We start from the raw sequence: 57671 nt of genomic DNA on the forward strand, positions 1-57671 counted from the left end.
CTGTATTTATCTATATTATTTTATGGATCATTGTTCCCAAAGCGCCGAAACTGTTAAAATCATAAACATATGAGTGTAGAGAATGCAAAAGCCCAAATGCGGAAAGGGGTGCTGGAATATTGCATTCTGTCCGTTTTGTCGGAAGGCGATGCATATGCTTCGGATATCATCAATCAATTGAAAGACGCTCGAATGATTGTTGTAGAAGGTACGCTGTATCCATTACTCACCCGTCAGAAAAATGCAGGTCTGCTGTCATACAGGTGGGAAGAATCGACACAGGGTCCTCCCCGGAAATATTATTCCATCACCGAAGAAGGTACCCGTTTCCTGAACGACCTGGATGAATCATGGCAGGAACTGGTTAATTCTGTAAATAAACTTCGTCATCTCAAACAAGCTAATCTTTTGAATCAATGAAACGTGTAGAAACCATCACCATCAATGGTATTGTCTTCAATATAGATAATGATGCCTATTCCGGGCTGCGCAACTATCTGGACGTATTGGGAAAATATTTTGAGAATGAACAGGGTGGGAATGAAATCATCGCCGACATCGAGGCCCGTATATCGGAATTACTGATGGAACGAGACGGAGGTAATACCCAGGTAGTTACCAAAACTGATATTGCCCGGTTAATGGAAACTCTGGGAAGTGTCGAAGACATTGCCGGAACCGATTCGGAAGCAGAAACGGAAAATACATCAACCGTCCCTCCTAAACAGGCAAAAGCATCGAAACGCCTGTACCGGGATCCTGACAAACGTTATCTGGGAGGGGTTTGTTCCGGATTTGGTATCTGGCTGGGCATCAACCCGCTTTTCCTTCGTATTCTGTTCATTGCCGGTATTTTCTTCTTCTGGCCCTGGACTGTATTTATCTATATTATTTTATGGATCATCATGCCATTGGCAAAAACGACCGCCCAAAAGCTGGAAATGAGAGGTGAACCCGTCAATATCAGCAATATTGAAAAAAGTGTCAAGGAAACCCTCTCTGACTCCAATTTATCACAATCATTCAGGCAGTTTTTATCTGAGGCAGGTGTTTTTTTCGGAAAAATTATCAGCATCATAGCCCGCATTTTTATCATCATATTTGGTCTGGCATTGTTCATGAGCGGAATAGGTATTGTTGTGGCTATCTGCAGCCTGTTTTTCATGCAGGATTTTATTTTCAGCCGGGAAGTGGAATGGGATTTCTTTTCCTTTAATGAACTGTTACAGCAAATGATCTCCCCGGTCTCTTATCAGATCTTATCCATTTCATTCGTTATTATCGTCGCCTTAATCGTATTTGCCTTTATGTTCTGGGGCATTAAATTAATGACCGGTCTCAGGATCAAACACAGGTTCATACACTTTTTCCTTTTGTTTATCTGGATCGGAGCTATCGTTGCCTGCCTGATCACCGGATTTTCAGAAGCTCGGAACTATACATGGCATAATGAAACAAAGGACACGAAGATATTAGCTGCCTCCGATACCTTGTATCTTTCTGCCATTCCTTTTGACCTGAAAATATCCAATAATCCTTTGGAAATATATTTCGACAAGGATAACGAACGCTTTTACGGAAAACCCAACCTTCGTATCTATAAAAGCGACGACAAACAGGTCAGGCTAATTATTGAAAAAGAATCACAGGGAAAGAATAAGCTGGAAGCATTTCAATTGGCAGAAAATATTGAATATGAAATGGACATTCAAGGATCTACGATCACTTTTGCATCATACTTTACGGTGATCCCGGAAGATCAATGGAAATTCCAGGTATTGAACCTCACACTGTATGTTCCCGAAGGTACCATCATCATTGCAGACAATTATTTATGCAACGACCGGCTCAGTCGCTGGTTCAACTGGAGGTATCATCCGGAATGCTGTACATGGATCATGACGGAAAAGAAAGGGCTTCAGCATCTGGATACAAAAAAATAACGTTTTTGGTTTGAATGAAAATCCCGTCAGGAAATACTCAGACGGGATTTTTTATATGGTGTTTTCGAATGAAATATTCCTACAAACAGGATCCTTTTTCCAATTGATATTGTGCTAATATGGCATATTCAGCGGCAAAAGTGAACGAAAACATTCCTTCCGTCTTATTCTTTTCTTCGTCGACGTTCCATCCCTGCAACAGATCAGAGGGCAAAGTTCCCCTGTACAGAAATTGATACCCATGATCCAGATTTTGCTGAAAACTATCTATACATTTCCCTATATCCCTGTACGAGGGGTAAACATCCACATATCCCCTCATCAGCACTCCATTGAACCAGTTACTGAAACCACCGATAGGATAAGTATAGTGTCCGGGGATGGTGGTACCCATTTTGGCAAAATAAGAAAAACTCGCACCGGATAATTTTTTTGCATCGTCAAGATACACTGATTCCCCGGTCGCCCGATAAAGGTCTGCCGCACCGGAAAGCATTGTCCCGCAATTGTATGTATATGCTTTTCCTCCTGCATGCCTGAGATGATTATGCCTGCGGTATTTTATCCCATCTATGGTTTCGTATGCTACATGACAGTTCGGGTCGCATCCGCCCATCATGTCGTGATAAACTCCATCATCGCGTAATAAATGATTTTTTTGCCACTGATAGACAGCTTCGGCAAATTGCAGGTAATATTCATCTTTCCGTAGTTGCCTGGTTTTTCGTCGTCCGTCAGTATCTATATAGAGATAAGTAATTGTTGCCTGATCACCTTTATACAATTCATACAGCCATACCAGCGGGCTTACCATAGGCCCGTTGCTGCACGAATGTTTCGTTACATACCCCGGTCCCCAGGTGATACCTCCATGTTCCTTACCGTTACTATCCAACGTACCATCCCAGCCATCGAGAACATACGAGGCCAGGTACTCTGCTTCTTCCAGATATCGGTCATTACCTGTTATTTTATAGGATTCGAGCATCTCGCGAATCAACCATTGCTGGTCATCATATACATTATAGATGCCTTCAACGCGGGCTGTTCCTTTTGCCCGCCCCCTGTCAACCCCATACACGGACCATTCTTTGGTTTGTGTGTAGGAGGTAAGGGTAAAAGTGCCCCTATACCATGCCAAATTTGCATAGAGGGTATCCAGCAATCCGGCATAGCGTCCGAAATGTGCTTCATACAACCCGGCATTACCATGTTCTTTATGGGCTTTGAGTCCCCGGAGGATGGCATTGACCGCCTCTATCGAGCTGGTATACATCCAGACACTGGCTTTCTCACCTGACCGGGTATCAGTGCGGGGATAATAATATCTGGCCATCCCGTTCGAAGTAAAATGGTGAAGTATTGCACTATCAGCTATCTGGATGGCCCGACACATATTTTGTACGGCCATCTGATCAGCCGAACCATTACCATCATTAACGACTGATCGGTTCGTCTCTCCCCACACCAAATGACAAAACAATGAGATCGTTAATAAAACCAGTATTATCTTCTTTTTCATTTTAACCAGCCAGGATCTGTTCGATAGCAGTTAATTCATCCTTCGTAAACGACAGGTGATCCAACGCATGAAGGTTGTCCATCATTTGTTCGACAGAACTGGCGCCAACCAGGACACTCGTTACCCGTGTATCTTTCAGTAACCAGGCTAAAGCCATTTCCGCCAGCGTCTGACCTCTGCCGAGAGCCACCGTATTCAATTTCTTTACTTTATCAATCAACTCCGGAGTAATCCGGGACTGTTGTAAATGTCCGGTCGTTTTTGCTGCACGGGAATTAACGGGTATACCCTGAAGATATTTATCCGTCAGTATCCCTTGCGCTAAAGGAGAAAAAGCGATTAACCCAACACCTTTTTCTTCCAACAGAGATAAAAGTTCCGGCTCAACCCACCGATCAAACATGGAGTAACGCGCCTGGTGGATCAGACAGGGAACTTTATATTCATTTAATAATGTCAAAGCTTGTTTTGTTTGCTCAGGCGGATAGTTTGATATTCCAACATACAACGCTTTTCCTTGTTTTACAATATCCGCCAGAGCACCCATCGTCTCTTCTAAAGGTGTTTCCGGATCAGGGCGATGTGAGTAAAATATATCCACATAATCCAATCCGATTCTTTTCAGGCTTTGATTCAGACTTGCCATCAGGTATTTACGGCTTCCTCCATCGCCATACGGACCAGACCACATATCATATCCGGCTTTGGTCGAAATAATCAGTTCATCCCTGTAAGCACCCAGGCCTTTTTTTAATATTCGTCCGAAATTCTCTTCTGCCGACCCATATGCCGGCCCGTAATTATTGGCCAGGTCAAAATGGGTGATTCCGTGATCAAAGGCAGTATGTGCAATCCGGATAAAATGATCAAAAACATCCACACTGCCGAAATTATGCCACAATCCTAAAGAGATAGGAGGTAACATAATTCCGCTACGTCCGCACCGTCGAAATGTTTTTCCGGTATAACGTTCTTCGTTTGCTTTATAAAATTCCATAATCAATCATTTTATGATAGTTACCATTTCATTTTTCATCTGTATAAAATTGTTTTTAAAGGTTAGATGAACCCCGAAACCCAAAGGGTTCACCGCAGGTAACGGCTCAGCAAAGCTAAATGTCCGATTTTGTTCATTACGGTGGGTATCCCGCTATATTTATGGACATTTCATGATATTTATACTTTCCTGGAGATCGTTCATTTACTACTCTGTCGTAATCACCAACTCTTTTCCTTTTTTCAAATCATCGTGCGAAATGAAATATCCGTCTACTTTTTGACCGTCATAGGTAATATTGTTGATCTTTTTCCCATTGTTTACTTTAGTGATCGTAAACGGTGTACCATCCATATTGAAAACAACTTTGTCGAAAACAGGAACCGTAATAATATATTCAGGGTCAGCCGGTGAAAACGAGTACAATCCGAGCGCATTAAATACATACCACGATGCTAATCCACCCTCATCGTCCATTCCTGCGAAAGATAATCCCTCCTTACCCATGTTGTAATATTTATCCATAAGAATGTTCAGTTTTTCCTGGGCTTTTTCCTGTTTGTCGACAAAATAGTACATATAGGTTATGCCTAAGGACGGTTGATTACCGGCGCAATATTGTCCGAACCATCCGGTCAGGTTATCCGCTTCATATCCTCCAAAAGGGGTGGTAAACAACGAATCCAGCTTTTGCTCAAATGCCTCTTTGCCGGGAAAAAGACTGACAAGTCCTTCCGGATCCTGCGGAGCATAAAAAGTTGCCTGCCATCCGTTACTTTCGCGGAACATGTATACATAATAAGGATATCCCGGATTGTAAGGTGTTATCCACTCTCCGTTCGCCCATCGTCCACGCATAAAATTTGTTGAGGGATCGAACAGGTTCTTGTAATTCTTAGAGCGCTTCATCAGGATATTATAATTGTCCATATCACCTAATGCTTTTGCTAAAAGCGCTATGGAATAATCGCTATAAGCATATTCAAGCGTTTTAGTTACAGCAGCTTTTGCTTCATCTTCTTCGGTTTTGACCGTGGGATCAGCAACGAAATTCTCAGCAATCCAGCCATTATTGATGTATTCTTCGTTATATCGCCTGGCACTTCCAGATCCTACCATATTAGCGTTGCGCAACATAAAATAATAAGCAGTATCGATATCATAATCATTGATGCCGCGAAGATACATGCCCGCAACGTAGGATGGAGAGAAGTCGCCATGGAAAGACCGGGGCATAAAGCCACTGACTTTTGCTCTTTCAATTTCGGATTTGATCACATCGTTCGTAATTTCAGGTTCCAGCATGCCCATCAACACCAACTTATCCCTATAAGCGTCCCAATAATTATTGCCGGCATAAAAATCAGAGCCTGTGTTAACTATTTTACCGCGGGGGTCCTTATATTCGCCATCGGCATCACTGCGGATTGCAGGCCATAGCACCGCCCGGTATAAACAAGTGTAGAATGTACCTTTTTCCTTTTCTGTTCCGCCTGTTACCAGAATTTTTGACAGTTCTTTTTCCCAGGTTTCGTCGGCTTCTTTAACAACCTGTGCAAAACTTTTATCAGCTATTTCCGCTTCCAGGTTTTTCTTTGCCTTTTCAACACTTACATACGAAAAACCTATTTTTAGTTCTACCGGCTTCCTGCCGTCAGCAAAATTGAGGACGGTGATTTTCTCCCGGTCATTACTGACCAGATCAGTGCTTTCGATCGGAGTGTTGGTTATCCCATAAAAGAAAATGTCGTTTTGTGTACCGGAAAATGCATTTTCATTCTCCTGATGGAAAGTCCATCTCGCTCCGGGGCGCACACTATTGGTTCGTGTCAGGTTGAGCAATAATTTCTTTTCGTCTCCCTTGCGGTAAGTGAATTTGTGATACGCGCAACGCATTGTAGAAGTCATTTCGGCATTGATATTGTAACGTTCCAGAAAGACCTGATAATAACCGGCTTTTGCAGATTCGTTATCATGGCTATAGCCTGAAAAATAATTATCAGCTGTTATTTCTCCGGTAAAAGGTAGAATGGGTACATGTCCCAGGCTCCATTGACCATGGCTGGAATGAAAAAAGGCGTAGATAATTGTATCTTCATATTGATAACCTGACCCGCTACCATACATAGTTACCGGTGTTGCCTGCACCATCGCGTGGGGCAAAGTTGAACCCGGATAACATTCGCCACCCCATGCACGGGTGATACCCTGTGCCGGCCTACGGCCTTGTTCCGTAAGAACAGTCCGGAATTCGGGATTAGTACTAAGCTTATATCCAAGATCGACGCTGTCCCAAAGAGTCGTTGTTCCATAGAATGGATTTACATAATCTGTTAAATGTTTGTCCGGCATACAACCGGCAATAAATAACGTCAAAACTGATAAGGCAATAAGATATTTTCTCATATGCGTGATTTTGTTTGAATATATAATATTTATAAGTATTGTATGATGTAAAACCTAAATCCATTACCGTTACGTCTGCAGAGGAATGATACAAAAATTTTCAACAGTTATTGAGGTTCAAATTTAATATAAAAATTTTCCGGCCAATGTTCCTCTACTGAGATAATATAGAATGTGACTTTATATTTTCACAAAATAGAATTACTTACTCCCCGGCAATGGTTTGAGCACGCACATGGCTTCCATAAGCATACATCCGGAAAGATGCGGAGTAAGAGGCACTCCATAGGCGGAAGCCGGAGCTGTCCACCAGTTGCCTCCATAAAGCATGGTGTCTTTATTTACTCCGTGTTCTGCCATCACCGTGGCGCATAAAGTGATGTAATCGTGGAATTTTTTACGCTTGGTATTGTCCAGGTCGGGCTCGTTGATCAGTTTTACAAAATAGCGGAAAAATATGCCATGGAACAAACCGCCGTCTCCGGAGGTGGCATTGCTGAGTACTCCATTATTTCCCGACATATGGTCAATCACATAATCAGCTGCTTTTACCGCATCTTCCAGATATTGTTCCGAACCCGTGATCTTATATAATTCGAGGGCCGCCCCGATGAAGGTTCCCTGGTTATATGTGTAAACGGCACGGCTGATTTGTCCTTTTGCATTCATATTATCACGTACCCTTCCGTCTACAGGATCGAATAAATGATCCCTCAGCCATGAGTAAATTTTGATCGATTCTTTCAGATATGCTCGTTTGGGTTTCTTTCCCTGGTTGGAGATATTGTCATACATATTGTATATTCTGGCAGCAATAATTGCAGCGGGACCGTTCGAACAGGCGTTTTTCGATTTGGCGACATCTGTTTTCCATGTAATTCCGCCTTTCCATGGTTCTTCATTTTCAGGACCCCAGGTAGGCCATATCCAGTCGTTATACATTTGTTTGGCTTTAAGGAAATATTCTTGATGGCCTGTGCTTTCGTACATACGTAACTGTGCAAGAACCATCCATTCCATATCATCAACATAAACATTCCACCATGGGTCTATCTCCTTTCCCGAAAAATTGAATTTCGGAGCACCTTCCCACCAAAGAGGATAAAAATCACGATAATACTTATCCGAAGTACGCATATAAGCATCTATAATGACATCCATGGCATGTGCCTGCGGCCAGTAATGGTTGGTAGTCATGTTGGACAGGTCGCTTCCGTAATTGAAATAATACCTGTCCGGATATCCTTCGAAATTTGCTCCCCAGAAATGTTTGATCAAAGCCCGGGTCATACCTTCGGCCATTTTGTTCCAATAAGCGGAATCTTTATTTCCTTTCGGGATTTCCATCCCTCCAGAAGATGCAGGATATTCACGACCAGAAATTTTGTTCTGAGAGAACAAAAAGATACTGACAGCGAGCAAAATAGATAATATTTTTTTCATTTTTATCATTTTAAATATACTATAACGACAAAAACTGCTGCTGCATGTAATGCAGCGCAGGAGCAAGGTCCGCCTCAAAATTACCCCATTTTCCTTCAATTGACAAACATCCTTTATACTTCATCTGTTTCAATGCTTTAAAATAGGGTGTAAAATCATCGCCCTTTATTCCGGGAGCGGATCGTGTCTCTTTTTCGGCTATATGACAATGTCGAATGTATTTACGGTACTTTACGATATCGGAAACAGGTTCGTTTTCCCGCATCATGTGGAAAATATCACACAACAGCCGGATATTGGGGTGAGCAACAGCGTCAACTATTTCAGCGCCTTCCCGTAGAGAGTTGATCAGGTTGGTTTCCCCGATATTCAAGGGTTCGATCAGAACAACCACATTATATTTTTCAGCCATGGGAGCTAGCTGTTTACACAGAGATATGAATTGCTGCGTTGCTTCCTGTTTGCTAAAACCTTCTGGTACACGACGAGCGCCGCCGCTACCGAAAACAATGTAAGGAATTCCGGCTTGTTGTGCCCTGCGGAAAGTCGTTTCCGCCCAAACCAAAATTTCAGCGTGTCTTGTTTCCGGTCCAGTAACCTTCAAACTACCGGGAAGGAAAATAGTACAGGAAATAATTTTTGCATTCAAACGTTTTTGTTCGGCCAGATGAATTAAAAAGGCCGAATCATTTTTCCCGGGCATGAGAAAATCTCCTACGGAAGGTTCAAGAAAATCATAACCGGCTTCCTTTATTGCAGGATATTGGGATAATTTGCCGCATACGGCGTATGTAGGCTGGTATACAACAGACCGGCATGACGAAGAAATGCATATAATTAAACAGATGATTATTTGAGTAATACAATACTTCATATCAAAATTTATTGATCAGGGTTTGTAATGACTGGTTGCTATAACAGTACAAATATCGTTTAAATAACAATACCTAAAATTGTCCTACCCATTTTTAAATTGTAGAAATATTCAGTCGTAATTTTCAAATAATAATCATAAATATGCGCAAAATTGCGAATATTTATGATCTCATCAAGTGGCATCATTCAATAGATGAAAGTAGCTATTCGACTGCCTTCCCACCCAATATACTTTTCCAAACCCATTTTTTATTCGTAAAGTCGAGTAAAGGGATCCGTTTTGTATTGACGATCGAAAAATGCCATAACCATTTTCAATATTCAAAAATACCAGAACAGGTTCGGAGAAATAAGCCGGCGATTCCTTCTAAAAAACAATACTCCTGTAATATTTAAATATCCCTGGGGCAATTATTTCACCAATAGTTTAGTATGATAACAAACATCAACCCATACTAGCCTGCCACCCTCGAAGAGCAATAACACAATAAAATACAAGCATTTGTCGCAAATCGCACATTATATCTTCATCCACTCATTGAGCAAGGTTTGGCTCCATTTTTCATTCCCCTCATTCTTCTGGGGTTTGCCCGGGGTACTACGTCCGGTCTCAATATATCTGATCATGATCTCCTTCAATTCTTTGACTACTTCCGGATAATCGGCATACACATTGATGCTTTCTTCAGGATCAGATTTTATATTATATAATTGTATTTCCGGTAATGTCCTGATCACTGCGGTATCCCTACCGGGCCGGGGATAACTCCATCCGCCCGAACTCGGGGAAAACAATAATTTCCAATCACCTCGCCGCAATGAAAATTCCCCTGTAATAGAATGATGAACGGTAGCTTCCCTGACCACCGATTTTTCTGTTGTACTGAGCAGAAGCGGAAGAATATTGTAGCTATCTTCTCCTTCATTGTCTTTCAGATCATACCCGGCGATAGAAGCAAACGTTGCCATAAAGTCAGTAAGGCAAACAGCCTGGTCTACCTGGTGTGGCCTGATCCTGTCGGGCCATTGCACGATACAGGGCACCCTGTGTCCGCCCTCGTACAGATCAGCCTTATGTCCCCTGTAAATATAACTCGGATAATGACCGTCTTCCTGTAGTTCCTCGATCCTGGCAGCCGGACTGCATCCGTTATCAGACGTAAAAACAAGAACAGTATTACCTTCTATGCCGTTCTTTTTTAATGCTTCTGCTATACGGCCTACCATATGATCCACTTCAAGGACAAAATCTCCGTAAGGGTTCAGTCCCGATTTACCTTGAAATTCTTCACTGGGAAGGATAGGCGTATGTGGTGCAGGTAAAGGAAGATAGAGAAAAAACGGCTGGGATCCGTTGGCTTGTTGATCAATATAAGCTACAGCTTTATCAACCAAGTGGGATAAGGTTTTCTCATGTTTAAATCCAGAGCCGGTCGGTCCTTTCCGCCACATCTGCATCCCTTCCCCGGAAGTGAGTCGATCGGGCTTCGAGGTTGACATATTGTTCTCTACATAAACATAAGGAGGCATATCTAAGGAAGCTGAAATACCATAAAAATAATCGAAACCTATAGATGTAGGACCTCCTTTAATAGGACGGTCATAATTGACACTATCTTTTCCTTTTTCTATGTTGTCCCATGTCCAGCCCAGATGCCACTTACCGATACAGGCTGTAGTGTAGTCCCGTGATTTAAGGGCTGATGCCACGGTAGTACGTTCCATAGGGATAATTTCCTTACTATAACCGTTCAGGACTCCTTTTTTCAGGGTAGACCGCCAGTTATAACGTCCGGTAAGAAAACCGTACCGGGTTGGCGTACTCACTGACGAACTGGTATGTGCATTGGTGAAGACGGTTCCCTTAGCTGCTATCCGGTCAATATGGGGTGTAATGATTTTTGATTGTTCATTCAGGGCAGAGACATCTCCATACCCCATATCATCGGCAAGAATAAAGATAATATTCGGATTTTCCTGTTTACCGCTATGGCATCCGGTCAACAGGGCGAGCCCCCCGACGGTCAGCCATATATTATGACTATTTTTCATATGCATATAATTTATTGCGCTTGCGCTCCATGAGAACGCTTACACTAAGTTGTTTTTTAAGGTTACATGAACCCCGAAACCCGAAGGGTTCACCGCAGGTAACGGGGCAAACGGCGTAAATATATTATTCACCCCCTTCGGGACGCCGTAACATATTGTCCGTATTTTCCATGGGTTATACCCACGGTTATTCACATTGAGGTCTTTCAGACCTCCTTTATTCAACCATTGATTCGCATATATAAATGACTGGTTGCTATAACAGGACAAATATCGTTTAAATAACCATATGTGAATTGTTCTTCCCCATTTTTCTGTTGTAAAAATATTCAGTCATAATTTTTCAGATAAAAATCATAAATATCCGCAACTTTGCGAATATTTATGATTTCATCAGGCGGTATCATTCAATAGATGAAAGCAGCTATTCGACGACCTTCCCATCCAATATAGTTTCCCAAACCCATTCCTTATTCGTAAAATCGAGTAAAGTGATCCTTTTTGTATTGATAATCGAAAAAATGCCAAAACCATTTTCAATATTCGAAAATACCTGGACAGGTTCGGAGAAATAAGCCGGCGATTCCTTCTGAAAAACAATACTCCTGTAATATTTAAATGATTCGGGGGTCAATTGTTGTACCAATAATTCAACATGATAACGAACATCCATCAAAACTCCTGCACCAGAAGTCATATACTGTAGATCAGAAAACATATGCTGGTGCTTTAGAACAACTTCCCTAAAATTCCATCCTTTCGGTTTACATGTATTGCCCGGAATAAATAACTGAATTTTATTTGTCGGCTCAATAAACGAAAGCATAAGTAAATCAAAAAGATAAAGGTCTATGTTTTCAAATTCCAGTTTCAGATGTAAATCGCGGGCTTCAATATCCGGATTGCTCTGCATGATAGCCATATTATCGATTCCCAGATATTCCTGAAACTGATGTGGAAAATGAATCCCCTCTTCCCCAAGGAAAACATTATAAACCAGTTGAATAGAATAATAAGTATTGGATCCCTCCTTGTTATTCAAGCTTATCACAGCAGGATAGTGACCATCTAAAAACCGTCCTGCACCAGGAACGGGTATAGGTCCGTCATAACCTTCTTCCATCGATTTAATCAACACTATCTTGCTCTTTGTATCAATAAGCTGTGTGGTATCAAGCGAGTAATCCGGTATATCAGGCTCATCCGGCATAGTAGCCACAGCCGTCACTGTTTCATAGCCATTTACAGCGATCTCGAGACGATAGGTCTTTCCGGCTTTTGGAACAATATCCCTGATCGTCATCCTGCATCCGCTCAACTCATTTGGATCCCGGACTGACAGGTCGATTAATCCGGTCTTTCTATAAACCGGTTCCGGATGATCACCTTCGAAAAGACTGATCGTACCGAATCGGTGTCTGGATATTGTTTCATATTGTGTTTTATAATAGGATGCGACAGATTGTCCTTCCAGTATGGTTAAATGCAATGTATTGCTGTCGTTATCCAATATTGCCGTAACCGCTAATCGGGGAGGAAAATCGACCGCATCGATATCAAAATCTTTTTTCATAACGAACATTTCCTCACAACAGGTTAAAAGAAACATCATCAACAAAAGCGCCATCATCTGATTTTTAATACTTATAATCATTCTGTTTGTCATTTTCTAAAATTTAAACTGATAACTTACCGAAGGAATTACCGGGAAAAGGGTATATTGTACATATTTGTAATATATTTTTTCGGTCGATTTATCAAACGCACTTTCTATATCGATATAAAAAGGATTCTTACGGTTGTATGCGTTATACAGTCCGAATACCCAACGCCGTTCACCCCATTTTTTCGCCTTGATAAAACTGATACTCAGGTCCAGCCGGTGATAAGCAGCCATACGGTATGAATTGCGGCCGCCATAGTCCTTTATTTCTTCCCTGAAGAAACGAGGAGGTTTTCCGGTAATAGGGTGGTCTCCCTCATATATTCCAACCGGCAGTGTCACACAATTACCGGTACCGAACACCCATGAACCGGATAATTCGATATGGTCTTTTAACCGTTTGATCAAAACGATACTGAGATCATTACGGCGATCGTATTTATACGGGAAACGCCGCCCTTCATTAATATCACCGAACTTCCTGTCTGTCCATGATAAGGTATATCCGATCCAACCTGTGAAAGACCCTGTCTTTTTCTGTACAAAAAATTCCATGCCATAACTACGGCCTTTTCCCTGAATGATCTTATTTTCCCAGTCATCGCTGGCTTCAAAAAAAGACGCTCCTTCCATGTATTCCACCACATTCCTGATATCCTTGTAATATGCCTCGACACTGATCTCATATTCCTTTTTAAACTGATGTGCATAACCCAGGGCTACCTGGTCCGCAACCTGGGGATCTATCCGGTCGGTGGCAGGTATCCACAGGTCGGTGGGCAACCCTATCGTAGAATTTGTCAACAGATGTATGTATTGTCCCATTCTTGAATAGGAAGCTTTCACGGAAATCTGGTCCGTGATCAGATGCCGGAGCGCCAGGCGTGGCTGCCAGATATGATAGAACCGGTTACGCACATTGAATCCCGACCAGTGGATCCCGATATTGGCTTTCAGCCGTCTGGTCAGTTGAAGATCATCTTCTATGTAAGCATTATATTCCAAAGTATACACTTTCTTTCCCCCATATCTGAAATCCAGGTTACCTTCTTTGGTATTCATCGCCCCGGGCTCGAAAGTATGGTAAATGGTTCCTGCTCCCCAACGGATATAATGCCTGGCAGACGGAATATAATCAAAAGATACCTTTCCGGCCCAGTCCAATATTCCGGAATTATATTTACCCCCGTAATAATTATTGATCATAGTATCCACCGGAGGAGATACCAACAGGTCTGTTTCTTTATACTTTTCACGGGACTCGGTTACATTATGTAAACGGTACCTGCCAAACGTGAAAGTCAGGTTTCCGAAGAGTTTATTGGATATGACCCGGTTATAGCGTAAAGCTGTGGTAATATTTCCCCACTTAAGATCAGAATTTGTTTTAGTTTCGCCCTCCTTTTTTTGATGATCATTATAAACATCTATCTTGGTTTTATCCTTTATATAAAACTTATCATCTCCGGCATAGGCACTCAGATATATCCGGTCGCGATCAGATATTTTATGGTTGATCTTTGCCGTCAGGTCGTAAAAATAATACCCATAAACATTTTTAGAATCGGATTTCCTGTTGGATATAGCCATCAACGGCCGGGTTAACGCATCGATGTAAGTACGCCTTCCCGAAACTATAAAAGAGGTCCGGTCCTTCCATACAGGTCCTTCAAAGGTAAATTTGGTCGATACCAGTCCTACAGAACCCTCCCCGCTGAATTTCTGCATATTGCCTTCTTTCAGGTAAATATCGAGGACTGATGATATACGCCCGCCATAACGTGCAGGAAAAGCCCCCTTGAGCATTTCAACATTATTGATGGCATCGGCATTAAAAATGGAAAAGAATCCGAACATATGGGAAGCGTTATATACCGGAACACCGTCGAGTAATATAAGGTTCTGATCCGGTCCCCCACCACGCACATACAAACCGCTTGTTCCTTCTCCTCCGGATTGTACCCCAGGCATCAACTGCAGGACCTTCAATACGTCCGTTTCCCCCAAAAGTGCCGGTAGCGATTTTATCTGTGCTACCGGTAGCGACAATACGCTCATCTGGGTACGGTTCTGTATTTTTTCCGCCTTTTGCGCGGTTACCACCACTTCCTCAATGTCTAAAATCCCCGAAAGAGATGTGTTGATGACCGTATCTTTCACGAGTTTGATACTGATCACTTTTGTTGTATAGCCGACATAAGAATAAACAATATCAACTTCTCCTGCCGGCAAAGTAAGGCTGTAAAAACCATACTGGTTGGAAGTGGTCCCTGACAGGGTGATCTTATCATAAACCGTCCCGCTGATAAGGGCTTCTGTGGTAAGGCTATCTGTTAAATAACCCCGTATCGTATACGACGTTGCCTGCCGTACTTCATCCGGTTTGTCCGCCTCTTTTCCAGCCGGTATATCTTTCTTCATGATGATGATCTGGCGGTCCATTACCTCATATTCATTATCTGTATGCCTGAATAATTCGGTCAGGACCTGATCGATCGTTTTGTCCCTGATATCAATGGAAAGCTTCCTGTTCAGATCGATAATATGGTCCGTAAAGATGAAAATGAACTCACTGTTACGCTCTATTTCACCGAGCACTTCCTTTACGGTAGTATTCTTCATTTTTAAACTGAACAGGGCATTCTGAGAATAAGAATCTCCTGCCCGGAGTAAACCGACCGATAAAAAAATAAAAATGATCACAACCCTCATCAACAACAATATTTTCTTTAATTCCGCATGATATAAAACAAAAAACAGAAATTTATCCATATATTTGTTATAAGTTTTAATTGATTAAAAATAGATTCTACAGTCTAATATGATTAAGTTAAAACTTTCCATTTCCGGATAATACGCCCAATATTATCCGGTTTTTTCTTCATAGGCATTCACTTTTTACTGATCAATATTTTATTGTTTTTTATCTCGTATTCCACAGGCGCCAGCATTTTTATCACATCCAGCACCTTTTCAACACGCTCCTTCAGGTCAAGTTTTCCGGAAATGGTATATTCACTAAGCTGGTCATCCATCACTATCGGGACAGCATAATGCCTTTCTATCCGCCGTAAAATATTTTCCAGGGTCTCGCTCCGGAAATGTAAAAAACCATCTTTCCAACAGATGTAATCGTAAACATCCACCATGCTGACTTCCAGTCCGGGAATGTTTTTATCGATACGGATCATGTGGTCCGGCTGCATTATCGTTTTCCGGTTGCCTTTTGATCCGACCTCCACCGATCCAGTTACCAGTGTAACGAACATATCATTTTCTTCCGGATAGGCCGTTATGTTAAAAGCCGTACCCAACACTTTCACTTTCATACCGTCTGCTTTCACGATGAATGGCCTTGAACGATCTTTAGCTACCTCGAAATAAGCTTCCCCTTCAATAAGTATTTCACGGTTATCGCTGGTAAAATCGACAGGAAAAACAGCCCGGCTCCCCGAGTTCAACCACAACCTGGTACCGTCGGCAAAAGTTATGGTAGAACGTTTGCCCCATGGTACTATTATACGGTTAAATAAAGTCTTCCTCTTTTTTCCAGGCGCCGGCTGATCAATCGTTTCTGTAGCATTGATTGTTAATTGCCCATTTTTGCCATACATAAAATCGGCATTTCCGGAAGCGACAATATAGTCGGTTTTATTGGCCAACATTACCCGAATTTCCGACCCGAACATTATACCGGATGTCGATTCCGCAAAATCCATCAGCTGATCACTTCCACCGGTATACCATAGCCATACACCAAACAGGAGAAGTATGGATGCCGCACAGGCAGCCCATAGCTTTAACCGGTTTATAATGGGTGATCTTCTCAAAGCACCGGTTCGGATAGTATCCCACAACAATTGCTTTTCCTCTTCCGGCAAATCTTCCTCTTCAAATTGGATCGATTGGATAATCAACCGTGCATCATTCATCTCTTTTTCCAGCCGGGGGTATGATGCAGCCAACGACGTCCAAAACTCATCCGACAACGGATCAGGATCATTCACCCAATTGATAAAATCCTGATCGGATACAAAATCCGTACATCGATATGTCGTATATTTTTCCTTCATCATATGATAATGACATTTCTTTACTTTTTGTAACCTTTTATTTGTGCTTTTTTTGCCTTCTCTAAAAGAACAACAAATAAACATATAAATATCAATACATTATCGGAGTCAATTTACAGCTCAAATTATTTTTTATAACTTTGCATCATGATCCCAATAGATATTATCGGATCATTATCAGAATATTTTAATGGATAACATCAATATAGACGCCCATTTATGGGATCGTTTCCGAGAGGGAGATCAACGTGCTTTTTTCCAGGTATATGATATGCATGTTCAGACCCTTTATAGATATGGTCTGAAATTATCCAATGATAAAGAATTGATAAAGGACTGTATTCACGACCTGTTCCTGGAACTTTCCAATAGCCGGCAAACGATCAGTCCGACCGACAACATTAAATATTACCTGATCAAATCGCTAAAGTATAAGATCTTCCGCAACAATAAATTTGCGCAGAATAGCCACCATAGTATCGATGAACATATATTCCAGGCGGCAGCTTCATTCGATCATCCGTTCGATGAACAGGAATCAATAAAGAAGAAACGGCGTTACCTGCGGGATGCGATCAATAAACTTCCATCAAGACAGAAAGAAGCGATTTATTTACGATATATCAATGGATTGAACAACGAAGAGATAGCACATGTAATGGGTATAAATAACCAGGTTGTCCGCAATACCTTGTATAAAGCAATTGAAAACCTGCGAAAAAGCATCTCAAAAGAAGACCTGATATTATTTTTGATCACTCCTGCTAAAAAGCATCGTCCTTATCCCAGGTTATAATTACCCCAGAAAAGAATCGGTATTATCTGCGGAATACGATCAACTATGTTCATCAAGTTATAAAGAATCCATCTAAATTTACGATACATCAACCGATTGAACAATGAAGAAATACCGCAAATTATGGGAATTATTCATCAAGCGGTTCAAATACCTATATAAAGACGCCTTTGGAAACTGAGGTATATTGTCGAAAAAGAACAAGAAGGACCAATAAATACCATATTTATCTGTCTTTTGTGTATATCTTTACCTAAATAAAATTAAAAAAAGATGCTTGACCAGAATTATCTTATTGAAAAAGTCCGGGAAACTGCTTTGAATGACGAAAAAGTTTCAGCTGTCCTGATGTACGGTTCATTTATCAGAGGCGAAGGCGACCGTTTTTCCGATGTTGAATTTTATGTATTCGTACGTGGAGACGGTGAATTAAATAAGCAAAAGTGGATCGAATCCATCCATCCGGTCGACATGTATTTTACCAATGAATTTGGAACAGATGTAGTCGTATTTTCAAACCTTATCCGTGGGGAATTTCATTTTAAGCCTGAATCGGAAGTCGTCGTTGTAAAAGAATGGGAAGGACTCACCTCCTTTGAACATAAAGATAAAATGAATCTTGTGGATAAGGATGGGAAACTTTCTGATATACTTGAAAATATCCGCATACTATCTCCAGTACAGGATACTCCGCAAAACATAGAATGGTTGGCACAATCGCTTCTGAACAATCTGCTTTTCACAAAAAATGTGTTACAGCGAAAGGAACTGGCCCATGCCCATCATCTGTTCGGCTATATCCAGAAATATCTTTTGTGGCTGATCCGGATACGTAGTAGTAATATAGCGCATTGGGAATCTCCTACTAAAAAATTGGAACAGGATATTCCGCAAAATTGGTATAAATTCTATATGGAAAGCGTACCGATAATGAATGAAACAAGTCTTAAAAAAAGCCTGATCGCTACATTCAACAATGCGCAGCAACTGTTTCAGGAATTAAATATTTCCGAAAATTTAAGCGTTTTATTACATAAGATCACTGACGATTACATAAAGAGTGAAGATTGATTTTTATTTAGGAAATCCGGATTAATCGATCTGCTTCTTCTCATATCCCTTTTTCACCAGTCCAGTAATGTTTCTGGTTGCAAGTTTGATAAGCAGGTTTCTCCGGACTATTTTTGTCTTTTTTACAACTTTTTCCAAAAACAGGACAATCAGAAAATGTATTCTTTATTCTCCTGCATCTGTATCTCTAATTCCGCCAACATATACAACTCCAATTCCCAAACGGACAAAAACAATGGAGAATAATCCTACTATTTATTCGAAGAAGTACCATCCTTTTATACTGCATGCTCCATTTATCGTTATAGTCGATAAACGTCTACATAGCTTTATATTAATCATTTGTACCACTCCGAAATCAACACGTTTTCCTTGTACGACGATGAAAACTGAAAAAGCCCCACCCCCATTTCCAAACGGCTCATCTGTAGCGGAATGGATCAAAATTAATGTTTTACCCCTACCTGCCATATTGCCGACGATTTTTTTCAGGCATTGATGCCATGAAACACTTTGGAAAACAATTGAAATTACTTTATCCTTTAAACATTTTAGTATGGATGAAAGAATATAAATCCATTTTTTTATTGTTAAAAATATGATGGAAGTAAAGATTTTGTTATTGAATGAGGCAGTTTCTGTTAAAGCTATTTTCATCAAATGACTAATAATAATCTTCTAATTTTTCAGATAATTTCTTACGGGCAAAGAAAATACGGCTTTTTACCGTTCCTTCTTTTATCCCCAGCATCTGTGCAATTTCCCTGTATTTATATCCTTGAGTATACAGTCTAAAAGGAACTTTATATACATCTTCTAATGTTTCTATTGCCTTATTTATTTCTTTTGTTCGAAATTCCGAATCAGGTGTAATGTTCAAAATATCTTTATTCTGATTCAGAAAAAACAAATCTTTTGTACTATCAAAAATCACTCTTTTTTGAGATGCTTTACGATAATTATTGATAAATGTATTTCTCATGATCGTAAAAGTCCATGCTATCAAGTTGGTTTCGTTTGCAAATTGTTCTTTACAGGAAAATGCCCTTAAATATGTTTCCTGCAGCAAATCCCTGGCATTATCCTTATTGGCTGTTAAACGAATAGCATAATAATTTAACTTATCATGAAATCCTAATAATTGATTATTAAACTCTTCTGTTGTCATGTCATTTTAATTTTATTGTTTTAGTAATATACATCGTATTATTTCCTGACTAGTAATGACTAAGATTGGAGTAATCATTGCCGATTAAAGAAACTTTTTTTATTCAAATTCATACTCCTGTTCTAAATCATGTAAGTAAAAAACATAATGGTTATCACATAGTTATTTGAAGGCAAATTTAAACTGAAAGAACTTCAAAAAAAAGACAACTATATCTCTCAACTTGCTAATTTCAAGATGTTTTTATGAAATTTATATCATATTTTTCTACTTTCCCATCAGAAATGTAGGAGAAAAAAAAATCTCCTACATTTTGTCTATAAAAAGGTTATCTTCCTCAAAAATTGCATCACAAAAAGCTTTTATTTTTTATTTTTTTATCATATGTTTAAATTTTTACTAATTTAGTAACACATTAGCAAGAATATAGACAAGGCAAATCAGAAAAACAATACATTAAAAATGAGAGATTTACATGATAATTTTGTTAAGACATTATACTCGAAAGTACCCAAAAAGACTGATCTTGCTAATAAAATATCGGATATTTTATTGATCGAAAAAGAATCGGCTTACAGGAGATTGACTGGTAAAGTCCAATTTTCTGTCAGGGAAATGGGAACACTTGCCAATACCTTCAATATATCTATTGATAATCTATTACATCTTAGCAAGGAATACCAGTGGCTTCCATTTTCATTAGATGCTCCATATAAATCTACAACAATAGACGTATTGTGTGACATAATCCTATCCCGGTTAAAACGTATGATCGAAATTTCCCAAATGCCTGCTGAAATAGGTGGGGTACACAATTCCATACCTTTAGAATTCTCTGTGCACCATCCCTTGTTAATGAAATTTTTGTTTTTTAAATGGGGGCATTATTTTGTGGGTACTGAAGAATTTGAGAATTTTTCAGAATGGGAAATTCCATGTGAACTCAATTCGATAAAAGAAAAAATCGAACAAATTCACTGTGCTAAAATATTATACATATGGGATAATTCTTTAATCTGGACGTTAGCCAATGAAATAGAATATTTCTATAGAATACATGCAATCACAGCAAAAGAAAAAGAGGAATTGAAAGAGGAATTGAAAAAACAACTGACTCAACTCGAACAATATCTAAAAGGAACTTTTATTCCGGAAAATATGATCGCTGCCGAAGCAGAATTTTATGTTTCTATGATCGGTATAGGTGTCACGTGCCAGTACCATGCATCCCAGAAAGAATGCCTTTTTACATACCATACAAATTTTAGCCAGGCATTTGTTGATAATTGTTATGAAAATTGTATAGAATGGATCAACTCGATAAAATCCCTACGTAAAACATCTGTTCTTCTTTCCGGAAGTGGCGGTATTGAAAGGCGATCGTTTTTCAACAAACAACATCAAATAATTGATCTCATCTTAGGATAAAAGACAGGAGTAAAATATATATCTACAAACAGGACAACAAAACCACTCAAAATATAGAAATCCTTTTCCATATTTTTGCCTGTATGATTTAAGCCTTAACCGATCAGTTTCTTCTCATACCCTTTTTTCACCAGTTCAGCTGTGTTTCTGGCAGCGAGTTTAATGAGAAGGTTTCTCCGGTATGTCTTGACAGTTTCCGTATCGCGGCAGATCTTGTCTGCAATTTCTTTCGTAGTATAACCGTCGGCAATATATTGCAGGATTTCCTTTTCACGCGGGGAAAGCCAGATAACATCCTCGTTTTTTTTATCTTTCAGTGTGATATCTATCTCCTCACAAAGAAATCGATCTCCCTTAGTTACCGCTTCGATACCGGCAAATACTTCTTCGCTCTCGGCATTCTTCAGTATATAACCGAGTGCACCGTTGTGTAAGGCACGCTGGGCGATGCTGAATTCTTTATAACTTGTCAGCATAATGATCTTTAACCCGGGATAAATCCTGGTGACCTCAGTGCAAAAATCCACTCCGTCGCCATCGGGCAGGCCGATATCGAGGAGTAGCACATCGGGTAGATCCTCTGCCAATCCAGTACGGCAGGATTCCAAATCGTAATATACGCCTGTAATCCTGGCTATCCCGGATTCATTGATCAGTTTACCCAGGCTCTCTACCACCATTTTATGGTCATCAACAATTTGAAGAGTTACCATTATCTAATATGAATTTCCAGGTTTAATTCAATAATGGTTTCCGTCCCTTTACCGGGTGAAGCGAAAATATCCATTTTTCCGTTACAGGATGCTACCCTGTCGCGGATACTTTTCAATCCGAAACCCTCCGTAATGTTTTTCCTGTCGAAGCCTTTGCCATCATCCGAAACAGTAAGCGTAACATGCTTTTCATCCTGCACTAATTGCAGATTGATACTTGCTGCGCCAGAGTGTTTTATAGAATTGTTTACCAACTCATTGGCACAGCAATATATCACAAATTCCACTCTTTTGCCGATACGCTTTCCTTCACCAAAAAAGTGAAACCGGACATTCGGAAACTGGGCTACATAATCTTCCAACGCCACTTTCATCCCATATTGCAGAGATACCGGCATCAGATTATGAGCTATACGGCGGATTTCTTCAATACAATTATCGAGCTTTCCATCGACATCTTGTAAAGACTGCCCATGGTTTTTAAGTTCAATTTTCACAGCCGAAAGGTTACCGCTGAGCCGGTCGTGAAGATCCCTGGCCAGACGCATCCGTTCTCCCATTTCACCGTCCAAAACCGAACGGGTAGCAATTAACTGTTTCTCCCTTCGGGCATTTTTTACTTTTTGCCATAACACAAATCCCAAGGCGACAGCCAGTAAAATCCCTACAACGGAAAGCCAGACATATAACCGCCGCTCTTTTTCCAGCGAAGTAATCTGAATTTCCTTCTTTTCGGTTTCATATTTGGTCTCCATTTCAATTAAACTGTCATGAAGGCTTTTTTCGTTTTTTTCTATGTTGATTACATAATACCTGCGTACAAAGTATTCTGCTTTTTCTTTTTCTCCTAAATGGATATAGGCAACGCAAAGCGTTAAGGCGGTCGGGGATGCAATATCGTAACTGGCAGAATCTATAGTCCATGCTCTTAGAGCAATAGTTACAGACTCGTTATAACGCTTCATACTAAGATATATTTCGGACATCACACTCAAAATATTACCCATATCACGGGGACTACCGAACTCCTCCCCGATCTGTAAAGCATCATGAATGTATCTTAAAGCTTCATCATATTCTTCTTTGACCTGAAACTGGGCAGAAAGCGCTGTTAAAATAACCATCTCATGGGGTTTTCTTCCCAATTTACGACTTAAATCCAACGCTTTCAGATTGTATTCAATGGACTTATCCGGATCTTCTTTATCGGCATAGACAAGGCCTAATAAATTGTATACACCCATTCTTATATCATCAAGCGCAAGCTGTTCGGCGATTTCCAATGCCTGTTCACTGAAATAGATCGCCTGTCAGGATGATTCAATGTACGGTGGATATTGGCCATATTCACTAAAATAGCTGCCGTACTCCGATTCGGTTTACCATCGTTTAAGGTTAAACCCTTCATATAATATTCAAGAGCAGATGAATAATTATTTTGCAGATAGTATAAATTACCCAACTCAGAATAGGTCATTACCTGGAATGGTTTGTCGTTAATCTCAACAGCCAGCGACAAGGCTTTATCCAGATATATACGGGAGGTATCGAATTTAGATTGATAATAATGGATCGCACCTAAAAACCGGTAGAAGGCTGATTCTTTTTTCTTATCTTTTTCTTTTTCCGCAAGCTGTATTCCTTCCCGGGCATATTCAGTGCCTTTTCCCAGATCGTGCGTCACATAGAACAGGGTAATTTTTTCATATAAACTTAATTGTTCTACAGGCGATAATCTTTCAGTTTCCAATACATGAATCAATGAGTCTATATTTTGTACCTGTCCGGAAACAGTTACAAACAACAAAAACATTGAATTGAGAAAAATAATCCGCTTCATCATTTATTTTTATTGAACAAAAGTACTCCTTTTCCTCATGCTCTCCTATCACCCAAAAGGGTGATTCCTAGATCGATCACTTTTTTATCCTTTTAGGTCAGAGTGTTGAATAAAGGCACATTTCCCGAACCTACGGCTCCTGCCAAAACAGAAAATACATCTTAAGCCTGGTATAATGAAGCAACTTTTCCAACAAAATTTCTTTCCCTTACGATGTAAGCACAGTAACAGATAACTTTATTCTTTACACTAAGTGAAAAGCATTGCTGGCGATAACCTCTATGATGTTATTACAGGAGTATATAGTATCACAATAAGAACATTTTATATCAATACTTCACTATGGAGAATTAATTTCCATGGTGGTATTGTGATTTAGCAGGTTTTTCCGGGGTAGTTCCATCACTTTCACAACATCCTTCCGAAAAAAAGGGGCAATCAGAAAATGTATCCCTCATTCCTCCTGTATCTGTATTTCTAATCCCGCCACCATATACAATTCCAATTCCCAGGCAGATAAAAGCAATGGAGAATAATCCCACTATTTTTTCAAAGAAGGTTTGTCTTTTTATATTACGGATTCCATAAAAGACGGCTATAAACAACTGGATGCAGAGTAATATGCATGTTGCTATGTGTATGTAGAAGCATAAAGGACGTCCGTAAAAGAAACGTTCATTCATGAAAAATACAGTACAAAATAACACAGTTACCAATAAATTGTATAGCCAAAACTTTATCATATCAAATGCGTTTGAAACAATATCCTCTCAATATGAACGCCTGGGAATTAAAAATGTTGAATCGGGAATGCATTTTTCTTCCCCACTAAATTTATTAACTGTTGTATTCTTAGTTCTGGTAAATTAAAAGTAAGAACAATAATTTTTTCAGTTCAAAATTTATAGTTCGTAGTTCACGGTTCATTTTCAAAGAAAATCGCTATTTTATTCCTGCGCGACAAATACGGAATAGGCTTTCGCATCATTGGTTTTTCCATCAGTTATATATACCGGTTTCCCATTTTCCCACAGTACCGAAGCGTAATATTTTTTGTCTATTTGTTCACATCCGGCAACATATACATTACCGCCAACAACCTGTACCGAATATGCATAAGCCGACCTGGTGCCGTCTGTAAGCGGAACCCCGGTGCCATTCTTCCACAACATCGCACGATAAATACCGACGGTATGCATTTCCTGCCCTACAACATACACATCATTCCCGGACACATAAACCGATTCGGCTTCAGCCTGGGTTGTTCCGTCCGTAAGTTCCATAGGTGTCCCGTTTTTCCATACCACAGCAACATTCTTCGATATATGCGCACTACCGGCCGCATACACATCTGAACCAGTTGAGTAAACCGAATGGATGTTGGTCGTGGTGGCTCCGGAAGGAAGTTTGATGTCCATGGCCTTACCGTTTTTCCAGACCTGTCCGTACTGGATAGCCTCTTCTCCTCCGACATAAACATTGCCGTTCGAGACGTGAATGGATTTGCCGTAAGAGAGCCGGTCTGCAAGATGGGTTTCTGCACCATCCACCCAGTATGTGGCAGTATAAGCCTTCAGATATTCCTGACCTGCTACGTAAACCTTACCGCCGGAGACATATACCGATTGGGCTGAGGAACTGAGTGTGGAAACCGGAGTGCCGGAACCGTTTTTCCAGACCATAGCTATACGGCTAAGCCCAAGTATTGCATACCCGGCCACATAGACGTCTCCTCCTGAAACACAAACGGAATAAGCCTCGGAGCCGTTTGAGACAAGGGATAAATCAACGGTTTTGCCGTTTTTCCAGAGTGTAGCCACATCTTTCCCGTTTATATTTTGATATCCGGCCACATATATGTTAGTATCTGTACCCGTATCGGTATTATTATTGTTGTTATCAGTGTTGGTGTTGTCGTCAGATTTTGAACATGCTATAAGGAACAAAGAAAAAAGACATATCGCAGTAATAGATTTAAAATAAGTCAATTGCATAGAGATTGTATTTATATTTTTCAGGCTAAAGATAGCCGTTTTGTGTATATTTACGTTAGAAAGTTTATAAAATATGAATGTTAAAACAAGTAACTAACTGAAATATTAATAATTCACAGTTCATAACATTTCTCATTTACTATACTCACCTTGCTGCATAAGCTCCTTTACAAATAAAAAAAATGATTAATAAAATTTGATGCAATATCAACAATTAGATAAGAAAATTATGATTTATCATTTATCGTTCATCCTTTATTCTGACTTCCTAACATTTCATTTTTTTGCGTTCCAACTTTCCGGCATTTTATTTCTTTAATTTTTCTGATTTTCGCGTTATAAGTATTTTTCATTAAAATACATTCGACCTCTTTGTTAGTATAAACATACTTTAATATCAAAAAACAGAATAGGCATGATTAAATAAATCAGCCCTTCATCTTGATAATCTTCGAGTTTTAATTTTGTTTTTTATTTTTATATAAAAAAATAAACAAATATAAAAATGATAACTATTTTTGTATAAAACCAAATAAATTAAATCATGGATGAAAGAGTAGAGAAATTTATGGCTATTATAAAAGCCAAAAATCCCGGAGAGGTTGAGTTTCATCAGGCAGTTCGGGGAGTTGCACAATCAATAATCCCGTATATTGAAGAAAACCCCAGGTATAAATATGCAAAAATCCTGGAAAGAATGGCCGAGCCTGAACGCGTAATTATTTTTCGTGTACCCTGGGTCAACGATAAAGGAGAAGTGGAAATAGACCGGGGTTACAGAGTACAAATGAACAGTGCAATAGGACCTTATAAAGGAGGGTTACGATTTCATCCGACGGTAAATCTCAGTAATCTCAAGTTTTTAGCATTTGAACAGACATTAAAGAACAGCCTCACCAGTTTGCCTATGGGAGGGGGAAAAGGCGGTTCGGATTTTGATCCTATAGGTAAATCGGATAATGAAATTATGCGTTTCTGTCAGAGTTTTATGACAGAATTGTTTCGTCACATCAGTGCAGACTGTGATGTTCCGGCAGGCGATATCGGTGTGGGCGGCCGTGAAGTAGGATATATGTACGGACAATATAAAAGGATCAAAAATGAATTTACCGGTGTATTTACCGGTAAAGGTATTGAATGGGGTGGTAGCCTGATCCGCCCGGAAGCAACAGGATTTGGCGGCGTTTATTTTGTACAGCACATGTTGTCTTTGAAAGGCGTCGACATCAAGGATAAAACCATTGGCGTGTCCGGCTTTGGTAATGTTGCCTGGGGTGCTGCCCTGAAGGCAACCCAGGTAGGTGCTAAAGTGATAGCTATATCAGGACCTGACGGGGTGATCCATTGCCCACAGGGAATGGATGATGAAAAAATCGAATATATGTTAGATCTTCGTGCCACCAACAATGACATTGTTGCTCCGTTTGCTGATAAATTTCCCGATACGACATTCATTCCCGGCAAAAAGTCCTGGAGCATAAAATGTGATATTGCCATCCCATGTGCATTCCAGAATGAGCTGAGCGGCGAAGATGCAAAAATGCTGCTGAGCAACGGAACAATCTGTGTGGCGGAATTATCCAATATGGGATGTACCCCAGAAGCCATCGACATATTCACTGATGCAAAAATAATGTTTGCTCCCGGTAAGGCAGTGAATGCAGGAGGAGTTGCTACATCCGGCCTCGAGATAACCCAAAATTCGATGCGTTTACCGTGGTCGGCCGAGGAAGTTGATATCAAATTAAAATCAATTATGAAAAATATCCATGATACCTGTGTTAAATATGGTACAGAACAGTCAGGATATATCAACTACGTGAAAGGCGCCAATATCGGTGGTTTCGTAAAAATTGCCAATGCTATGATGGCTCAGGGATATGTTTAAAACCATATACACACATTATAACCTGGCAAAATAATCCCTCTAAAGGTAAACGTAGGAAAATTGAAAATGATGAACAATGAACTATAAACTATGAATTTTCAGTTCATTGTTCATCGTTTATAGTTTATAATGATTCCTATTGTGGTTATTTCTTTGTCAGGATGTACTTATCGGCCAAATCACCGGTTATGATCTTTCCTTCCTGATCGAGCATAAAGAGTCTGTTCTCACCCACTTTATAGATGTTCATACCGCTTTCTCCTTTCAGGGTTATATTACTTCCTGATGTATCCCATTCATATTTACCCTGACTGGTAAAAACATTATTTGGTCCTTTACCAAGATAAGTCATTTCTTTGGTATAGTTTCCCCTGTCATCTAAAGTTATTACGACTTTTATTCCTTCACAATCAGCGCACGGCGTGACACCTTCGTAAATACCAGCATAATCCAGCGAATTCCGGGAGTTATGCGTATCTGCAACGGCCTGGGTCTTCTGTTTTGTTGAACTGTCCTTTCCTGTACTCCTGTTACCGCATGACACCAAAGTCATCATTATGGCGGCTGTTATTAATATTGTTTTCATATTAAATATATTAAAAAAGTAATATAACATAGACAAACCAAATGCCATATTGTTGACTTAACCATAAAAAAGATCTGAAAAATATCAGATTGAAATAAATACCACTCCGGATATTTAATCCCACACAAATACTATGTGAAATAACAAAGAACTTCGTCAAACCAACCGATGTCGCTGAATTCCGCCGAAATAAAAACAAGCATAACACCAGCGGACAGAATACCCAATATTCTTTTTAATCCTTGATATTCATTACCTTAACTCCTGTGCGGCCATAAAACAAAGGCATATACATCTGTTCCACTTTGGCTGGATTTACATAATAAATACCGGTATAACGCGGCATTAACTCTACCTGGAAGGTGTGTGTTCCTCTTTCCAACCGCCGCAAATATATACATACCCGGTCTCGGAAATATTCCCTGTGGGTTTCTCCTGACCGCCAATACCACGATTGCGGTTTACTTTGGTAAGAACAACCCGCCGGAATAGGTATTTCTATCAATACATATTCCGACGACACGTCTGATGCGACATTCACCTCCAATATAGCAACCTTCCCTGCTGTCAGACTGGTGGTCATTTGTTTCGTCCGATTGTCAATTGCGGTTTCTTTTGCAAATTGCGTAGTGATTTTGAATCCTTCGTCGGCTGCTTCAGGTTCGGGAATAAATACTTTTTGCCAGGCAGCAACATATACCGGTAATGTTCCTGTCTTTGCAACAGTAACCGGTTCATGACCGGTGATCGTGACATGTTTCGGAAAAGTGTCGATAATAGCGTGATAAGCACCATTGAGCGTTATCTTCGGTTTATCTGCTTTACCTTTACTATCTTCCAATATGTCGGGCATAATAGTGGTTAATATATTGGCAGACTCATATGTATTACGCCATCCGTAATAAATATCCCGTTCTTTTAATAAGTAATTACGGATTTTTTTCATTATTCCTTCATTATCTCCGGCTTTACGCAGTAAACGGTATGCTGCCAGTGTAGCGGTCACATCATTCATCATCCAACGGGTCCGGTCATATTCTGTCCAGTGGATATTTCCCAGTTGATCAGTTTTTTTATTTTCCAACACACTCCTAGTGTCCGTATCTATCCCGAAATGCAGAGATAATTCCATCCATCTCAGACGTTCGGTATAGCTAAGAAGATTGTTGGAGTTAATGTCATAGTATAATGACGGGTAATTATTTTCAGGATCAATCCTGATCAACATATTCAATATCCCGATACGTTCGGAATCATTACTCTTATCATATTGAAGTATGAGTTGTTGGGTGAGTTTTGAAAAGTCGAAATCAAATCCAAAGCCATCATCACGTGCCTGAAGCAACGCTCCTGCTACATGGGTAGAGATCCACGTCTCCTGATCCCCGTTACCGAACCATCCCCACAATCCATGGTTATTCTGTCCTTTTACCAACCGGTTTACCAGATTGTGGATATGCCGTTCGTATTGATAATCCTGTCCGGAAAGCTGGTAAGCTTTCCGTTCCAACAATAATGCCATGAGACGCGATGCACTTTGTTCGTTGCATAAATGCTTATAATCACGCAAACGACGGGTTTCTTTCAACAGGACATCCAATTCCGAACTTTCCATGGAAAGAGTTACCGGACCTTTTGACACATCAAAGGAAAGAGTCATTGTCGTATCGGTATCCAATACGTGAAATTGACCGATATGTTCAATGGTTCCGCGTGGGATAACCGGGATATGCCTCAATTCACCATCCTGATAACCGTCACCACGTGTAAGCTGATAACTGACGGAAATACTATCATCACCGGTTTCCGGAAGATCAACAGTCAAAATTTCCGGTGCTACCACGGCAAGCGTATCAATTAATGAATGGCGTACCGTTATATCCTTCTCAGTTTTGATAATATGGTTCATCGTAAAATCGATATGAAGCTGAACGGAATCGGAAGTATAGTTGATCACCTTACCGATTACATTAGCCGAATCGCCTTCCACCATAAAACGGGGAACAGCCACCTGTCCCATTAAAGGTTTGAGCGAACGTACCTGCACCTGTGATGTGGTACTTGCTTTTCCGGGTACTAAACCGATAAAGTTCAGGTTCCATTTGGTGACATCATCAGGGAAGGTGGTTTCGAATGTAGCCGTTCCTCCCTGATCAGTGGTCAGAAGCGGCTGCCAGAATGCTTCATCGGAGAAATTGTTACGCAAACCTTTGGATGATGCAAGCCCTGCCTGATAAGCCTCATCTTCTACCATCTGTTTCAAAATATCCTGAGCATCCACTACACCTGTTTTTTTAGTGGAGATCACAACAACCCCGTTTGCCGCACGTGCTCCATATAATACAATTGCCGAAGTTCCCTTCAACATTTGCATATCGGCAATTACATCGGGAGACAAATGGCTGATATCGGTTACTACCACACCGTCTACAACATAGAGTGGCTGCGAAGATCCGTCCAAAGTATTGACTCCACGTATGAAAAATCCTTGTTCCGGCTTATCAGAAACAATTATACCTGCCATTTTTCCCTGAAGGGCGTCTACAGTTGAAATGGAGCCTACTACTTTGGATTTCTTCTGTGTTCCATACCCGACAACAACGACTTCTTCCAATGCTGTTGCATCTTCATATAAAACAATATTTCCCGTCCCGCTTTCCAGGGGTGTATATTCTACCGACTGATAACCTATAAACGAGTATGTTAAAGTACGGTACCCTTCAGGAATACGAATGCAATATTGTCCATCAACATTACTCAGTGTCCCTTCTGCAGTACCTTTTACTGTCACGATTGCCCCGGGTAACGGCTCTCCGCTTTCATCGGTAATTGTTCCGCATATTTCGATACTGTTTTTATAATCGGGATTGTACTTTATGGGAACGGGTGGGTTGGCTTTGGGCTTGGCAGGTATATCAATATCCATACCGCTGTACAAGGCAATATCCCGTAATAACTCGCGATGAGAGATTAGCGAATCAATCGAATAGGAAGGATGCTGCATTTCACCGATATCAAAACGCAACAAATTGGCAGCATTGGTTTGCAATTGCAAAGAATCGAGCCGGTAAAAACTTTTGTCTGCCATCAGCAAAAACAAATCATAAATTCCGTCATTCCCAAAATCGAATGAACGTTCCTGAAGTGGGTAAAAACGGGCTTGTTGCCATTCATGGTTGTATAATATCCAACACCATGCTTTAGCCTGAATGGAATCGTTAATGGTGGTTTCCACCTGAAATTTCCCGTTCGTATTATATCCGGAGGTCCTAAATGCACGTATCTTATTCTGTAATCGGTTTTGTTTCCAACGGAGAGAGATACTATCCAGTTCCTGCCGGCTATAAGGTAATCTCTTCCAGTCGAAAGATGGTATCTTTTTATCAAAATTATTATCGAAAGGGATGGTTCGCATTTTCAATATACCGGGTAACGGCTCATATTCGAACCACTCAAATGATTTGTCGCGGCTGAATTGAACAACGGGCTTCTCTTCATTCCATAACGTAATATCCGAACCAGCAACAGGACCGGTCAGTAATCCTCTATAATAATGATTACTCCCTGTCCGGAAATCTGTTGAAAGGACTTCATAAGTATTGCCGTAATGTAAATAGGAAAACTGATTATTGATATGAGCACGCACAGGCATCAGGTAATTCCGCAACGAGTACAGCTCGTTAGAGGTGTATTCTTCTTTCATCCTGACAGTTTTCCCGATCGTTACGGCATTTTTCCCGATCTCCATATCCTTATTCCATTCATAAGGATCAATGCTGATGATATTTTTACAGCCGCTATACACCTGTACCCGGAAATATATTTCACAATCGGAAGTACGGATCCGTATAGAGTGGTTATCCGGATTAACAGGAAATACATAGGGAGCATTGGTGGTACTTTTGCTGAAATATACCGGCCGGTTGTCGATATAAAGTATCTGTACGGGAAGCAACTTACCATCATGTACCAGATAAGGAGCAATATAAGTTTTCCCGTCGGAGGAGGATAGTTCATACCGGTAAACCTTTTTACCGGGATAGGCAAAACGATACAGTTCCACACTGTCAAGTTTCAGTGGTGTTCTCCATTGCGGATAATCCATTTTTTTACTTCGGCGTATATTTCTTTTTTCCGATGAAGAAAAAGCATTGTGTGATCTCCGTTCTGAAAATACTTTCTGATATGAGGGAATAGTGGGCATTTGAAATTCACCGAATTTTGCAGTGTTTCCCCATGCCGTAAGGTCAACTCCGGAAACCGGGTTATTTTCGGCATCGGTAGCCAGTATATTCACTTTTACGGTTTGTCCCGGATAAATTATGGCCGGAACCGATGTATTGAGTTTCAGTTGGGGTTGATCATCAGCCAGCCTGTATTCCAGTTGATGCTCGCGCCCGCCCCAGATGTATTGTACGGAAAGGAAATAATCTTTCGAAGAAGCTTTTGCTTTGTATCCTGTTAATGTCCCTGATCCTCTCCATCGTTCTTTGTTCCCTTTGAAAATAGTATAACTAAGAGGTAGTTCCAATGGATTTATCACTGAAATAAAAATACTATCGCGGGTACGCTTCAAGACGCAGTTTACTCCCGAATTATCTGCCGATGGAATAAATTCGACAGACAGAGGTTCGGGTTGATAGCCACTACTAGAGACAATACTTTCAAATAATTTCGGATTTCCCACTAACGGAAGCGCTTCATTTCTGTTTTCCCCGATCTGGGTAGCCACATATTTATCTGCCAACGGATGAATTTTAACTTTTCCGGGAAGGAATAACACAGTATCACCCATCTGGCCACGATTTAATTTCACCTGTATTCCTTCAACAAATCTGCCGTAATTTTCATAATGTACATAAAGGCTGTCGGCTTTTTGAGTAATAAAGATTCGTTCCGGAGTATTCTTCCGGACAAACCGGATATCTTTTTTGGCCGTTTGGTTATCGCTGTTGCTGAACATGGCAATTAGCTGTACATTCAACGAAGCGGCAGGCCAGATACTATCCGGAACCACGATTTTTGTTTCTCCTACCGGATCGAGTGTTATTTCCTTACTCCAAAGCCGGTCGGGGACCAATACCTGCTTTCCGGTAAAGTCAGTAACCTTTTCTGAAATCAAAGCCAGTTCTACGCGTGCATCCATTACCGGCATATTGTTTTCATCCGTAGCTTTGGCAAAAAACGTCACTTCCTCATGTAACAAATATTCTGTCTTTTCCGAACGGATATGATATTGGACATTCTGTAATTCATAATCTTCGTAATAAAAATAGCCGCTTTGATAGACTTTATTATTGGCCAGTTGTATAGCGTATCGCTGGTCGAGTTTCATCCCCCAGTTTTCTTTGGGAACAAATTCCATCGTATAAAATCCCGGACGGTAAGGTTTCAGTTTACCAATTTCATGGTATTTATCAGTCCGGATACTGGCAGTTAACGAATCTGTTACAGGCTTATCCTTTTTATTGGTTACAAATGCTTTAAAGCGAATAGTATCACCCGGACGATATCTGGGTTTACTGAACACGAAAAAACCGTTACCGGCTTTATCAGGATCGAAAATACGGGCCACACCGTCAATCCATCCGACAGGTTGCCCCCAACTGATACTTTGGGAAATATCGGCAAAAGGCTTCTGTATGTAATAAATACTACCTTTGGGATATGAATCACGGAAACTCCGATAGATATCCATCGGAATACTGGTCACAAATATAACCGGTCGCGATACATATTTTACAACCGGGACATTCCACAACCCGTTCTTCATCCGCTTCCACCAATTAATCTTGTATTTACGCTCTACAGTATAGTATGCGGTGATACCATCCGCTTCAATGGTTAAAGTACCCTGCTTATCGGTTTTTTTCCGCCGGTAACTCTGAGTTTCTCGATCATAACGAATACGTTTACTTCCCACTTTTACCTTGGCATTATCAATTATCTTTCCGGTCTCACGGTCCATTACCATTAAAGCCATATCCCGCTGATTATTTAACATCCGGTGCTCAAAAGGTACCACCGAGAATAAACGGAATTGCAGCATATTTCCGGACGAGTGTACCAGCATATAATGTCCTGTGGGATAATTACCGGGTAATTCCGTCACGACATCACGTAAAGTATCCACACAGTGTTGTAATACCTTTTCATTAAGCTTTTGTTTACCTTGATAATATTTTCCGGCAGTCGCATCGTCAATACGGTAAACCAAAGTGATAGGACTCTGTGCAGGAATAAAAGAAGACTGGGCATAGATATACCCCACTTTCATCAGAAATAGTGCAGATAGGAAAAAGATGTACTTCATAGGAATAGGTTCAAATACAAAAATATGTTTTCTCTATAACTTATGGATGTATTTTTAGCTGAAATTCCATAAACTGATAATAAAAAATGTGAGAATTCATCATTCATTGTCAGTTAATATCTTTTCTCAGTAATAGTTAATAGTAAACTGATTTTTATTTCATACTTCGAAAGAATTATCTTTAATTTTACCCAAAAATACCATAATTATTATGTCCAGAATACTGCCATACCTCCTGCCCTTTCTGCTACTCTTTTATTCCTGCGGAGGGAGTTCATTCAATTCCAAAAAGTAACCTGCGGAACAAACTGTTATAAATACAGGATCCGTAAATATACTGATGGTAACAGAAAACACAAATCCGGTAAAAGAGGAGCCGAGAGTTGGCGATGATTTTCCCGTTCCCGAACCGATAATCGCCCCCTCTCCCGAAATGATGTACGAAATTCGTTTTTGATTCATTGATCTTTTTATGCACATTTGCATGGTGCGAAATATTAGTTATATAAATTTGTATTTGAACCAACATAAACTCAATTATATTCACGCAGATGAAATCCATGATCATTACTGTTCATCCACTATAATGAGCAAAATATGGATATTTAGCTCTGCTGAGCCGTTACTTGCGGTGAGCCCTTCGGATTTCAGGGTCCATATAATCTTAAAAATAATTTTATACAGATGAAAACACTTAAATTATTCTCCATCGCAATAGGCCTTTTGGCTTCTTTACAGGTGTTTGGACAAATCCAGGAAATACGTCTGTTTTCACATCGTGGCGGACGAATGGAATATGACGAAAACACGATCCTGGCCTTTAAAGCGAGTTATGACGCCGGCTATCACGGATTCGAAACAGATATACGAATGACGAAAGACGGAGAATTGGTGATCATACATGACAGTTCATTGGAACGGACTACCAACGGCAAAGGGACCGTCGAAAATAAAACAAAGACGGAAATCATGCAATTGAAAACAAAACAGGGAAACAAAATCCTGTTTCTTAGTGAATTGCTCGATTTTTTACATGATAAACCGGGTTTATATGTTGAATTTGAGATGAAAACCAATCCGGTATCGCTTTATCCGGAAGACCGTCTTGCAGCATATTGCGACAAACTGTATCATATGGTGATGGAAAAACGACCTGCTGACGCCGTTTATGTATTTACCTCGTCAGATTACCGGGCTTTACGTTACCTTCAATCACGCTATCCCGGCGTTGATTTGCTTCTGATCACTTCGAAGCCCTGTAATGCAGAAACAATAGCTCTTTGTAAAACTGTCGGAATAAAGCGACTGGGTGCAACAATGAACGGAACAAGCCGTGAAAGTGTCCGGAAAGCACATGAGGAAGGGCTGATCGTAAGCCTGTGGCCGGGACATTCGGTTGAAGATTTTATGTTGGGGGCATATCTGGGTTGCGATTATATGTGTACCGACATTCCGGTATCGTTAAAAAAGTGGATTGCAGAAAAAGTGCCCTGGATAAAAGTCACCTATTAACCGGATATTTTTAATGAACCATAGTTTCAAAATAGTATTGGCTGAGATAAAAGCAGATATCCTTACTTAAAAAGGATTACTGCTTTTGAAAATAACATATCGTATCTAAATAAAAAATTGATGACATTAACCGTTTTACTTTATATTGCACTGGTTGTCCTTGTGATCATTAACATTGTGTTAACTCTCACAAAAAAGACGAATCCTGACCCTAGGATCAACGATCAACTTATCCGGATCGATTCGGATCTTGCAAAAATAGATCCTCTGCTCAGGGATGAATTCAGCAGAAACCGGGAAGAAAACCAGAGGGCTTTTAAAGATAACCGGGAAGAATTAAATAAATCGTTCAAATTAATGAGCGATATGTTGACAAAAACAGTAACGGATTTGTCCTTTGCCCAAAAAAATCAATTTGAAACCTTTTCAAAACAACTTAATGAATGGATCAGGTCATTCGATGAAAAAACAAAATACCTGCAGGAACAACTGGGAAAATCTGCCAGGGAAAATCAAGTCGAGCTGAAGGAAATCAGGGAAGCCGTAGAAAAAAAGCTGCATACATTACAGGAGGAAAACAGCAAGAAACTGGAAGAAATGCGTAAAGTAGTTGACGAAAAACTGCAGGAGACAGTAGAAAAAAGGTTCACGGAATCTTTCAAACTGATCAGCGAAAGACTTGAACAGGTACATAAAGGATTGGGCGAAATGCAATCGTTGGCTTCCGGCGTCGGCGACCTGAAAAAAGTACTGACCAATGTCAAAACAAGGGGGAACCTGGGTGAAATCCAGCTTGGAGCGATTCTGGAACAAATACTTTCTCCCGAGCAATACCGGCAGAATGTTCCGGTAAAGGAAAACAGTCCGGAAAGAGTTGAATATGTGATCAGACTTCCCGGAAAAAACCATAACGACCAGTCCCTGTTATTGCCCATTGATTCGAAATTTCCCAATGAAGATTACCAAAGGCTGTTGGAAGCTTATGACAATCTTTCCAATATGAATCCTAAAGACGTAGAATCGATTACCCGGCAATTTGAAAATTCTGTAAAAAAGAATGCAAAGGACATCCGGGAAAAATATATTAACCCACCTGTAACTACTGATTTTGCCATCATGTTCGTCCCTACGGAAGGCCTTTATGCGGAAATATTGAGGCGGACCGGTTTATTCGAAACATTGCAGCGTGACTATAAAATTACCGTTGTCGGGCCGACCAATCTGGTAGCCTTTCTCAGCAGCCTGCAAATGGGATTTAAGACATTGGCCATCGAAAAACGTTCAAGTGAAGTCTGGGAACTCTTAGGTGCCGTAAAAACCGAATTCGGGAACTTCGGAACCGTACTGGAAAGAACCAAAAAGAAACTTCAGGAAGCCACTAATGTTATTGACAAAGCAGGTGTCAGATCCCGGGCCATAGAGAGAAAACTGAGGACAGTTCAGGAATTACCCCAGGAACAAACCGTTGCCATATTAGGGGAAGCTATTGAAATTGAACAGGACAGGGAATATGAAAATGAACAGGATGAGACATAAAAAGGCCTTGTTCTCTTTAGCATATTCAAAAATAATCATTGTTGACAAATATGATAACTGATTATTTTTTATGGAAAAAGAAGTTGCATTGAAAAAGATCGGGATACAAATTCAGAAACTAAGAGAAGAAAAAGGCATTTCACAACAAGTTCTGGCAGCAATGTGTAATTATGACAAATCGAACATGAGCAGGATTGAAGCTGGCAAAACAAATTTTACCGTAAATACTCTTTTGAAAGTAAGTAATGCTTTAAATGTAAAACTGAAAGATATTGTAGATATAGGTGATTAAACAGAGAAAAACAAAAGTATGGATAATCCCGAATAATTGGTTTTTAAACAACAACAGAAGGTTTATCATTAGATTTTTAATTAAAAAAATTGGTCTTCATCCTACAGCAGCTTCTTATCAAATGGATTTACCTTATGATGAAAATAAGAATAGACACAAATGCTGATTCCCACATTAATTCAATAAAATGTAAAAAAATAATAAAAAACATTTGAAAACAATAACCAAATAGTTATCTTTACAAGATTCGATTAAAACATCAGTCATGAAATATTCAGAGTTTCATAGGTTAATTCAAAAGAATGGATGGAAATTCCTGAAAGCAACAGGAAGCCATTACTTCTATGAGAAGGAAGGCAGAAGTTCTCCGCCGGTTCCCTATCTTGGATCAAAGGAGATGCCGGAGGGATTAAGGAAAAAAGTAATGAGGGACATAGGGCTGAAATAAGCTCCAGTCTTTAAAAAGATAAGGGAAGTAAAGAAAGAAAGGATATTTCAAAGAAAGGTTTAAAAATAAAAGAACAAAGGACTGATAGATAGCATAATAGAAAGAAGTGGAAAATCTAAATATCCAGATAGAATAGTAGGTAATAATTTGAAATAGAAAAATATAGAAAGATGAAAAAGTTGATAATCATAATAGAAAAAAGCTCGGACCATTATGGAGCATACGCAGATAATTGCCCCGGGATTTATGGTGGTGGCGATACGGTTGAAGAAGCGAAAGAAGAAGCGTTGAAGGGTCTTGAATTGTTATTGGAAGGTAATGATGTCCCGGATATATTAAAAGGGGAATACGAGATAGAGTATAAGTTTGATGTTCAAAGCTTCTTGAAATATTATGAAAAAATATTCTCAAAGCCAGCTCTGGAAAAATTAACCGGTATTAACCAAAAGCAGTTGCATCATTACGCCAGCGGATTGAGGGAGCCAAGGGCACCACAAAGGAAAAAGATAGAATCGGCCTTGCATAAGCTAGGCAAGGAACTTTTATCTGTAAGACTTTGATGTTTTAATTGACAGTTGAATATCTCAGTTACGGATCCCGGTATTTTCTCCCGGGATTCTTATTCGATGTACTTAAAAAAGCAAAGAAGCTATTATAGAAGCGATAATCCCGACAAAAAAGCCTATCAATATTTGCAATACATCCCTGTTTTCAATCGGCCACAAATCATAATATATTTATTTTAAACCACATAACTCAAATTTATATATTATATTATATTATATTATATTATATTAGGTTGCGCCTTAGATAAAGATAAAGCTCAATTTCACTTGACTTGCCTTCGCTCAGCTTTCACTATATTTTCACAATAAAACGCGATTAATAAGCAACTATTCTTTAAAAGTGTTAGTTTCTCTATAATCTATCCTATATTATCAGTTAAAAGTATGGAATGGAAACCATATTTTAATGGATATTTCTTCCTGTGCTTAAATTTTCGTATATTGTGCATGATGCAAAGAATTAAATGATAGAAAAAGGTACCTTCAAACAATATTTTAATCTCGATACCCTGGAAAAAATACCTTGGTATCGCTTTATTCCCGGAATAATTTCCGCATTATTTACTTCTTTCTGCTATTATGCTTTTTTCTACATGATACGGGAAGCTTTGCGCTTTGTTGTTCTTTTTCCCGAAGATGATATACTTGTTTTAAGTGATCACGAAGTATTATTTTATAATTTCATTTTTGCACTGATCGGTTCTGTTTTTGGTTTAAGCTCTTTCCTTCAGTTTTGCTTTCCTCAAAATAAAATCTGGAGGGAATCATCAAAAAACTACTATCGGAAAATGAGTATCTTTAATGACCTGACTGCGTTAAACTCTATCTTTCTTTATTGGCTGTCGCAAATGACTTTTGTATTAAGTTTTATATTGGGAACAACGGCTGCTTTCTGTTCGTTTTTATTATACCCTACCTTCAATATAGTATGGATATTTGTTGTAATTGTTCTTTTTATGGAACTATGGAAAACCATACGCAGGGTCGCTTTCTATAAGAGCAGGTATTGGATCTTCTTTTCGGCAATATTTATCTTAATCTGGTCTTTATTATTATCCCGCATTCAGTTGTTAGATTATCCATCACTGAATAACCTTTCTTTTACCCAAAAATATCATATGGAATATCCTGAATCGGGTTATTATACTATCATCAACAATCGCTCATTGGTTCTTGATATCGTTATTTATATTGATAAAGAAGGAAAAGATACCATCCCGACCTTTTTCGTAAACCGAACGGAATCAAACCTTGAAAATCTTCAGGGTTTAGTTGCTGCATATAAAGAGAATAATCATCATGAAACGGATCATAAGCTTTTGACTTGTTTGATCCGGGCAGATAAAAATACACGGGTAAAAGATATTATAGTCGTTGAAAATCTTTTAACTGGGATAGGGCTGCTAAAGGTCGGTTATAGAATATTACCGACAAATCCGGATTGTAGTGATCAATATTATCCTTATGTATTGTTAAAAATGAACCCCAGCCCGTCATTTCCTGAACCTGATGAGAATGATTATTCTATTTTTCCTATCGTAATTGATAAAAACGGAATTATTGCCAATGGAAAAACAACGGACTGGCAACAAATGCCTTTTGCCATTCAGGAATTTATCCTGGCTAATCCGGATTACCTATTCACATTTGAACTAAATAATAATTGTAGTTATGAAGATAATGTTAGAATATATAGTACCCTGTTCTCTACGATCAATCATTTAAGAAATAATGTCTCACAAGAAAGATACGGAATTTCATTTGAAGATTTGTCGTATGAACAGAGGGATGAGATAAGAAGCCTTTTTCCTGCAAGAATACTTCGAAAATAATTTAAACAACGATGCTTAAATATAAAAACGCCTCACAATTTTCTTGTAAGGCGTTGATTTTCTTTACTTGTGGGCCCTGTAGGGCATGATCCTACGACCCCCTGATTATGAGTCAGGTGCTCTAACCAACTGAGCTAAGGGCCCTGATTTATTTTGAAATCGGACTGCAAAATTACATCTTTGCAGAATATTCGCAAATTTTATCTCACTTTTTTATGTTACATCCTGATTTTATTTCACGACTTAAGGCGTATAACCTTATGAATAAGCCGATTAAAAATATCATTTTTGATCTGGGAAACGTCGTTATCAAAATTGATCCCGACCTGACCATAAATCAATTCAAAGAATTGGGTATAGAGGATTTCGATTCCATATATACCATGATGAAGCAATCGGATATATTTGATAAGCTGGATACAGGAAAGATATCGGTTTCTGAGTTTCATGAAGCTATCCGGACACATGCAAAAAGGAATCTGACAGATGAACAGATCGATGACGCGTGGTGTGCCATGCTACTTGATTTCCCTGATGAAAATATTGAATTGCTCCGCCGTTTAAGGACAGAATACCAACTTTACCTCCTCAGCAATACCAATCAACTACATATCGACAGGTACCTGAAAAAACTCCTCAAGGAAAAAGGTTCTCCTCTCCTACCCGATCTGTTCAACCATACCTTTTATTCACATGAAATAGGATACCGTAAACCGAATAGGGAGTCTTTCGAATATGTGTTAAAAGCAGAGAAATTAAAAGCGGCCGAAACGATATTTATCGATGATCTGGAACATAACGTCATCGGTGCGCGTAGTGTGGGTATGCAGGCATATCATTTTACCAGTGAACAGCAATTAACGGATCTGTTTATTTTGTAAATTGATAATTGACTATATTATAGTTCAAAGTCAGAATGTCTAAAAGTTAGAAAGTTCAGTTCATACTGATATATATTCTTTCATTTTGAGGATAAATATTCCCTTTCTCTATGTTCAGAATGGAACAAATCAAATAACTATCCTAACTCAATATTAGGATCCCAGAAAAATTTATCGAAATCGACGATCTTGTCTTTTTTAATGATCATTCCTTCCTCTTCGAGCAATTGTTGCATCCTTCCCTCTCCGAAAAAGTGTTTACCGGTCAATAACCCTATACGGTTTACTACCCGGTGTGCAGGAACAGGTAGTTCATGGAGATGGGAATTATTCATGGCCCATCCGACCATACGGGATGATTGCGCCGAACCAAGGTATCTGGCAATGGCTCCGTAAGTTGTAACTCTTCCGTATGGGACCAACCGGACAACCTGATAGACATGTTCAAAACTAAAATCCAATTCCTAATGTTTTAATCGTTTATTTCTTTAAGAGTAACAGTTATTCCTTCTTTTTATCAGCATTTTTAAACAGGAAAGTGGCCTTTCCCTCTTCTCCTTTCATCAGCCGCGAAATATTTTTCCGGTGTGTGATAAACAATAAGACGCAAACTATTACGGAAAAAATCTTCAATGAAATACTATCCGATTGAAAGATAAAAATTACCGATATAGGGAACGAAAGTCCCATCATCAAAGAACTTACAGAAGAAATTTTTGTAATGAACAAAGAGAGAAAGAATATGCCAACAGCGACCAATGTAGCCTGCCAGTGCAAAGCGAGTAAGACCCCGACAATAGTGGCAACACCCTTTCCCCCACGAAATCCCGCAAAAATGGGAAAAACATGGCCTAATACTGCTGCTGCACCTAAGATCAGTTGAAAATTCACATATGTATTGGTCCCGGCTATGAATGTTGGCGACAATAATGCCAGTTTTGCCGCACCAAAACCTTTGAAAACATCGATCAATAGCACAGGAAGCCCTGTTTTAACACCTAAGACCCGCATCACATTTGTTGTCCCGGCATTTTTACTACCGTGTTCCCGGACGTCAATGCCATGGAGTGCTTTACCGATCCATACTGCTGAGGGTATGGATCCGACCAAATATGCTGCAATAACTATGAATATGTTATATATCATTGTATGTATATTTTAAATTCTTTTGATACTATGTAATTGATGGGTATATCGTTTTTCATCCCTGTTAAATATCCCCTGCCGGTCAAAACGGTCTATCCGCACACAACCGGATGCATGGATGATACTGGCATCATCACAAAGGATCCCCACATGAATCACACGATGTTCTTCATTCGCAAAGAAAGCCAGATCTCCTTGCCGGATATCCTCGAAATCAACCGGATTACCAAGTTTCTCCTGTTGATGGGCATCACGGGGAAGGTATTTTCCGGCCATGCGAAAAACCACCTGTACCAATCCGGAACAATCTATTCCGAATACAGTTTTTCCACCCCACAAATACGGTGCTTCCAAATATTGCTTTGCTGAAGCCACGACATCTTGATTTGTTTCCAAAACATCACCATCCAACAGATAAGATCTTTTTTCATCTATAATGGACAACGATTCCGGGGAGAAAATGCTACCACCCGGCAAATACAAACAGACATCGTCCGGAGATACATGACACGTTGTAAAAGGAACAGAAACAATATGTAACCGTCCTTGATCAGAGAAAATCTCTTTCTCCAGCAGTTTTACCATATTGGTACTTACCCATCCGTTATATTCATCCATCGTTGTACGGATATGCAACCATTTCTCCGTAGAATCCAGAATTGTAAAAGTTTCCCCGAAAAGCAACTGGGAAACCATTTCACTTCTCTCCGATGCATCGGCACGCATTGGTATATTACTCAAAAGACAGATTCCTGCAGGAAGATACATTTGTTTTTATGATGTTTCCGACGGCAAAAATAATAAAATACTCAGTATCTCCCCGACATAAAAAAAGAGAGATACGGATTTGTATCTCTCTTTGTAGCATTTTCCTGAAAACAGGAATTTGTTTACAGTTTAGGACCTGCAGAAATCAGGGCTTTACCTGCTTCAGTATCTGTATATTGCTCAAAATTTTTGATATACTTGGCAGCAAGTGATTTTGCTTTTTCTTCCCAATCCGATACATTGGAATATGTTTCACGAGGATCGAGGATACCTGTAGAAACATTATTCAATGCCTTAGGAGCTACCAGGTTCAGAATAGGAATATTCACTTTATCCGCTTTCTCGATCGATCCGTCAATAATAGCGTCGATAATGGCACGGGTATCTTTAATAGAGATACGTTTTCCGGTACCATTCCATCCTGTATTTACCAAATATGCAGTGGCATTATGCTTTTTCATTTTATCCGCCAATACCTTTGCATATACTGTCGGATGCAATGTTAAGAAAGCTTCGCCAAACGCAGGAGAGAAAGAAGGAACAGGCTCTGTAATACCCCGTTCTGTACCAGCCAGTTTAGAAGTATAACCACAAAGGAAATGGTATTGAGCCGATTTTTCATCCAGAATAGATACCGGAGGCAACACACCGAAGGCATCAGCACTTAAATATATAATTTTGGATGCATGTCCTGCTTTCGAAGGAAGAACGATTTTGTTGATATAATAAATAGGATAAGAAACCCGGGTATTTTCTGTCTTTGAAGCAGCTTTTGAATAGTCAGGGGTACCGTCCGCTTTTACAGTAACATTTTCCAATAAAGCATCGCGCCTGATAGCTCTCCAGATATCCGGTTCATTTTCTTCACTCAGATCCACTACTTTTGCATAGCAACCGCCTTCGTAGTTAAATACACCATGATCATCCCAACCATGTTCATCATCACCGATCAGGTAACGTTTCGGGTCGGCAGATAGAGTCGTTTTACCTGTACCCGACAAACCGAAGAACACAGCTACGTCACCTTCTTCACCAACGTTGGCAGAACAGTGCATAGAAGCGATTCCCTTCAATGGCAGGTAGAAGTTCATTAATGAGAAAATACCTTTCTTCATTTCACCGCCATACCAGGTACCACCGATTACCGCCATCTTTTGTGAAAGATTAAAAAGAACAAATACTTCGGAATTCAATCCATGTTCTTTCCATTTTGGATTGGTTACTTTAGAACCATTCATCACAACAAAATCCGGTTCGCCGAAGTTAGCTAACTCATATAAAGAAGGACGAATAAACATATTGGTTACAAAATGTGCCTGCCATGCTACTTCCATGATGAAGCGGACTTTCATGCGGGTATCTACATTGGTACCGCAAAAGCAATCCACTACATATAATTTCTTGGTCGAGCCCAGTTTTTCAGTTACCAGACCTTTGCAAAAATCCCAAACTCCGCTATTGATAGGACGGTTAATGGTACCATCCCACCACATATGTTTATCGGTGATCTCATCTTTTACAAAATACTTATCTTTAGGGGAACGGCCTGTGAAAATACCTGTGTCAACAGAAACCGCACCGGTTGAAGTTAATACGCCTCTTTCGAATCCTTCATTTTTAGGATCAACTTCAGCTTGATAAAGCTGCTCGTACGTCGGATTATGGACTATCTCAATATTGCCAGTATTGATGCCATACTTACTTAAATCTATTTTAGACATTTTTGTTAATTAAAGTGATTATTATATTATGTTATACTTCTTACATACAAGGCAATGTGAAAGATTTCCGGTAATTGGCAAATGCCCCTTATCCTGCACGATACAAATATAGTAAATTAATGAAAAACCTCTATTTTTTATCATATTTTTTTAAATTATCCGTATTTGATTGTTGTTTCTCAAAAAACGATTAATTTTGCAGTCGGAAATTGCCCTGTTGTGTAATGGTAGCACCGCAGATTCTGGTTCTGTTTGTCTGGGTTCGAATCCTAGCGGGGCAACAATGTGAATAGCAAATATTTACCTTCAAACAAAAAAAGAGTATCTGGATTCAGGTACTCTTTTTTGTTGCTTCATCTGTGAAACTTACTTTCAAAAAGGTACTGTAATATCACTTTACAGCACCTTTAATATTGATATATAACTATGCATTTGCGACTGCTTCCGATACAATCTGTTGCATTTGGTCGAACTTATCCTCCATATCCTGCAATAACTTGAATTGTGCTAATGTACGTTCCCAGTTATGTTCGGGAGAATGTATCTTATAGTATAGGTCACCATCAAGGTAATCGGCAAAAAAACGAACAGTCTGCATGTACGTCAATAATTTAGCCCCAAAAGCAAGATTTTCAATCTCAACAGGCGTAAGGAATGGTTTGGCTTTCTCAAGGTAACCTTTGGTATAAGCCTCAAAAATATCCATATTAATGGATACTTTGCTCAAATCTGTATCATCTTCTTTACCTGTATTGGCGCCGGTACGCATAAAATCCCCAAAATCACTCAGAACATACCCGGGCATTACCGTATCAAGGTCAACGACACATAACACCTGTCCGTCTTTATCAAACAATACATTATTTACTTTTGTATCGCAATGATTGATGCGCTTGGGTAACTTACCTTCCCGGTACATCCGTTCAGCCTTACACATTTCTTCGGCACGCTTTTCAATTTCATCGACCATGAATTTCGTTTTTTCCAAACGACCGGCCTTGTTGTCTTTAACAGCTTGCCTGAATGTTTCCAGACGTGCTTCCATATTATGAAAATTAGGTATGGTCTCTGCCAGAGGTTCTCCCGGCAAATCGGCCAGCATCGCCTGGAAATCGCCAAAAGCCTTTCCTGCCTGATAGGAAAATTCCGGATTAACGATATCATAACTAAAACTATCAGGGATAAAATATAATATTCGCCAGTAATTCCCCTCGTTGTCTTTGTAAAAAAGCTGGTTATCCTTGGTAGGTATCAACTGCAGCACACGGTTCTGAACATCTTTTACCCCGGCCTTTATCAGTTTTTCCTTAATATGGTTGGTTACGCGGAGAATATTATTCTGCAGTGCCGGTACATCTTTAAAGATATAATGGTTAATACGCTGCAATACATATTCCGGTGCACTTGCCGGAGTGGTTTCTACTTTGTATGAATCATTAATATGTCCTGCTCCAAGTGGCTTTACACTTTTCACATCACCTTGTATATTAAACCGTTCTACTATCAACTTTAATTGTTGCTCATTCATAATGTTCTTTTTTGGTGGTTAGGATACAATTAATTTTTGTAAGGGATAACACTTATCTAATAGCCAATCCGCTAATGACAAATATAAGTAATTGAAACGGTGAAAAAAATGATTTCTATTCGTTTTTTGTATCTTTCACTTTTTTTAAGAATACCATCAATGACATCCAACATTCATTAGATGTAGGGTTAATATCGTGTAGTGCAGCAATTCCCTGTGCTCCGTTACCAAAAGACGGCTGAAAACGGGTGATAAATGACTGTGGTATATTTTCCAATAAATTGGTCACAAAAGGATATTCATGTTGTGTAGTAGCTACAAAAAGTAATGTATTAAAACCTGAAAGCCACTCTCTTACAGATATAGTGGGTCCAAAATATTCTCCCGGACTAAATGCGGCCACTGCTGCAATCTTTTTATCCTGGTTGGCAATTTTCATCGCCAATGATGCAGAGAAAGTACTTCCAATAAGAATAATACATTGATTATGTGATGTTTTTGAAATGTAATCAATAGATGCGACCATGTCTTTTTCACAATCCGACATAGTAGACGGAAAATCTTTCTGCCGGGCAAGCTCAGAAGTTTCATTCCTAATATAGTTGCTTTCTTTACCATACCGTAAATCTACAGCCAGACAATTAAATCCAAGCTTTTGCAATTTCGGTGCAATATCGCGATATTCCCCCCTACTTTCGTTTTCTCCATGAAAGAGGATAATATGCGGACTATTTTTGTCGACACGATATAGATCGGCAGTCACAGTCAAATGATCCGCAGCTGTAAAAGTAATTTTTCGTTGTGCAAATGATGTAAGCGAAAATGACAATACAAAACACATGAACAACAGTCTAACTTTTTGAATCATAACTTATTGATTTTAAGTTAGAGAATATTCGTATCATAATGCAGAGGGCATCTTATTATTTTCCTTCGATAGAATCTACCAATACTATAATATGGTTATCCTTTACCTCAACTACACCATCAGTAGTTTGGTAATATTTAATTTCTCCGGTCTCTGTTTCGAACTTAAGTTCTCCGGGTGACAATATTGAAATAATGGCAGCATGATTCTTTAATATTTCAAAAGAACCATTGCTACCCGGAACTTTTACCAAATTTACCTCTCCTGAATATACATTCTTTTGAGGTGTCATTATTTCTAAAAGCATGATCCGTTTTTATTTAGATAATTATTTTGCCTCTTTCAAAAGCTGTTCTCCTTTTTCAATGGCTTCTTCAATTGTTCCAACCATACTGAAAGCAGCTTCCGGATATTTATCGACCTTCCCGTCCATAATCATGTTGAATCCTTTGATAGAATCCTCTACACTTACAAATACACCTGGACGTCCGGTAAATTGCTCAGCCACATGGAAAGGCTGAGATAAAAAGCGTTGGACTCTTCTGGCACGATGAACAATGATCTTGTCCTGCTCTGACAACTCATCCATCCCCAGGATAGCGATAATATCCTGCAACTCTTTATACCGTTGCAACAATTCTTTTACCCGCTGCGCCGTATCATAATGTTCCTTACCGACAATTTCCGGGGTAAGGATGCGCGACATTGAATCAAGTGGGTCTACTGCCGGATAAATACCTAATTCGGAAACTTTACGGCTAAGTACCGTTGTTGCATCCAGATGTACGAAAGTTGTCGCAGGCGCCGGATCCGTCAAGTCGTCAGCGGGTACATAAATGGCTTCCACAGACGTAATAGATCCATTCTTGGTAGATGTAATGCGTTCCTGCATTTGCCCCATTTCTGTGGCCAAAGTAGGCTGATAACCTACTGCAGAAGGCATACGTCCTAACAATGCAGAAACCTCTGACCCGGCCTGGGTAAAACGGAAAATATTGTCCACGAAAAACAAGATGTCTTTTCCTTTTCCCGTACCGTCGCCATCGCGAAAAGATTCTGCAATGGTTAAACCCGACAAAGCGACATTAGCACGCGCTCCCGGAGGTTCATTCATCTGGCCGAAGACCAAGGTTGCTTGCGATTCTTTTAGTTGTTCCTTGTCTACTTTTGACAAGTCCCAACCACCTTCTTCCATTGATTTTTTAAACTCTTCACCATATTTGATTACACCGGATTCTATCATTTCCCGGAGCAAATCATTACCTTCACGGGTACGTTCTCCTACTCCGGCAAAAACAGACATTCCTGAATATTTTTTCGCAATATTATTGATCAGTTCCATGATGATAACGGTCTTACCAACGCCTGCACCTCCGAGTAATCCGATCTTACCGCCTTTAGCATAAGGTTCCAATAAGTCGATTACTTTAATCCCGGTATACAACACCTCAGATTGAGTAGTAAGGTCTTCAAATTTAGGCGGTTCATTATGTATTCCGTAACCATCTTTCGATACCTGTTCCATTCCATCAATGGCATCACCAATGACATTCAGTAATCTTCCCCGGACATTATCTCCTTTAGGCATACGTATCGAACCTCCCGAAGAAACGACTTCCATTCCCCGCTGTAAGCCATCGGTAGAATCCATGGCTATGGTCCGCAATGTATTTTCGCCGATATCTTGTTGTACTTCCAAAACAATAACCTGCCCATCCGATTTCTTCACTTCCAATGCTTCATGAATGTGAGGCAATTCATCTGATGATTTTTCAAAGCTAACATCTACCACAGGGCCAATTACCTGTATAATCTCTCCAATAACTTGAGACATAATGCTGATATTTTATTTAATACTTCTCAATTTTGAAACCCTAAAGTTAAGGAACAATTTTTAATTTCCGACCAAATAATTTGACATTTATCCACGCAATAAATATTTACTCTCACAAGATCATTATACTACATAAAAATATAATTATCTCAGAAAGACCCGCGGGGAAATTATCGATTCATCGATTCTATAATTAAAACGAATGAACAGGCAAAAAGTTAAAATTATTTTTTCACATTATAAAAGTCCCAGGCTAATCGTGAGATATCAGCAATTATAGTAGCATTTGCCTGATCATCTTCATCTGAATCTGTTATAAATACAGCTATGATGTAATGGTTATTGCCGGATAAACGTACCACCCCTATATCATTATCTGCCATCTTTATTCCTTCATCATTTCTGAGTGAGCTGCCTGATTTATGGCCGACAATTGCTGTTTTAGGTAATTTTCCTTTGATTTTATCAGATCCGACAGAAGAGGTACTCATTAGTTTCCACAAAAAATTACGGCTACTCTCCGACAATATATCTTGCCTGTCAAGAATGGCTAATGCCTTTACCGCAGAATACGGGGTGGTCCAATTATTCAACATTTTTCCTGCATCCTCATGCATCTCCTGCTCCGTATTAACGATGGAAATATCGTTAACCCCGATACTCTTCACAATCTGCTCCACTCTTTTAGGACCGTTCATGAGCTTCAGAAGTATATCACAGGCATTATTGTCACTTTTAGAAACCATATATTCCAGTAACTCGGACAGGGTAAGGTTAACGTTTCCCTCCGGATGCTCATCCCTCAATGGACTATGTGTATCAGGTATCAGCTCCTCCTTGGTTACAAGTATCTTCTGATCCAGCTTCATACGGCCAAAGTCTACCAGCCTTAAAACAGACAGTGCTATATGGTACTTATAAACGCTTGCCATCGGAAAATGAAAATGACGATCAAACGTTAGTGTATCGTTGTCTCTCGAATCCATAATGGCCACACCTATCCTGGCCTTTTTACCTTGAATTAATATTTTGATCCTGTTCCTGAGAGAATCTATTGTCTCGGACTGGGCAAAATTAACGATACCCAATGTATCTTCATCATTCATTACTATTCGTTCCCCCCAATGGAATATTTCATTTTTATCCAAAGGGCGATGCTTGACCAGCCAGTTGAAACCAGTAAGGGTTAATTCTGTAGGATTAAACTCATTCTCTGGTATCAACTCTAAATCAGAAGGCCCTAGATGACTGACTTTTTCTGCTTTACGATCATTGATAGTGATGTCCATATCCGGACTGGATGATTTATTGACCCCGGTATAATCCTCTCCATCTTTAACATAATATATGGCTTCTCCGTCTCCGAATACCTTAACCCTGAATAACTCATTATCATCCCTGAAGAATCCTACTATTCTCTTTCCACGTATCTGGTTGAAACCCACCGTATCTTCCTGAGAAACTATGAATCCTTTATTTAATAAATTCATTTGCTTGGGTTTCTGCCTTTCGGTTTCTATTTCAATATATTCGGCTGTCATCTGGTTATCCTGCGACCATATTACAGGAAGGGTAAACATCCGGATCACCGAATCTTGAAGTGACATAGCCAGCGAATCGCACATGCCCTGCATATCCAGACTGTAAAATTTCACCTTATTATAAGCTTTCATGATCTTAAAGCCGGATGTATCAACATCTGACCGCAATGTATCAGAATGCATAAAAAGAGAGTCTTTTTCACCCGTCATGATCAACATTGCCTGATCGGTAAGCCAAGCCTTTTCAGATACATTATTGTAAGCCCCTTTTTGTCCTTGCAGGATGATATTATTGGTAGTATCTACAATTACAATGTTACTGAATGCCCGGCCATTTCCGGTTTGACTTTCATAATACAAAGTATCGGCATTGACCGTAGTACTTCCGCTTTTTATCCAAGCATTCTTCCTGAAAAGCGCTACCGTATCATTGGTATTGTACCAGCCAAGTTCGCAGAATATAGTGTCTTTCTCATTCACAACATGGGTAGGGCCAACAAAATCAGCAATTTTTGTTTGTACATTATAATTCAGGGTATCTGTTATGATTGTATAATCCGGGGTATTGAGTACCACATCTTTCTTAAAATAGAACATACTAATGTCCCTATAGTAATGCCCTTTTTTGCTGACCATATGGTTTCCCTTATTGAATATATCTGCTCCTACTACATAATAAGCAATATTTGTACTCAGGTCATAATACAAATGCTGGGTTTTCATAATAGCATCCTGATCTTCCAGAACAACATTACCCCATATCTCAGAAAAACTATCATCTCCCTGGTATTTAGCGAAATCCCCATCTACCGTACTTCCATCACTTTTTATAATATGCACGCGGCTAAATGCATCCAAACGATTTGTCTCGCTAAAATAATATGCACTATCACACGTCATGGTAATATCTCCATGCACCATTACCACACTATCAATCAAACGCATAGCATCTGGAGATATATCCGGTGCAGGCCTGCCTAGTGCATAGGAAACATATATTTCCTTAACTTCCGTGTCAGTTTGGGCCGATAAAGATATTGCCTGGAATAAAAAAACAGATATGATACATACATGTAAAAAGATCTTATACAATGTACAATGATGCTTCGTACATGATGTATTCTCGGTCATATCTTGTTTCATGCTTATTTCAACCAGTTATTATTATTCAGTCCGCACCTTTTAAAACTGTCATCGATATATATATAACTGCTTTCTATTTTTTCGTTGACCCAATCTTCGATAACAGACATCGATTTATTCTGCTGTGTGATACTTTGGAGATATGTATAGTCTTCTTTCAGGTTTGCCCGATGAGGATCTGTTAATGAATTAACCTTTAATATTTTATAAACCGGTCTTTGCTTTTCATCTTTTGATTCGAAAGGAGCCGATATCTCTCCTATTTTTAAATTTTTGATTACCTCATAATCAGATTTTTCCAAATGATTCATTTCAAAAGAAGTACTAAAATCATTTGGATTAATCATTACGCCTCCGTTGAAACGTGTATTTTCATCCTGGGAAAAATACAAAACAGCTTTATCCCAATCAATTTTTTCTTCCTTAATTAACTTAGCCACGCTGTCTAACCGTTGAGTTACAGTTTCAATAGCTTCAGGGTTGAGCTTGGGTTTCTTTATTATATGGCGTGTATTTACCTGATCCCCTCTTTTATCAATCAACTGTATAATATGGTAACCGAATTGTGTTTCAACGATACGGGATACATCTCCTTTATTTTTCAAGGCCCATGCAGCTTTTACATATTCCGGATCAAGGCCTTCCCCTTTACTCTGAAAGCCAATTTCCCCCCCGGTACGTACAGCTGCAGGTTCTTCAGAATAGAGAACAGCCAGTGTCCGGAAACTTCTACCGTTGATAATCTCTTTTCTCATATTAAGCAATTCCTGACGGACCTCGCTAATCGCTTCATCGCTGTAAGGCGGATACATCACTAACTGGGCAACCTCTACCTGGCCATTGATCAATGGAATACTATCCTTGGGTATTTTATTATAAAAACTACGTACTTCAGATGGAGTAACTTTAACATCTTTCAATATTTCTCCCTGCATTTTCTGGGCAAGCAGTTGGTCGTAAAGCGCACTGCGAAGATCATCTTTTATTTCATAAATACTTTTTTTGAAATATTCTTCCATCTTTTCCTGTGAACCGGTTTGCCTGATAAAAAATTCCAACCGGCGATTCAGTTCCTGTTCGACTTCACTACCTTCCACCACAAGACTATCAACTTCAGCTTGATTCATCATTAATTTCTGGGTCAGCAATTCTTCAAAGATCGAACATTTCATATCACCACGGACAGGTACTCCCTGTAATCTATACTGCAGATACATACCTTCAACATCCGATTGTTTGATATGTTTACTTCCTACGATGGCAACTATTTGATCAAGCATATATGGTTGTGCGTAAAGAGACACAGCATACAGGCCGAGGAACAAAAAAATGATTTTTTTCATTATATAATTCAATTTACTTGATGTCTTAATTAATGGGATATATTTCAAATTGCTTCTTTTTTAAAGCATCACTATATATTTTCTTTTCCAGATTGCTGATAAAATCCAGCTTTCTTTTATTGATAATGATATTTTTGACCTTTTCCCTTACAAAAGCTAAAGGCACAATATCTCCAGGCCCTTTTTTCTCCTTGATATTTACCAGAAAGATAAATTTATCATTTTGTTGTTCGATACGATTGCCATTTACAATTTGCTTTGATGCTGCTTCCGGTTGGGGCAACTCTTTTTCAATATCCGACCAAAAAATCCAGTCATCATTAAAGAAATCACATCTTAATGCATAAGTAGAACAATATTCGGTTAAACTTTGGATATCTTTTTCTTTATCAGAAATATACCATCGTTTCACATTGTATACGTTCGGTGCATCGGCAGGTAACTGGATATATAAAGCTTTTACGACGAATTCGTTCAAAATAAAATTAGCGGTATTATTGTCATAATAATCCTGTATCTCATCTCCAGATATCGTTGTATCCAATTTTTCATACAACATCTGGTCTTCATATTTATAAATTAATAAAGACGTCCGGTATGTTTCTATCTCTTTGGATATATCCAGCTGTTCCTTGGAAAGGTTTATTTCCGCCTTTCTCAAAAGAAGCTGGGTACTGATCCACTTATCAATATACAATCTAGCCATTGATAGGCTATCTTCTTTACTACTCCCTTTAGGAAATATATGCCTGATATCGCTAAAATACAAATTCTTGTTAAAAACCTTTGCCACAACCCTGTCCTCTTTAGAATCCGTGGAACAGGCCTGTAGTAACAGAATAAAGAAAAGAAAGTATATCCCGATATTTTTGTTCCAATTGACCATCAATCCCTTATTTTAGATTTTTTCTTTATATCAGCCCACATCTCCTTATTGACCGTAACCGGATATTCCTTTTTCAATCTTTTTATCCATTGGTTCTCGAGCTCTTTCCCGTATTCGGAGAGTACTTCCCCTCGGGTTTCCACAAAAGTCTTCCTGGATGGAGGATATATGGTATGAATGTCCAAAAATACAAATTTACTATCCCATTCCAATATCTTTGAAACACCTTTTTTCCAATTTATTTGATCAAAAATGCTATTCGTTCCCTTGGGTAAGGTCATACGGACAGTGTCCAAACACGGAGCGCCCCCGTCTGTTTCACAAAAATAGATAAACAAATTATTGGGTAAACTTCCTTTTCCCTCATTTGTTCTACCCACCAATCGACTGGCACGCATAGCAACTTCCTCACTGTTACAAAAGTACGCTGTTGCAACCATTCGTTTCTTCCAACGGAATTTACGTTTATTTTTCTGATAAAATTCCAACAACCCAACAGAATCCTGAGCTTTCTTTCGGACCTCGTTTTCTGTAATATATATCAACAGTAATCCATCGTGATATGTATTAATTACATTACGAAATGTATCATCTTCGGGAAAACGGGTCCTTTCGTAATCAAGCAATGAGCGACATACAAACTGATGATACAATATTTCTATACTTTTATGATCTTTATTTACACTCAAATACTGTACAAAATCGGAAAGCGGAACAATGATTCCTGCAAAAGAAAATAACGGACGATTCAAAGAATTAGTATATTCAGTTTCGGATAATAATGAGGTATTTTCAGAAAATGAGTATTTCTTTTTCAGATATGCAATATATTTATCTTTAGCCAGGTATAACCGATCGTTATTGCTGATCTTTCGACGCAAGTCAGGCAATGACTCTTCAAATGACGGGGGCGACTCAACCGCCCGGTGATCATATACCTTAATGAGATGATATCCCTGACTACTTCTGACAGGCAGTGAGATTGATCCGTCCAAAGCAAGGTATGCCGCAGTTTCAACAGGATATTCCAAATGAAAAACAGAAAAATATCCTAAGTCTCCATGATTCATCTTCGCAGAAGTATCATCGGAATAGATTCGGGCCATCTCTTCGAAATTTTCACCTGATATGATTTTATCCCGAATTTGCATGATACGGCGATATGCCGGAATAGTATCATCCCCGTCTACCTTTATCAGAATATGTGCTGCTTTTACTTCATAAAGGCTACGCTCATAAGCTTCCCTGAGTAACTGCTCGTTAACAATTTTGTCCATCTGGAACTTAATGGCATATTGGTCACTGTATTTTGTCCACTCGCAGATAAAGGAAGACAAGGTATCTATCCCGGCTGCTTTTGCAGCAATAATCTTAAGTTGATACTGTATATATTTTTCCAGGCATTCATCCAAGTCCTTTTTTTTCAATGTTTCATCCCTTTGGCAGATACGTTCAAAGTCGTTTATATCAAACATTTGATGACCAATCTGTACCAAAATCGACTCATTTGCACTGATTATGCCTGTACCTAAGAATATAAATACAGCCAGAAATAAAACTTTGATACCTGATGGGTAGGACACAGAACGTCTTTTTATGGAAACTTTTTATCTGCTGTAATTCGGGGCTTCCCGGGTAATTGTCACATCGTGTGGATGGCTTTCTTCGATACCTGAATTGGTGATGCGAACAAATTTGGCTTCATGTAAGGCTTCAATATCGGCAGCTCCACAATACCCCATCCCGGACCTCAATCCACCAACTATTTGATAAACAACTTCCGAAAGTGTTCCTTTGTAAGGTACACGAGCCTCTATTCCTTCCGGCACCAACTTCTTAACATCATCTTCCATATCCTGGAAATAACGGTCCTTCGATCCATTCTGCATGGCTTCAATAGATCCCATACCACGATATGATTTGTATTTCCTTCCGTTATAAATAATGGTGTCTCCGGGAGATTCATCTACGCCGGCAAGCAAGGATCCTGCCATAATACTATGGGCTCCTGCAGCCAACGCCTTTACAATATCTCCGGAATAACGTAAACCACCATCAGCAATTACAGGTATCTTGTAAGATTGTATGGCCTGGGATACGTTATATATGGCTGATAATTGAGGAACACCCACACCAGCGACCACACGTGTAGTACAAATAGATCCGGGTCCGATCCCGACCTTAACTCCGTCAGCTCCGACTTCTGCCAGTTTCCTGGCGGCATCACCTGTGGCTATATTTCCGGCAATGATATCAATTCCGGAAAATCGCTTCTTTGCTTTTCCCACCATATCGATCACGTTGATATGGTGCCCATGTGCCGTATCAATGATTACCGCGTCTACATCGGCTTTGACAAGGGCCTCAATTCTATCCAGCGTATCCGAAGTAACACCAACGGCAGCAGCAACACGCAAACGGCCGAATTCATCCTTACATGCATTCGGCCGGTCTTTTGCTTTCGTAATATCCTTATAAGTAATCAATCCAATAAGCTGCTGATTATCATCAACCACCGGTAGTTTTTCAATTTTATGGCGCTGAAGTATCTCTGCTGCTTTTTCAAGGTCAGTCCCTGCTGTAGCCGTAATGATCGAATCTTTGGTCATTACCTCTACGATAGGTCTTTTCAGATTATACTCAAAACGTAAATCCCGGTTAGTGACAATACCTACCAGCCGGCGGTTATCAATCACCGGTATACCACCGATCTTGAATTCCTGCATCAACTCTTTTGCTTTCCCTACGGTTGCATCGACATTGATGGTCACAGGATCGTAAATCATTCCGTTTTCGGCTCGTTTAACTATTTTTACCTGTTTTGCCTGCTCATCGATACCCATATTTTTGTGAATGACACCGATTCCTCCTTCGCGGGCCATGGCAATGGCCATCGTTGATTCGGTAACTGTATCCATAGCAGCAGAAATAACCGGAACGTTCAACTTGATATTCCGGGAGAACATGGTAGATAAACTAACATCGCGCGGAAGGGTTTCCGAATAGGCCGGAACCAACAATACGTCATCAAAGGTGAGACCTTCAAATAAAATT

The 57671-nt window shown here is 39.5% G+C and carries 45 protein-coding genes and 2 tRNA genes (1 of these 47 running past the window's edge); 14 read left to right on the forward strand and 33 right to left on the reverse strand.

Translation table 11 applies throughout. From position 1 onward, the window contains the following. The first annotated feature begins 69 nt into the window (after positions 1–69). On the forward strand, positions 70–420 hold the full coding sequence (locus LBQ60_12370) for a PadR family transcriptional regulator (protein ID MDR2038710.1): 351 nt from the start codon (positions 70–72) through the stop codon (positions 418–420). Beyond that, the gene (locus tag LBQ60_12375; protein MDR2038711.1) at positions 417–1943 is read left to right on the forward strand and encodes a PspC domain-containing protein; all 1527 of its coding nucleotides are present in this window, start codon (positions 417–419) and stop codon (positions 1941–1943) included. The genes LBQ60_12370 and LBQ60_12375 overlap by 4 nt, the downstream gene beginning before the upstream one ends. A gap of 79 nt (positions 1944–2022) precedes the next feature. Here LBQ60_12375 and LBQ60_12380 read toward each other — a convergent pair whose 3' ends face one another. From LBQ60_12380 to LBQ60_12420, 9 genes are all read right to left on the reverse strand, one after another. Further along, positions 2023–3465, reverse strand: a complete 1443-nt coding sequence (locus tag LBQ60_12380; protein MDR2038712.1) for a glycoside hydrolase family 76 protein — start codon at positions 3463–3465, stop codon at positions 2023–2025. 1 nt (position 3466) lies between these two features. Beyond that, entirely contained in the window at positions 3467–4462 is a 996-nt protein-coding gene (mgrA, locus tag LBQ60_12385) for an L-glyceraldehyde 3-phosphate reductase (GenBank protein ID MDR2038713.1), read from the reverse strand. Between the two features lie 207 nt (positions 4463–4669). Further along, the gene (locus LBQ60_12390; protein ID MDR2038714.1) at positions 4670–6868 is read right to left on the reverse strand and encodes a GH92 family glycosyl hydrolase; all 2199 of its coding nucleotides are present in this window, start codon (positions 6866–6868) and stop codon (positions 4670–4672) included. A gap of 201 nt (positions 6869–7069) precedes the next feature. Then, positions 7070–8311, reverse strand: coding sequence for an alpha-1,6-mannanase (locus LBQ60_12395; GenBank protein MDR2038715.1), 1242 nt, complete (start codon positions 8309–8311; stop codon positions 7070–7072). A gap of 19 nt (positions 8312–8330) precedes the next feature. Beyond that, positions 8331–9185, reverse strand: coding sequence for a sugar phosphate isomerase/epimerase (locus LBQ60_12400; protein MDR2038716.1), 855 nt, complete (start codon positions 9183–9185; stop codon positions 8331–8333). 521 nt (positions 9186–9706) lie between these two features. Further along, a complete protein-coding gene (locus LBQ60_12405; GenBank protein MDR2038717.1) occupies positions 9707–11239 on the reverse strand; it encodes an arylsulfatase in 1533 nt (510 codons plus the stop codon). Between the two features lie 424 nt (positions 11240–11663). Beyond that, on the reverse strand, positions 11664–12905 hold the full coding sequence (locus LBQ60_12410; GenBank protein ID MDR2038718.1) for a DUF4249 domain-containing protein: 1242 nt from the start codon (positions 12903–12905) through the stop codon (positions 11664–11666). 3 nt (positions 12906–12908) lie between these two features. Next, complete coding sequence (locus LBQ60_12415) at positions 12909–15674, reverse strand: TonB-dependent receptor (GenBank protein ID MDR2038719.1); 2766 nt, start codon at positions 15672–15674, stop codon at positions 12909–12911. 119 nt (positions 15675–15793) lie between these two features. Further along, on the reverse strand, positions 15794–16978 hold the full coding sequence (locus LBQ60_12420; GenBank protein ID MDR2038720.1) for a DUF4974 domain-containing protein: 1185 nt from the start codon (positions 16976–16978) through the stop codon (positions 15794–15796). A 187-nt stretch (positions 16979–17165) separates the two neighbouring features. On the opposite strand from LBQ60_12420, the gene LBQ60_12425 reads away from it, so the two are divergent. Then, entirely contained in the window at positions 17166–17771 is a 606-nt protein-coding gene (locus LBQ60_12425) for a sigma-70 family RNA polymerase sigma factor (GenBank protein MDR2038721.1), read from the forward strand. Between the two features lie 273 nt (positions 17772–18044). Beyond that, positions 18045–18842, forward strand: a complete 798-nt coding sequence (locus LBQ60_12430; GenBank protein MDR2038722.1) for a LinF — start codon at positions 18045–18047, stop codon at positions 18840–18842. Positions 18843–19097: 255 nt separating this feature from the next. On the opposite strand, the gene LBQ60_12435 is transcribed toward LBQ60_12430, so the two are convergent. Both LBQ60_12435 and LBQ60_12440 read right to left on the reverse strand, forming a co-directional pair. Continuing rightward, positions 19098–19313: a hypothetical protein gene (locus LBQ60_12435; protein ID MDR2038723.1), complete on the reverse strand. Its 216-nt coding sequence runs from the start codon at positions 19311–19313 to the stop codon at positions 19098–19100. Positions 19314–19506: 193 nt separating this feature from the next. Next, the gene (locus LBQ60_12440; protein ID MDR2038724.1) at positions 19507–20010 is read right to left on the reverse strand and encodes an RNA polymerase sigma factor; all 504 of its coding nucleotides are present in this window, start codon (positions 20008–20010) and stop codon (positions 19507–19509) included. A 462-nt stretch (positions 20011–20472) separates the two neighbouring features. Here LBQ60_12440 and LBQ60_12445 point away from each other — a divergent pair, with 462 nt between their 5' ends. Beyond that, positions 20473–21438, forward strand: a complete 966-nt coding sequence (locus LBQ60_12445) for a hypothetical protein (protein ID MDR2038725.1) — start codon at positions 20473–20475, stop codon at positions 21436–21438. A 95-nt stretch (positions 21439–21533) separates the two neighbouring features. On the opposite strand, the gene LBQ60_12450 is transcribed toward LBQ60_12445, so the two are convergent. The 5 genes from LBQ60_12450 to LBQ60_12470 form a co-directional block, all read right to left on the reverse strand. Continuing rightward, positions 21534–22151 (reverse strand): response regulator transcription factor, encoded by a 618-nt coding sequence (locus LBQ60_12450; protein ID MDR2038726.1) that lies wholly within the window; start codon positions 22149–22151, stop codon positions 21534–21536. Next, the gene (locus LBQ60_12455; GenBank protein MDR2038727.1) at positions 22151–23395 is read right to left on the reverse strand and encodes a sensor histidine kinase; all 1245 of its coding nucleotides are present in this window, start codon (positions 23393–23395) and stop codon (positions 22151–22153) included. The genes LBQ60_12450 and LBQ60_12455 overlap by 1 nt, the downstream gene beginning before the upstream one ends. Before the next feature lie 2 nt (positions 23396–23397). After that, positions 23398–23964, reverse strand: coding sequence for a tetratricopeptide repeat protein (locus LBQ60_12460; protein MDR2038728.1), 567 nt, complete (start codon positions 23962–23964; stop codon positions 23398–23400). Between the two features lie 377 nt (positions 23965–24341). Then, on the reverse strand, positions 24342–24734 hold the full coding sequence (locus tag LBQ60_12465; protein ID MDR2038729.1) for a hypothetical protein: 393 nt from the start codon (positions 24732–24734) through the stop codon (positions 24342–24344). Between the two features lie 204 nt (positions 24735–24938). Then, positions 24939–25985, reverse strand: coding sequence for a hypothetical protein (locus LBQ60_12470; GenBank protein MDR2038730.1), 1047 nt, complete (start codon positions 25983–25985; stop codon positions 24939–24941). 544 nt (positions 25986–26529) lie between these two features. Here LBQ60_12470 and gdhA point away from each other — a divergent pair. Next, on the forward strand, positions 26530–27873 hold the full coding sequence (gdhA, locus tag LBQ60_12475) for an NADP-specific glutamate dehydrogenase (GenBank protein MDR2038731.1): 1344 nt from the start codon (positions 26530–26532) through the stop codon (positions 27871–27873). 145 nt (positions 27874–28018) lie between these two features. On the opposite strand, the gene LBQ60_12480 is transcribed toward gdhA, so the two are convergent. The 3 genes from LBQ60_12480 to LBQ60_12490 all read right to left on the reverse strand — a co-directional run bounded on the left by LBQ60_12480 (position 28019) and on the right by LBQ60_12490 (position 35234). Then, positions 28019–28459, reverse strand: coding sequence for a copper resistance protein NlpE (locus LBQ60_12480; GenBank protein MDR2038732.1), 441 nt, complete (start codon positions 28457–28459; stop codon positions 28019–28021). Between the two features lie 235 nt (positions 28460–28694). Continuing rightward, complete coding sequence (locus tag LBQ60_12485) at positions 28695–34772, reverse strand: carboxypeptidase-like regulatory domain-containing protein (GenBank protein ID MDR2038733.1); 6078 nt, start codon at positions 34770–34772, stop codon at positions 28695–28697. 255 nt (positions 34773–35027) lie between these two features. Further along, the gene (locus tag LBQ60_12490; GenBank protein MDR2038734.1) at positions 35028–35234 is read right to left on the reverse strand and encodes a hypothetical protein; all 207 of its coding nucleotides are present in this window, start codon (positions 35232–35234) and stop codon (positions 35028–35030) included. A 222-nt stretch (positions 35235–35456) separates the two neighbouring features. Here LBQ60_12490 and LBQ60_12495 point away from each other — a divergent pair, with 222 nt between their 5' ends. From LBQ60_12495 to LBQ60_12520, 6 genes are all read left to right on the forward strand, one after another. Further along, positions 35457–36284 (forward strand): glycerophosphodiester phosphodiesterase, encoded by an 828-nt coding sequence (locus tag LBQ60_12495; protein ID MDR2038735.1) that lies wholly within the window; start codon positions 35457–35459, stop codon positions 36282–36284. A gap of 120 nt (positions 36285–36404) precedes the next feature. Further along, positions 36405–37820 (forward strand): DNA recombination protein RmuC, encoded by a 1416-nt coding sequence (gene rmuC / locus LBQ60_12500; protein ID MDR2038736.1) that lies wholly within the window; start codon positions 36405–36407, stop codon positions 37818–37820. Between the two features lie 70 nt (positions 37821–37890). After that, positions 37891–38112 carry a helix-turn-helix domain-containing protein gene (locus tag LBQ60_12505; GenBank protein MDR2038737.1) on the forward strand — a complete coding sequence of 74 codons (222 nt, stop codon included), beginning with the start codon at positions 37891–37893 and terminating at the stop codon, positions 38110–38112. A 265-nt stretch (positions 38113–38377) separates the two neighbouring features. Further along, positions 38378–38560: a type II toxin-antitoxin system HicA family toxin gene (locus tag LBQ60_12510; GenBank protein MDR2038738.1), complete on the forward strand. Its 183-nt coding sequence runs from the start codon at positions 38378–38380 to the stop codon at positions 38558–38560. Between the two features lie 170 nt (positions 38561–38730). Continuing rightward, a complete protein-coding gene (locus LBQ60_12515) occupies positions 38731–39120 on the forward strand; it encodes a type II toxin-antitoxin system HicB family antitoxin (GenBank protein MDR2038739.1) in 390 nt (129 codons plus the stop codon). A 470-nt stretch (positions 39121–39590) separates the two neighbouring features. Next, positions 39591–40958 (forward strand): hypothetical protein, encoded by a 1368-nt coding sequence (locus tag LBQ60_12520; GenBank protein ID MDR2038740.1) that lies wholly within the window; start codon positions 39591–39593, stop codon positions 40956–40958. A 70-nt stretch (positions 40959–41028) separates the two neighbouring features. On the opposite strand, the gene LBQ60_12525 is transcribed toward LBQ60_12520, so the two are convergent. Next, positions 41029–41102, reverse strand: a tRNA-Ile gene (locus LBQ60_12525). 116 nt (positions 41103–41218) lie between these two features. Between LBQ60_12525 and LBQ60_12530 the strand changes: the two genes are divergently transcribed. Beyond that, entirely contained in the window at positions 41219–41839 is a 621-nt protein-coding gene (locus LBQ60_12530) for an HAD family phosphatase (protein ID MDR2038741.1), read from the forward strand. Between the two features lie 137 nt (positions 41840–41976). On the opposite strand, the gene LBQ60_12535 is transcribed toward LBQ60_12530, so the two are convergent. From LBQ60_12535 to pckA, 4 genes are all read right to left on the reverse strand, one after another. Next, the gene (locus LBQ60_12535) at positions 41977–42300 is read right to left on the reverse strand and encodes an MGMT family protein (GenBank protein MDR2038742.1); all 324 of its coding nucleotides are present in this window, start codon (positions 42298–42300) and stop codon (positions 41977–41979) included. Between the two features lie 40 nt (positions 42301–42340). Continuing rightward, the gene (plsY, locus tag LBQ60_12540; GenBank protein ID MDR2038743.1) at positions 42341–42985 is read right to left on the reverse strand and encodes a glycerol-3-phosphate 1-O-acyltransferase PlsY; all 645 of its coding nucleotides are present in this window, start codon (positions 42983–42985) and stop codon (positions 42341–42343) included. 12 nt (positions 42986–42997) lie between these two features. Then, positions 42998–43753, reverse strand: a complete 756-nt coding sequence (locus LBQ60_12545) for a C40 family peptidase (protein MDR2038744.1) — start codon at positions 43751–43753, stop codon at positions 42998–43000. A gap of 122 nt (positions 43754–43875) precedes the next feature. Further along, the gene (gene pckA, locus LBQ60_12550) at positions 43876–45474 is read right to left on the reverse strand and encodes a phosphoenolpyruvate carboxykinase (ATP) (GenBank protein MDR2038745.1); all 1599 of its coding nucleotides are present in this window, start codon (positions 45472–45474) and stop codon (positions 43876–43878) included. Positions 45475–45684: 210 nt separating this feature from the next. On the opposite strand from pckA, the gene LBQ60_12555 reads away from it, so the two are divergent. Then, positions 45685–45755 (forward strand) — tRNA-Gln (locus tag LBQ60_12555). Between the two features lie 143 nt (positions 45756–45898). Here LBQ60_12555 and LBQ60_12560 read toward each other — a convergent pair. The 9 genes from LBQ60_12560 to guaB all read right to left on the reverse strand — a co-directional run. After that, positions 45899–47002 (reverse strand): aminoglycoside phosphotransferase family protein, encoded by a 1104-nt coding sequence (locus LBQ60_12560; protein ID MDR2038746.1) that lies wholly within the window; start codon positions 47000–47002, stop codon positions 45899–45901. A 115-nt stretch (positions 47003–47117) separates the two neighbouring features. Beyond that, positions 47118–47870: an alpha/beta hydrolase gene (locus tag LBQ60_12565; GenBank protein ID MDR2038747.1), complete on the reverse strand. Its 753-nt coding sequence runs from the start codon at positions 47868–47870 to the stop codon at positions 47118–47120. A gap of 55 nt (positions 47871–47925) precedes the next feature. Beyond that, entirely contained in the window at positions 47926–48177 is a 252-nt protein-coding gene (atpC, locus tag LBQ60_12570; protein ID MDR2038748.1) for an ATP synthase F1 subunit epsilon, read from the reverse strand. A 21-nt stretch (positions 48178–48198) separates the two neighbouring features. Then, a complete protein-coding gene (gene atpD, locus LBQ60_12575; protein MDR2038749.1) occupies positions 48199–49704 on the reverse strand; it encodes a F0F1 ATP synthase subunit beta in 1506 nt (501 codons plus the stop codon). 224 nt (positions 49705–49928) lie between these two features. Further along, positions 49929–52388: a class A beta-lactamase, subclass A2 gene (gene bla / locus LBQ60_12580; protein ID MDR2038750.1), complete on the reverse strand. Its 2460-nt coding sequence runs from the start codon at positions 52386–52388 to the stop codon at positions 49929–49931. 2 nt (positions 52389–52390) lie between these two features. Next, positions 52391–53731, reverse strand: coding sequence for a peptidylprolyl isomerase (locus tag LBQ60_12585; protein MDR2038751.1), 1341 nt, complete (start codon positions 53729–53731; stop codon positions 52391–52393). A gap of 25 nt (positions 53732–53756) precedes the next feature. Continuing rightward, entirely contained in the window at positions 53757–54617 is an 861-nt protein-coding gene (locus LBQ60_12590; GenBank protein ID MDR2038752.1) for a hypothetical protein, read from the reverse strand. Next, positions 54617–56200 carry a peptidylprolyl isomerase gene (locus tag LBQ60_12595; GenBank protein ID MDR2038753.1) on the reverse strand — a complete coding sequence of 528 codons (1584 nt, stop codon included), beginning with the start codon at positions 56198–56200 and terminating at the stop codon, positions 54617–54619. The genes LBQ60_12590 and LBQ60_12595 overlap by 1 nt, the downstream gene beginning before the upstream one ends. 24 nt (positions 56201–56224) lie before the next feature. Further along, positions 56225–57671 carry the 3' portion of an IMP dehydrogenase gene (gene guaB / locus LBQ60_12600; GenBank protein ID MDR2038754.1) on the reverse strand. The gene runs 20 nt beyond the window's last position, so 1447 of the gene's 1467 nt are visible here — the last part of the coding sequence; its start codon lies beyond the right edge, outside the window — the gene reads right to left on this strand; its stop codon occupies positions 56225–56227.

This window comes from Bacteroidales bacterium, assembly GCA_031275285.1.
GTDB lineage: Bacteria > Bacteroidota > Bacteroidia > Bacteroidales > UBA4181 > JAIRLS01.

Bases quoted from the DNA above. Each gene is read 5' to 3' on its own strand.
- LBQ60_12370 (MDR2038710.1), top strand. From the start codon at position 70: ATGAGTGTAGAGAATGCAAAAGCCCAAATGCGGAAAGGGGTGCTGGAA.
- gdhA (MDR2038731.1), top strand. From the start codon at position 26,530: ATGGATGAAAGAGTAGAGAAATTTATGGCTATTATAAAAGCCAAAAAT.
- LBQ60_12465 (MDR2038729.1), bottom strand. From the start codon at position 24,734: ATGATAAAGTTTTGGCTATACAATTTATTGGTAACTGTGTTATTTTGT.
- LBQ60_12435 (MDR2038723.1), bottom strand. From the start codon at position 19,313: ATGGCAGGTAGGGGTAAAACATTAATTTTGATCCATTCCGCTACAGAT.
- LBQ60_12450 (MDR2038726.1), bottom strand. From the start codon at position 22,151: ATGGTAACTCTTCAAATTGTTGATGACCATAAAATGGTGGTAGAGAGC.
- bla (MDR2038750.1), bottom strand. From the start codon at position 52,388: ATGAAACAAGATATGACCGAGAATACATCATGTACGAAGCATCATTGT.
- mgrA (MDR2038713.1), bottom strand. From the start codon at position 4,462: ATGGAATTTTATAAAGCAAACGAAGAACGTTATACCGGAAAAACATTT.
- LBQ60_12460 (MDR2038728.1), bottom strand. From the start codon at position 23,964: ATGTTTTTGTTGTTTGTAACTGTTTCCGGACAGGTACAAAATATAGAC.
- pckA (MDR2038745.1), bottom strand. From the start codon at position 45,474: ATGTCTAAAATAGATTTAAGTAAGTATGGCATCAATACTGGCAATATT.
- LBQ60_12380 (MDR2038712.1), bottom strand. From the start codon at position 3,465: ATGAAAAAGAAGATAATACTGGTTTTATTAACGATCTCATTGTTTTGT.
- atpC (MDR2038748.1), bottom strand. From the start codon at position 48,177: ATGCTTTTAGAAATAATGACACCTCAAAAGAATGTATATTCAGGAGAG.
- LBQ60_12395 (MDR2038715.1), bottom strand. From the start codon at position 8,311: ATGAAAAAAATATTATCTATTTTGCTCGCTGTCAGTATCTTTTTGTTC.
- LBQ60_12400 (MDR2038716.1), bottom strand. From the start codon at position 9,185: ATGAAGTATTGTATTACTCAAATAATCATCTGTTTAATTATATGCATT.
- LBQ60_12560 (MDR2038746.1), bottom strand. From the start codon at position 47,002: ATGAATGAGCAACAATTAAAGTTGATAGTAGAACGGTTTAATATACAA.
- LBQ60_12440 (MDR2038724.1), bottom strand. From the start codon at position 20,010: ATGACAACAGAAGAGTTTAATAATCAATTATTAGGATTTCATGATAAG.
- LBQ60_12425 (MDR2038721.1), top strand. From the start codon at position 17,166: ATGGATAACATCAATATAGACGCCCATTTATGGGATCGTTTCCGAGAG.
- LBQ60_12510 (MDR2038738.1), top strand. From the start codon at position 38,378: ATGAAATATTCAGAGTTTCATAGGTTAATTCAAAAGAATGGATGGAAA.
- LBQ60_12520 (MDR2038740.1), top strand. From the start codon at position 39,591: ATGATAGAAAAAGGTACCTTCAAACAATATTTTAATCTCGATACCCTG.
- LBQ60_12410 (MDR2038718.1), bottom strand. From the start codon at position 12,905: ATGACAAACAGAATGATTATAAGTATTAAAAATCAGATGATGGCGCTT.
- LBQ60_12480 (MDR2038732.1), bottom strand. From the start codon at position 28,459: ATGAAAACAATATTAATAACAGCCGCCATAATGATGACTTTGGTGTCA.
- LBQ60_12515 (MDR2038739.1), top strand. From the start codon at position 38,731: ATGAAAAAGTTGATAATCATAATAGAAAAAAGCTCGGACCATTATGGA.
- LBQ60_12530 (MDR2038741.1), top strand. From the start codon at position 41,219: ATGAATAAGCCGATTAAAAATATCATTTTTGATCTGGGAAACGTCGTT.
- LBQ60_12505 (MDR2038737.1), top strand. From the start codon at position 37,891: ATGGAAAAAGAAGTTGCATTGAAAAAGATCGGGATACAAATTCAGAAA.
- LBQ60_12590 (MDR2038752.1), bottom strand. From the start codon at position 54,617: ATGGTCAATTGGAACAAAAATATCGGGATATACTTTCTTTTCTTTATT.
- LBQ60_12375 (MDR2038711.1), top strand. From the start codon at position 417: ATGAAACGTGTAGAAACCATCACCATCAATGGTATTGTCTTCAATATA.
- LBQ60_12445 (MDR2038725.1), top strand. From the start codon at position 20,473: ATGAGAGATTTACATGATAATTTTGTTAAGACATTATACTCGAAAGTA.
- LBQ60_12565 (MDR2038747.1), bottom strand. From the start codon at position 47,870: ATGATTCAAAAAGTTAGACTGTTGTTCATGTGTTTTGTATTGTCATTT.
- LBQ60_12545 (MDR2038744.1), bottom strand. From the start codon at position 43,753: ATGTATCTTCCTGCAGGAATCTGTCTTTTGAGTAATATACCAATGCGT.
- rmuC (MDR2038736.1), top strand. From the start codon at position 36,405: ATGACATTAACCGTTTTACTTTATATTGCACTGGTTGTCCTTGTGATC.
- plsY (MDR2038743.1), bottom strand. From the start codon at position 42,985: ATGATATATAACATATTCATAGTTATTGCAGCATATTTGGTCGGATCC.
- LBQ60_12420 (MDR2038720.1), bottom strand. From the start codon at position 16,978: ATGATGAAGGAAAAATATACGACATATCGATGTACGGATTTTGTATCC.
- LBQ60_12470 (MDR2038730.1), bottom strand. From the start codon at position 25,985: ATGCAATTGACTTATTTTAAATCTATTACTGCGATATGTCTTTTTTCT.
- LBQ60_12585 (MDR2038751.1), bottom strand. From the start codon at position 53,731: ATGAAAAAAATCATTTTTTTGTTCCTCGGCCTGTATGCTGTGTCTCTT.
- LBQ60_12430 (MDR2038722.1), top strand. From the start codon at position 18,045: ATGCTTGACCAGAATTATCTTATTGAAAAAGTCCGGGAAACTGCTTTG.
- atpD (MDR2038749.1), bottom strand. From the start codon at position 49,704: ATGTCTCAAGTTATTGGAGAGATTATACAGGTAATTGGCCCTGTGGTA.
- LBQ60_12485 (MDR2038733.1), bottom strand. From the start codon at position 34,772: ATGAAGTACATCTTTTTCCTATCTGCACTATTTCTGATGAAAGTGGGG.
- LBQ60_12405 (MDR2038717.1), bottom strand. From the start codon at position 11,239: ATGAAAAATAGTCATAATATATGGCTGACCGTCGGGGGGCTCGCCCTG.
- LBQ60_12490 (MDR2038734.1), bottom strand. From the start codon at position 35,234: ATGAATCAAAAACGAATTTCGTACATCATTTCGGGAGAGGGGGCGATT.
- LBQ60_12390 (MDR2038714.1), bottom strand. From the start codon at position 6,868: ATGAGAAAATATCTTATTGCCTTATCAGTTTTGACGTTATTTATTGCC.
- LBQ60_12415 (MDR2038719.1), bottom strand. From the start codon at position 15,674: ATGGATAAATTTCTGTTTTTTGTTTTATATCATGCGGAATTAAAGAAA.
- LBQ60_12495 (MDR2038735.1), top strand. From the start codon at position 35,457: ATGAAAACACTTAAATTATTCTCCATCGCAATAGGCCTTTTGGCTTCT.
- LBQ60_12455 (MDR2038727.1), bottom strand. From the start codon at position 23,395: ATGGGTGTATACAATTTATTAGGCCTTGTCTATGCCGATAAAGAAGAT.